Origin of the sequence: Caballeronia sp. dw_276 (assembly GCF_018449635.1) — a bacterium.
Taxonomy (GTDB): domain Bacteria; phylum Pseudomonadota; class Gammaproteobacteria; order Burkholderiales; family Burkholderiaceae; genus Caballeronia.
In genome coordinates, this window is record NZ_JAAVUV010000010.1 from 230,311 (window position 1) to 284,747 (window position 54,437).

Consider the following 54,437-nt stretch of genomic DNA (forward strand, 5'->3'; position numbering starts at 1 on the left):
ATGAGCCTTCCGCCGTGCGGCGCGTACTGCATCGTGGTCGCGTTGGTCGCGGGATCAAGGGTTTCGGGCGCGTTCACGCGTCTCTCCAATCATGCAGTTCAGGGGAAAACGGGATGGTTCAGCCAGACCGATGCAGGCAGACACGCATCGACAGGATCAATTCTCGAATGAGAATTGTTATCATTACATGTCGAATTGTTTTGTTCAACGAGTTTGTAAGGAGAAGGGCGCGAGCGCGCCGTTCTTGAAAATACGAAGAATTACAAGGGCCAGAGCGGCCCTTCTTCCATCGCGCCACATTGTTCTCGTAATTCGAGAATCCGGTCTTCCCAGTAGCGTTGTGTGTTGAACCACGGGAAGGCGGCCGGGAAAGCCGGATCGTTCCATCGACGCGCAAGCCACGCCGCATAGTGAATCAGCCGCAAGGTGCGAAGCGCCTCGACCAGATGGAGTTCGCGCGGCTCGAAATCGCAGAAATCCTCGTAACCGGCGAGCAAATCGCCGAGCGCCCGCGATGCCTCCACCCGATCCCCCGGCAGCAGCAGCCACAAATCTTGGATGGCGGGCGCCATGCGGCTATCGTCGAAATCGACGAAATGCGGTCCCGCATCGGTCCATAACACGTTGCTCGGATGGCAATCGCCGTGAAGCCGGATGCTTTTAATGTCGCCGGCGCGGTCGTAGCAACGCTCGACGCCTTCCAGCGCCATTTTCACGACGGTTTCATAGGCTTCGCGAACATCGTCTGGCACGAAACCGTGCGAGAGCAGGAAGTCGCGCGGCTCGTAGCCGAATGTCTGGATATCGAGCGATGGCCGTTCAACGTACGGCTTGATCTGCCCGACCGCGTGAATCCGCCCGATAAACCTCCCCAGCCATTCCAGCGTCTCAGGCCGGTCGATATCCGGCGCGCGTCCGCCGCGCCGCTCGAAGATGGAAAACCGATAACCCTCGAAGGTATGCAGCGTCGCGCCGTTGATCGTGCGCGCCGGGACTGCGGGAATTTCGCGCTCGTAGAGCGTGCCGACGAACGCATGCTCTTCGAGAATGGCGGCATCGGACCAACGTTCCGGCCGATAAAACTTGGCGACCATCGGCGGCCCGTCTTCCATGCCGACCTGATACACGCGGTTTTCGTAGCTGTTGAGGGCGAGCATGCCGCCGTCGGTGCGTTCGCCAAGCGGCATCAGGACGCTGTCGAGCGCGTCGAGTACACGTTCGGGCGTGAGATCGGCGAAGGGAGGGGCGGGAAGATTGGCGTTGTTGCCCAGGGAACCGGAGTTCTCGTCTGGCGCGCGCGATGCATCGGAATGGTTCGGGTTCATTCCAGCATTGTGACGCGCATCGCCGGAGGAAACATCAGCAATGCGCGCTTATATTACCAACGCGTTCAATGCATGAGCACGTTGCTGCTCGGCCGGACAAGTTCGCCGGTATCGATGAGATCTTCGAGGAAGAACGGTTCCGTATTGAGCAATTCGGACGTGCCGGGTTCGTCGGCGTACCAGGCGACCATGGCCATGTCGCCGAGAATCCGCATGACGATGCCGCGTGCACCTTGCGGCACGGCGATATGGACGGAGCGAACGATTGAACCGATTTGCATGATGACTCCCCGAAATGTGCCGGCAGATACGTGGTGATGTGATGCGTGCCGGTCGGTTCTGGATGAAGCACAGAATTTTAAGCTCCGTGCACGGGACTGCAATGCCGCGCGAGACTCCGTAGATGCCTTGTTAATCGCGGCGTATTCCAATGATTTCGGCTCAATGGTGGTTCTACTTTAGCGCATCAGTTCTGCTTGGGTTCAACTCTGCCGTCGTTTATAGACGACGAAAACGCAAAACACGACGCGATGAAAGTTTCTTGAAAGCGTTAAGGCCGTGTCCCGGCGAGACACTTTTGTTCCCGGTATGGTTACGCGTTTCGCTATCGGACTTTTCTTTGTGACCTCATCGCCGGCGCACAAGCTTTCCATCGATCCAACGCCTTATCTCGAACGCGGATCGCGCGCTTACTGGCACGCTTCGATTGCGTTGCTGTTTGCAGGCTACGCCACCTTCTCGCTGCTTTACTGTGTGCAGCCGCTCCTTCCCGAGTTCACCAAATCGTTCGGTGTGAGCCCGGCGCAGAGCGCGCTGTCGGTATCGGTGGCGACTGCCGCGCTTGCCATCGCGATCTTCGTTGCGGGCTTTGTTTCCGAAGGATGGAGCCGGCATAAGTTGATGACCTTGTCACTGACGATCTCTTCGCTCTTGACGATCGTCGCGGCGTTTTTGCCGAGCTGGCACGGCCTCCTGATCGTGCGCGCGCTCGAAGGGCTCGCGCTCGGCGGCGTGCCGGCCGTCGCCATGGCGTATCTCGCGGAAGAAGTGCATCCCGATGGCCTCGGCCTCGCGATGGGCCTTTACGTTGGCGGGACGGCAATTGGCGGCATGTCCGGGCGCGTGATCAGCGGGATTCTCGCGGACTTCTTTTCGTGGCGCGTGGCAATCGGCGGGATCGGGGTGCTGGGCTTGCTCGCGACACTCGCGTTTCGTGCGTTGTTGCCGCCGTCCAGGCGCTTCGTGCCGCGCGCGGGGATGGGTTTCACGCATCATCGGACGGCGTTGACAGGGCATCTGAAAAACCGCGGCTTGCCGTTCCTGTTCCTGATCGGCTTCGTGCTGATGGGCAGCTTCGTCACGATATACAACTACGTGGGGTATCGGCTGATCGCCTCGCCGTTCAACCTGAGTCAGACGGCAATCGGCGCGATCTTCGTGGTGTATCTGACGGGCGTGGTGGCGTCGCCATGGTCCGGCAAGATGGCCGATGTTTTCGGCCGTGGCCGCGTGTTGATCGCAGCGCTCGCGTTGATGATCGCCGGCGTGGCGATGACCTTGTCCACGTCCCTGCCGGTGGTGATCGTGGGTATTGCGGGCATGACTTTCGGGTTCTTTGCGGGGCACTCGGTCGCGAGCGGCTGGGTCGGCTTGCTCGCGAAAGGCGCGAAAGGGCAGGCAGCCGCGCTCTATTTGCTCGCGTATTACATTGGGTCGAGCGTGCTCGGTTCGTGGGGCGGCCATTTCTGGACCATCGATGGCTGGCGCGGCGTGACGGGTCTCGTTTTTGTCTTGTTGGTTATCGGGCTGGGCGGCGCGGAATTTTTGCGTCGGCGCGAGAGGCGAACGGTCGTTTAGATTCGCGCGCGAATGTAACGAAAGTCCTTTGTAACTTTCTTCATACAAGGGTTATTCCGTATCCGCTTAAAACAACGCCGCGCCAGCCCCGTCAGGCAAGGCGCGGTGTCTACATGCCGCGTGAGATGGCGCGCTGCAGCATGTTTAAAGCCAAAATCGCGGCCTATACTCAAATCGAACGTGCGACGTTCCACGCATTCAGGTGGACGCTGAGCACGGACGATGGGAGACGAGTATGACCACCTACTTCACGATCGGCGACTTCATCCTGATCATCCCGATGGCGCTCGCGGGGATTCTCTTTCTCGGCGCTGTTCCTTGCGCCACGCAGTTCCGCAAAAACACGTTGCGCGTATTTGGCGCATTACTTGGGGTGCTGGTTGCATTCTTGTTGGTTGAGGGATTACCGGCGCTGGTTTAGACGCCTGAAACTCTCAAGCGCGGTGAACTGATTCACTGAGATTGCCGTGCACGTTGGACAGGAACTCGACGCTGACACGGCGTCGTTCCTGCGTTCTCGCCTGGCGCTGCGGGAATGTCCCATGCTCACGTTCCTGACGTCCGTCACGAACGTCGACCGTTGATACGCTCCCTCTTCAAGACTTCCGCGCATCCGCCCGATGACGGCGTGCGTAAATAGAGCCAGTCGCTGTCCCAGTCGATGCCATTCAGCTTCAACGATAAAAAGACATCGAGGATTTCATGCCCTTGCTCACCGTTGCCGTCATTGCGTTTGTTGCGCTCATCGCTATTTTCACGGCGGTGTGGGCGTGGCAGGTCAAATCGAAGAATGCCGGAATGATCGATCCCATCTGGGCGATGTCGCTCGGTCTGCTTGCCGTGTTTATCGCGGTATTCGCGCAAGGCGAGCTGCATACGCGGGTTATCGTGGGGATTGGCGGACTTGTTTGGGGCATGCGGCTCGGCCTCCATTTATGGAAGCGCAACGCCGGTCACGACGAAGACCCGCGTTATCACAAGTTTCGCGAGCAATGGGGCGCCGACGCCAACAAGAAGATGTTCTGGTTCTTCCAGCTGCAAGTCGTCATTTCGATGCTGCTGTCCATCGCGTTCTTCGTTCCGGCTTATCGCATGACGCCGCCGGGCGCGCTTTGGGTTGCGCTGGCCGTGCTGATCTGGGTTGTATCGATTGCCGGCGAAGCGCTTGCCGATCATCAATTGCACGCGTTCAAAGCCGATCCGTCCAATCACGGCAAGGTCTGCCGCGCGGGCTTGTGGAAATACTCGCGGCATCCGAATTACTTCTTCGAGTGCGTGCATTGGGTTGCGTACATTCCGTTGGCCGTAGGTAGCGGATCATGGATCATCGCGATGCTTTTGCCGCCGGTCCTGATGGCGTGGCTCTTGATGAAAGTATCGGGCGTGCCTATGGTGGAAGCTGAGTCCGCTAAAAAACGCGCGGGATATGCCGATTACATGCGTACGACCAGCGCATTGATTCCATGGCCGCCGCGTCAGTCATAAACAATAATAGCGAGGAGTATTTCCATGAGCGACCTGTCATCCCAAGCGGCCATGCCAAAGCCACAAAAACAGGAAGCGCCGCCGGACGGCCGGCTGATCGACTGGTGCGAACGCGGCCGGCTTCCGGATTCACTCGTGCGTCTGGGAATGCGCCGGTTGATGAAACAGCGTCTGCGCGATGAAGGTTTGAACGATGGCGAAGCGCGTTCCAAGCGTTTCAATCGTTTGGTCGACGAACTGCGCGCAAGCCCTATCGCTATAGAAACTCAGGCCGCCAATACGCAGCATTACGAAGTGCCGGCCGGATTTTTTCACGGGCATCTGGGCGAGCATCTGAAGTACTCGTGCTGTTTATACAGAACGGGTAAGGAAACGCTCGATCAAGCCGAAACCGCGATGCTCGAAGAGTACGCGGTGCGCGCTCAGCTCTACGATGGCCAGCGCATTCTGGATCTCGGTTGCGGCTGGGGATCGTTGTCGTTGTGGCTGGCCGGGAAGTATCCGCATTCGCAGATCGTGGGTTTATCGAATTCGCGGGGGCAGCGCGAGTTTATTGAAGCGACGGCGGCCGAGCGCGGCATTACTAACTTGCGTGTGGTGACGGGGAATGTCGTTGAATATCAATTTGAGGCTGAAACGCTTGGCGAAGGTTTCGATCGCGTGCTGTCGATAGAAATGTTCGAGCACATGAAGAATTACCGCTTGTTGCTGAACAAGATTTCAGGATGGATGCGCGAAGACGCCAAGCTGTTTGTGCATGTGTTCGCGCATCGGACGCTCGCGTATCACTTCGAGGTGAAGGACGGCAGCGACTGGATGTCGAAGTATTTTTTCACCGGCGGGACGATGCCGTCGGAATCCCTGTTGCTGCATTTCCAGGACGACCTCACGATAGACCGCCAATGGTGGGTGAGCGGCACGCATTACGAAAAGACCGCGAATCACTGGCTTGAGAATCTCGACGCCGCTCGAGATGAGCTAATGCCATTGCTGGTTCAGACCTATGGCGCAGCCGATGCGCCCGTCTGGTTTCAGCGTTGGCGCATGTTTTATATGGCCGTCGCCGAGTTGTTCGGTTACGCGAAGGGCAATGAATGGGGCGTCGCGCATTATCGATTCTCGAAGCGGCACGGATGATTATCGTGCGACCATCAGCGCCGGCCGCTTGCTGAACCACGGCCGCGCGGTTTCGAGTTGCGCTGCGAGCCGGAACAACGTCGCGTCTTCGCTGCGGCGTCCAGCAAACTGCACGCCAATCGGCAGACCGCGCGCGTTCCAGTAAAGCGGCACGGACATCGCGGGCTGGCCGGTGAAATTGAACAGCTCGGTACATCCGGCCCAATCGAAAGCCTTCTTCGCCGATACCGCCAGCATCCTGCGCAACAACGACTCCACTGGAACCGCCGTCAACACGCCCATCTGGAAGCGCTCGAATTGTGTTGGCTGCTTCGCGCCAATCTTGAAAGGCGCGCCGGCGAGCGTGGGCGTGAGCAATACGTCGTAGCGCGACATCAACGCGTCCATCTTCGCCATGACCTGACGCTGCAATTCAAGCGCGGCGGGCAGATCCTTCTGGCCAATCGAACGGCCGATATGTGCCATTGCCCAAGACGCAATCTCGAAGTCCGCGCGTTTTGGCTTCTGGCCGCTGACCTTGTCGGCCTGCAGGACGATCTCTTCAGCGAGCACCGCCCACATCACGAGGAACGCGTGCGCGATGGCATCGAAATCGAGGCCGAACGAGGCAGGCTCGACGTGATGGCCGAGAGATTCGGCGAGTTTGGCGGCATCGTCGAGCGCGGTTTTTACATCCGCCGACAACCCCGCCGCCAATTGCGGCTCGGCCATATAACCGATGCGTAATGGCGCGCACGGCTCGCTGACCGCGCGGAAAAACGCGCCGCTTTGTCCCGTCGATGTCAGGTCGAGCAACAACGCGCTATCACGCACGCTTCGCGACACCGCATGATCCACCGATAAAACCCCCGGCGCCGGCAACGGTTGCGGCTGGACATCGTTGGATGGCTTGTAGCCGAACAAACCACAACACGATGCCGGAATGCGGATCGAGCCGCCGCCGTCGGCTGCGTGCGCGAGCGGAACGACGCCGCCCGCAACGGCCGCTGCCGCGCCGCCGCTTGAACCGCCTGGCGTGTAGTCGAGTCCCCACGGGTTGCGCGTCGGGCCGAACAGCTCTGGTTCGGTGTAGGGCATCTGGCCGATTTCCGGCGTGTTCGTCTTGCCGAAGATGTTGAGTCCGGCCGCTTTCGAGCGCGCCACGATCGGCGAATCTTCGCGGGGGATGTAGTGCTGGAAATGGCGGCTGCCCATGGACATCCGCAGGCCCGCGACCGGCGCGCCCAGATCCTTGATGAGGTAGGGCACGCCCGCGAGCGGACCGTCGGCGGGAAAGCCTGAACGGCTCGCGCGGTTGCGGGCCGCCTGGTAATCCGTGAGCACGATGGCGTTGATCGCCGGATTGACGGCTTCCGCGCGCGCGATGGCTGTATCGATAAGTTCGCGTGCGCTTACCTGGCCCGTACGTACAAGCTCCGCCAGGCCGATGGCGTCATGGTCGAGATACTCGGACTGCACGGCTTCCCCTGGTTTTATTGTTCCATCTGTTTGAGGCGGCCGTGCAGTCCGCAGCGCGAAAAGCCCGTTACGAATGCTCGCCGAGGAACGTCAGCGTGCGGCCGTGTGCAAGCGCCGAAGCCTTCTGATTGTACGAAGCACGATCCGTGCAATTGAACCCGTGGTCCGCGCCCGGATACGTGAAGACCTGCGCGTCTTTGCCGGCGAAGCGCTGCTTGACGGCATTCACGGCGTCGGACGGAATGTGAGCGTCCAGGTCGCCGTAGTGGAACTGGATCGGCGCCTTGACGTTGTCGGCCAGATCGAGTTGCGTGTGGATGCCGCCGCCGTAGTAGGCCACGGCGATATCGAACGAGCCCTTCGCCGCCGCCAGATACGCCAACCGGCCGCCCAGGCAATAGCCCACGCCCGCAACTTTGCCGTTCACTTCGGGCAATGCGCGCAAGGCAGCGGCGGCTGCGCCTACATCGGCAACGCCGGGGTCGAGGTCGAACTTGCCGTACAGCTCCATCGCCTTGTCGCGATCCGCGCCGTCATAACCCAGTTCCACGCGCGGCTGGATGCGCCAGAAGATGTCCGGCGCGAGCGCCACGTAGCCATCGGCGGCATATTGGTCAGCCACTGCCCGGATGTGCGAATTCACACCGAAGATTTCCTGGATGATAACCACGCCCGGGCCCTTGCCAGCCTTGGGCAGCGCGAGATAACCCTGGTAGCTTTCGCCGTTGGCGGGGATGTCGATCCATCGGGATGAAACGGTCATAGTGATGCTCCTGACTGATTGCCTAATGATAAGGGGCGCAAAAACACGGCGAAGAACACGCCGGAAAAAGCGGGAAAAAAGCGGCAAGGCAGTTTGCCACCATTCCATGCCGTTTGCTGGCGGACGTCCGGCTGTAAAGCGCCTGTAGGAAATCGCCCGGGCATGATGTCGTGGCGTACGTCGGTGTGGTTTTAGAAACGCTCTAGAGTTAATGCTCTTTTAAGTGTTTCGATTGATTGGCCTTGAGCGGCCGCGATAATACCGGCACAGTCCCATCAAACTAAAGAGAGGCCGCGCCGCTGCGGCGTCCACCCTCTGAAGAACCGCATGAACAGGGCGTTTGCGCACTGCACCAGCACATTTCCAGTGGCTTCTCAACTAGTCTCTTATTAGTAGCAACACCACTATCTTAAAAAACTTCCCCAAATTAATTTGACAACCCTACACTTGCGCGCAGTACGGATGGCGGCCGCCAAAAATGGCCGGCTGAAGGACTTGCCAAGTGCATGACGATGCATCCGGCGTGGTCGTCCACGGGGCTGAACCACCGTGATGAAAAGCGGGGCACAGGGCGACACCGTTGTTTTTGGGACCGAAACTGGAGACTTACATGAACACCAAGCTTCACAAATTGTTGCCTATCAGCGCTGCAGCGCTGCTGTTCGCCTCGATGGCAACAACAGCGATGGCCGACGAGACCGTCAAGATCGGCCACGTTGCACCGTTGACCGGCGGTATTGCTCACTTGGGCAAGGACAACGAAAACGGCGCGCGCCTCGCAGTTGAAGAAATCAATGCCAAGGGTCTGACGATCGGCGGCCAGAAGATCACGCTTCAACTCGATCCGCAAGATGACGCGGGCGACCCGCGCACGGCGACGCAAGTTGCCCAGAAGCTGGTCGACGACAAGGTCGTTGGCGTGGTTGGTCACCTGAACTCCGGCACGAGTATTCCGGCATCGAAGATCTATAGCGATGCAGGCATCGTCCAGATCTCCCCGTCGGCTACCAACCCGACGTACACGCAGCAAGGCTTCAAGACGACGTATCGCGTGGTCGCGACCGACGCTCAGCAAGGTCCGGCGCTCGCCAACTTCGCCGCCAAGACGATGAAGATGAAGAGCGTGGCGATCGTCGATGACTCCACGGCTTACGGCCAGGGTCTCGCGAACGAATTCGAAAAGACCGCCAAGTCGCTCGGCCTGAACGTGATGTCGCACGACGCGACCAACGACAAGGCTGTCGACTTCCGCGCCATCTTGACGAAGATCAAGGGTGAGAATCCTGACGCGGTGATGTACGGCGGCATGGACGCAACCGGCGGCCCGTTCGCCAAGCAAGCCAAGCAACTCGGCCTGCGCGCGAAGGTTCTGGCGGGTGACGGCGTATGTACGGAAAAGCTGGCTGACCTGGCAGGCGATGCAGCCGACAACGTAGTCTGCTCGGAAGCCGGCATGGCGCTCGAGAAGATGGAAGGCGGCCCGGCATTCGCGGCCAAGTTCCAGAAGCGTTTCGGTGCGCCGATCCAGATCTACGCGCCGTTCACGTATGACGCGGTGTACATCATTGTCGATGCAATGAAGCGCGCCAACTCGACCGATCCGGCAAAGATCGTCGCTGCAATGCCGAATACGGATTACAAGGGCGTGATCGGCGAAACGACCTTCGATTCGAAGGGCGACCTGAAGCACGGCGTGATCTCGCTGTACGACTACAAGGCAGGCAAGAAGACGCTGCTGGACGTGGTCAAGATGTAATTTCGCGGGCGGCGCGGCAATCGCTTTGATTTGCCATTGCGCCGCCTTCGATGATCCTCAGATGCAAAAAACGCGCTGATTGCGAAGTCAGCGCGTTTTTTTATAGCTTGAGTTGTTTCATCATCCGCGGTCCCACGAGCGCGATCAGCGCCGCGCAGGCCGCGACCACCGAGAGTCCGATTGGCAAAGAGCTGATCTGCGCCACACCGCCGATCAGCACCGGCCCGAACAGCAAGCCGAAGTACGCCAGCCCGGCGACCTGCGCGAGCCCCTCCGCCGGGCTCACACCTTCCACGCGCGCCGCCGCGGCGAACAGCACCGGCATCATGTTGGCGAGGCCCAGGCCCATCAGGGTAAAACCGGCCAGCGTCACGACCGCGTTCGGCAGGATCAGCGCCGCCACCATGCCGATAAACGCCAGTGCCGCGCTCGCGAAGATCAATTGCGGCGCGCCGAAGCGGGCGCGCACGGCGTCGCCGCCAAAACGGCCGGCCGCCATGCCGCCGGTAAATGCCGCGTACGCCGCGCTCGATAACGCCGGCGTTGCCAGCACTACGTCGCGCATATAGACGGTCGCCCAGTCGTACATCGCGCCTTCGGCGATCAGCGCGATCAGCGCCAGGGCGCCGAGCGCCCAGAGCGCGCGGGAGCGCCATCGATTCGACGACGATGAACCGTGAGCGTCGCTGACGTGAGGAACGTGCGGCAACACGTTAGGCATGGATACCAGCAGCACGATCAAGCTCACCCCGCACGCCAGCGCAAGATGTGCAACCGGCGGCAAGCCGTGCGCGAGCATTGCGCCGCCCGCTGCGGCGCCCGCCATCCCGCCGACGCTGAACATGCCGTGCAGCGACGACATGATCGGGCGCTCGAGTGCCTCTTCGACGGCGCTCGCTTCGGCGTTCATGGCGACATCGAGCGTGGCCATGCTGAAGCCGAACAGCGCCAGCACGAGTACCAAAAGCCAGTAAGACGGTGCGACGAGGATCAGCGCCCCGAACACCGTCATGCCGATACCGCCCGCCAGGCACGCGCGGCGCGTGCCCACACGGCCTATCCACGGGCCATTTGTCAGCATTGCGACGATCGACCCGGCCGCTACCGCCAGCAACGCAATGGAAAGCGCGCCGGGACTGAGGTGAAACTTATCGCGTACGGTGGGAACATGGACGCCCCACGACGCGTACAACATCCCCGCGATGAAGAAAACGGCCATGGTGGCGTACCGGGCGCGCTCACGCTTCTTGATCGGTAGCCTTCTGTGCGAGGCTTGCGCGGTATCGTGCAAGCCCGTGCGGGCGCTGGAAACTGATTCAGACACGGAAATCGCTCTCGTTATTTCTTCGTTTTGAAAGCCGGGTCAATACAGGCTGCTGCGTTTATTGCCCGACGAAGCTTTCGATTCTATCGAACGGGTCGCCGGCATGCATGTCTGAGCACATTGAGACGACTGAAGGTGGTTCGCCGATTTTCGCTTCGTTACGAGGTTCGCCTTGAATATCCCGTCGCACGCGCCTTTGCATCTGTTGCATCAGGCGGCCAATGGCACACTCGCCACGCATTCCCGCGAGCCGCACGGTTATCCGTATCCCACGGCGCTGCCTTTCGCGCCGACATCGGCGCACGCGCCCATGATCCTGATCAGCCATCTGGCCGAACACACCAGAAACCTGCAGTCCGATGCTCGAGCCGGCTTTCTCATCGCCCATTCAGCCAGCGATGCCATTCTCGAAGGCCAGCGCCTGACAATGCTCGGATCCTTTTCTCCCGCGCCGGCTAATTCCGTGGCTGAACTGTCACGCCGGTATCTTCGATATCACCCCGACGCCGCCCGTTATCTTGAACTCGGCGACTTCACGATCTGGGTGATGTCGATAGAACGAATGCGTTATATAGGCGGGTTTGGCGCAATGGGCTGGCTGGACGGCACTGTTCTTAACGAATCTGAAGCAATATCCGAAAAGAATGAATTGCAGCTTCTGGCATTATTTTCCGATTCGTCATCGCGCCCGCCGCAACTTGAACTAATCGGCGTGGACAAATACGGGTGTGATCTAAGAAGCTCAGGAGTGCGCAATCGTTTCACCTTCGATAAACCGAAAGAGTCGCAAGCAGAATTGAATGCGGCACTGATGGATTGTATTGAACGGCATAGGTGATTGTCTGAACTGCTGGCATCGCAAACGTGTGCCGTTATGTGCTGTTATGTCGCCTCATTACGAGATACGTTCACGGATTGAAGGGTTTCTTTCGCAACCTCGCATCGGATGGAAGGTTTAAGTGACATGTTTTAACACTATTCTCATTTTGTGAAAGATTTTCCGAATTCATTCAGAGATGTAAGTAGGATGAATGGAAGAGTTTGCACCATTTAAAGAATCGCACCAAATGTTACGCACACCTGTTCGGCTGAATCGATTTAATTCGAATGTGTTGAAACGCGCATAAAGCCGTGGTTGTGTTAATCTGCGATCCATTGAGAGGCTTTACAATATATCCCAAGCGGGCACTTGACTCGTACACTGCAAACCAAAGGAAAACATCATGCCGTCTTACAAGGAACTTCTCGCGCAGCGCGAAAATCTCGAACGACAGATTGAAGAAGCGAAGTCGCGGGAATATGCTGAAGTTCTCAATGAAATCAAGCAGAAAATGACCGACTACGGGATCACGCTCGCCGAATTGGCTGGTGGTCGCGGCGGTAAAAATCTGAAAAATGCATCACGTCCGCGTGCTGGCGTGGCGCCTAAGTATCGTGATCCGGATAGCGGCAGCACGTGGTCGGGCCGCGGCAAGCCGCCCAAGTGGATTGCCGGTCAGGAGCGCGACAACTTCCTGATCCAGAAGTAAGGTCTTTCATATTAAAAAAGCCGCACGCGTAAAGCAGTGCGGCTTTTTTGTATCTGAAGTGGATTCGACAGCTGACTGAGAACGCGTCCCGTTTCTTTTAAATTGATGATTTAAAAGGATTTTATTCTGTTTTGGAACGTCTGTTTGCTCTGGGCCTTGGTAAGATTGCTCGTACAAGGACTTTGAGCGTAATGAAATGTCTCTATCGACTGCGCGCGCCGCTGAGAAGCACGAGGTAGCGCGCAAAACCACTTTTACCAGCATCGTGCTCAATATGGTTCTAATGAGCGCGCAGATCGTTGTAGGCGTGTTCGCGCATTCTCAGGCGCTTATTGCAGATGGCGTTCATTCATTGGCCGATTTGGTGTCCGATTTTGTCGTATTGTTGGCAAACAAGCGAAGCGCTGCCGCCCCGGACGACGACCATAATTACGGTCACAGCCGTTATGAAACAGTTGCTTCATTATTTCTCGGTGCATTGTTAATTGCGGTCGGCATCGGAATGTTATGGCGCGCCGGCGAGCGCATCACCAATCTTCAAGACATTCCTGAGGTCCACGCGAGCGCGTTGGTGGTCGCAGTCATTGTCCTTGTTTCGAAAGAAGTTTTATTTCGATATATGTTGCGCGCAGCCGAGCGCGTCAGATCCGCCTTGCTCATTGCGAATGCATGGCATGCGCGTTCGGATGCGGCGTCGTCGCTGGTAGTGGCAGTCGGGATTATCGGTAGCATGGCGGGCTGGCGCCTTCTTGATCCGATCGCCGCCGCGATCGTGGGATTTATGGTCGCTCGTATGGGTTGGACTTTCGGATGGGATGCACTTCAGGATTTGTCTGACCGAGCTTTGGACCAGGTTGAATCCGAAAAGCTGCGTACATTATTAATCGAGACCCCAGGGGTGCGGGACGTGCACGAATTGCGCACGCGAAAAATGGGCGACCTCGCCCTGGTCGACGCGCATATTCTGGTCGATCCGCTGATCTCGGTTTCCGAGGGGCATTACATAGCCGAATCGGCACGTGCGCGTCTGCTTACGAATAGCCGCGTGGTCGATGCGCTAATTCACGTCGATCCCGAAAACGACGACATTAGTCCTGCTTCGGCACGATTGCCGACGCGTTCTGCGGCGAGCGACGCCGTGCGCAATGCGCTGAACGCTCAGGGAATGAGCTTCGATCAACTGAACCTGCATTATCTGAGCAGCGGATTTGAGATCGACGTGCTGCTTCCTTCCGATTCAAGCAACGATCAGATTGCGAAACTGCAGCAAGTGGATTTCAATGCCCTCAAGAACGAGCTTGGCGCACGTCACATCCGGCTTGCAAGGAGTTTGCGGCCAGACGCGCGGGAGACGCAGCACGCGGAAGATCTCCCGCGCTGAAGGCCCATCTTTAATACGCCAGCCGCTTGATGACCGGTGCGGCGCACGCTCGATGCACGACTTCTGGATCAGAGCGGCAATTGGGTATCGAATTTGATTTCGCGCAGTACTACGCTGGTCCGTACTTGCGCGACCGCCGGGATCTTGAAAATGCGGTCGTGAAGAAACGCGTCATAGGATTTGATATCCGGCGCGACGATTTTCAGGATGTAATCGGCTTCGCCTGTAGTGCTGTAGCACTCGGTCACCTCGGGGCAGGTGGTGATCTCGCGTTCGAATTGCTCGACGCCGCCCTCGGTATGCCGCGTAAGGTGAATATGCGCGAGCGCGCAAACATGCAAGCCCAGTTTTTCGCGATCGAGCAATGCCGTGTAGCGCTGAATCACGCCCGATTGCTCCATATCCTTGATACGCCGCCAGCAAGGCGTGCTGGACAGCCCCACTTGATCGGATATTTCTTGAACTGAACGCCGGGCATCCAACTGCAGGAGTCGCAGGATCTTTTGTGAGAACGTATCGAGAGTCAACTGCGCCTCCTTTCGGCCGTTACCAACTCCAATAGTAGAGGTGGCAGAAAGGATGCGCAATGTCAAACGCCCGTAGTGAGCAATATTCCCTAACTCATTGCCCAGACTGCGCGTTTTGTCCTTCGATGCTATTGCCGCCGGACGTTTCGCCAGCAGTCTTCAACACTGCCAGGGCGGCGCGCTGAGTGCGCAGCTCGGCCAGCATGTTGCAAAACAAAGCACCCTGTTCGATGGCGTCGTCGAGCGCCACGTGGGTGTGCGGGTGTTCGTCGAACCAGTGTTTCGGCAAACGTGGCTTGATGGCTTTTCGGTACGGAAGATCGGTCATCGCGAAAGCGAGTGTCTTGATGTCGAGCGCCGACCAGGAGAACGGACAGCGCTCGGCGAAGCGCATCATGTACCAGAACATGTACGTGAAGTCGAAGCCAGCCGGATAAGCTACGAACACGGGCTTGCCGGGGAGCGCCTCGACCCATTTCACGTAAGCCTGCATTGCAGGCAACGGTTGCTGCAGATCCGTCCGGCATGCGGCCCATGCCTCCGGTTGCGTTTTCCACCAGGCAGCCTGGACCGGGTGAGCGGTGGCGTCCTCGAGCGTTTCGAGATTAGCCGAGAACGTGCTGATCAGTTCCTTGTTTTCCGTATAAGCTGCCGACGCAAAACTGAGCATCGAATGAGGACCCGGGATCGGACCGTCTGCTTCGACATCCGTGCTGACGTAAATTTCAGGGATGGCGGTACTCATGCGGATTTCCTGTCGCCGACGTATGGATTCGTCCGGCGTTCGTGGCCAAGCGTTGAGGTGGGACCGTGTCCCGGCACGAACGTGACGTCGTCGCCGAGAGGCCAGAGTTTTTCGTGTACGGAGCGCACGAGATCGGCGTGGTTGCCGCGCGGAAAATCAGTTCGCCCGATCGATCCCGCGAACAGGACGTCGCCGACCAGCGCGAGCCGGTTTTCCCTGCTGAAGAACACCACGTGACCAGGCGTGTGGCCCGGACAGTGATAGACCTCCATGATTTCCTTGCCGAACTGCACGGTGTCGCCTTCTTCAAGCCATCGCTCCGGCGTGAACGCTTGTGCTTCGCCGAAGCCGAAGCGCTTGCTCTGCTCGGGCAACTGGTCGATCCAAAACGCGTCTTCCTTGTGCGGTCCGTGAATCACTACGCCATAGTGGTCAGCAATTGCCTTGGCACCGCCGCAATGATCGAGATGGCCATGCGTGAGCAGCACTTTCTCGATGGTTACGTCGAGTTCGGCAACGGCCCCGATGATCCTGTCAATGTCTCCGCCCGGATCCACGATCGCCGCGCGCCCGGTTGCCTCGCACACGACGATTGAGCAGTTCTGCTGGAACGGTGTCACGGGAATCAGGGTGACCTTCATGGTAGGAGCCGGGCGTGTAAAAGGTTCATTGTAACGGGCGCAAACAACGGTTGCGGCCACGTCACCAGCGTTAGCCGAGCGGCCTAGTCGTTGCCCAAAAAACAGGCAAACTCCGCAATTTTTACGCTTTTGGGGAGAATGCGTAACAAATTGTGCATCAAAGGGAGTCTTGCAAAAGCGTCTGGGTATAATCCGTTCACTTGTGCATGGTTTGAGCATGCCATCAATGGGCAAGTGAGAAGCGTCACTAGCGCTTTTTTACAATTGCCATCAAGTACGCAGTTCGAAGCAATCGCTTTGAAATCGCAATCAAGCATCGATTCCGATCGATGTACACGTCTTGTCCAGCCGGGTGCGATGTACCCGCTAACGGCCTTAGCTGCCGTAACGCTGGATGGGGCCTACGCCGCCGTTCCTGTGCTGTTTTATCGCGCAAGAACGTGTTTGCCACGTTCGATGGCGGCATGTGGGGTCTGGTCAGGCTGCCGGGGACAGGTTGCGCCAGACGTGAAAACTAACCGGGCATTTGCGGCGAGGTACGCCGTTCCCGTGGATACGCGCGTCGTTCGAATTATCGAGCGATGACTGCTGTCGCGTGGAAAGCCTTGAGCTGCCTAATACCGTCTGAAAAATATCTGACGGAACGGGCGGCTCGAACCGTTGATTACACGTCTATGAATGTACGACTCACTCGGCATTTCGGGAGTCTTTTTGTTGCAGCAATCCTGACGGGTTGCGCAATGCCACCCACCGGTGGCGACCAGGCCGGCATCCTGAACACGGGGACGCAGGTCACAAAGAACACGCCAATTCCGAAGTCCAGTTTTCCTCGCACTGCAGCACCACTGGCCTACGATTCCCAGCTGAACTCGATTCCGTCGTCAGCCGACAAGTCGTCTGACACTTCGTCGCTTGCCAACGCGAAGCCGATCACCGCCGGTCCGAACGTCAGCGACTTCGAGCAGCAAGGCCGCGCCTCCTGGTATGGCCGTGGCTTTCATGGCCGCAAGACCGCCAGCGGCGAGCGCTACGACATGCACGCAATGACCGCCGCACACCGGACGTTGCCGCTCGCCTCGTGGGTCCGTGTGACCAACGAAAGCAACAACAAGTCGGTGGTCGTCAAGATCAACGATCGCGGTCCGTACATCGGTAATCGTGTGATCGATCTGTCCTATGCCGCTGCGGCTGCCCTGGGAATGCGCGGCGCGGGCGTTGGAAAGGTGAAGATCGAGGGTTTGACGCAGCAGGAAGCGCGGCTTGCGCGGGAACAACTCGCATCGATTTCATCGACGGAATGATCGCCGTTATTCTCTGAGCATCACAAAAGACGGGCCGTTTTCCACGGCCCGTTTTCTATTTGGCGACGTCTTCATCTGTGTCTTTACCGCTGTTGCGCGCCTTGTCCATAGCAAGCGCACGCGTGTACAGGGCATTGCGCGATGCCCCCGTCAATGTGGCTGCCAGCCGCGCCGCGCTACTCACCGACAACTCTTCCAGCAAGGTCTCGAGCAACACGTCGTGCGCGTTCTCGGCGGCTTCCTGCTGCGGCGCCCCTTCCACCACCAATACAAATTCGCCGCGTTGGCGGTTGGCATCGGCGGCTAACCACGTTGGCCCTTCGGCCAGGGTGCATTGGTGAATGCTCTCATGTAACTTGGTCAGCTCTCGGGCAATCAGCAGTTTCCTGTCGCCGCCGAACGCACGTTCAAGCGCCTGCACGGTTTCCACTATCCGATGCGGTGCTTCGTAGAAAACGAGCGCCGGCGCGTGCGTGAGCAAAGAGTGCAATTGCGTGTCGCGCTGCTTCGTCTTGGTCGCAAGAAAGCCAATGAACGAGAACGTGTGAACCCACGCGCCGGCAACGCTCAACGCCGTTGTGAGCGCGCTTGCGCCTGGCAACGGAATGACGGGAAAGCCGGCTTCGCGCACAGCATCGACTAGTTTTGCGCCTGGATCCGAGATGCCTGGCGTGCCGGCATCGGAGACACACGCAATGCGTTCGCCATTGCGCAAATGCGCGATCACATGTTCGGCGGCGCTGCGCTCGTTGTGTTCGTGTACCGCGATGGTCGGCTTCGAAATGCCGTAGCGCGAGAGCAATTGCGACGTGTTGCGCGTGTCTTCGGCGGCCACCCGGTCGACCAGTCCAAGCACGTGCAGCGCGCGCACCGTAATGTCCGCGACATTGCCGATGGGCGTCGCGACTATGTAAAGCGCGCCAGCCGGAAACTGCTGGCCGTGGGCAAGTTCGGTGAGTGGAGTCATGAGGGCGGGTGGCATGCGAAGAGCGCATTGTGCCACGCGATGCAATACAACTTTTTGGGGAACGGGGTGTCGAAAACGATCGGAAGCGCGTTCGAGCAGCGCGCGCTGGAATATCTGCAGCGTCAGCGGCTGCGCTTTGTGACGCGCAACTTCGTGTGTCGTGGCGGCGAGATCGACCTTGTAATGCGCGAAATTGGCAGCACGCGAACGCTGGTATTCGTGGAAGTGCGCGCGCGGCGCAGCCGGCAGTTTGCAGCGGCCGCCGCGAGCATTGGCGCCCATAAGCAGCGGCGGCTCGTGCTTGCGGCGCAGCATTATCTGATGACGTGGCGTGGTGCGTTACCCGCGTGCCGCTTCGATGTCATTGCGTTCGACGCAGGCCGTATCGTCTGGTTGCGCGATGCCTTTCGTGCAGATATGTCGTGAAACTCGCGTGCATCTTGAGTATCGGGGACAACGAGTGCGGTAAACTGCGCGGAGCCTGAAACGCAGGGCCGCCGGAAGACCGGCACGCCGGCCGCCGGGCTCGCAAACCGCCGAAGTAACCCGCCACTGAACTACCGCGCAGGTCGCGGCCGATAACCGAGAGTCGATGTCCGTCGAACGAATCCAGCAGCATTTCCGCGAAAGTGCGACCGTCCAGCGCGAGGCAACCGATACGCTTGCGTTTCCTATTGCTGCTGCCATCGACGTGTTGTTTGGCGCGCTCGCCAACGGTTCGCGGATTCTCGCGTGCGGTAACGGGGGCTCGGCGGCCAACGCGCAGCGGCTCGTGGCAACACTCGTTGGCCAGTTCGAGCGCGAGCGTCCCGGCCTGCCCGCCATCTCGCTCGATGCAAACGCGGTGACGCTGACGGCGATCGGGAACAGTTCCGCGTTCGAGGAGATCTACTCGAAGCAAGTGCGAGCACTTGGACAGGCGGGTGACGTATTGGTCGTCATCTCCACGTCGGGCAACTCGGTCAACTTGTTGGCGGCGATCCAGGAAGCGCATGAGCGCGAGATGTTCGTCATTGCGCTGACGGGCAGCGGTGGTGGCGTGATCAGCGAAGTGCTCGCCGATACCGATATCCAAATCTGCGTGCCGTCCGAGCGGGCGGCGCGAATCCAGGAAGTCCATCTGTTAACCATTCATTGCTTGTGCGATGGCATCGACGCGATGCTGCTGGGCGACGAATGATCTCAAGGGGAACGAGTTGATGAACACGACACGCGTCAAATCGACGCTTGCCAAGGCCACGTTGCTGGCTGGACTGTTATCGGGCGTCGCGCTGAGCATGCAGGGCTGCGCGCTTCTGGCAATCGGCGCAATGGGCGGCGCCGTGGGCGGCGGCACGCTGGTCGCAACCGACCGGCGTACGCTCGGCGCGCAAACCGAGGATCGTGAGATCCAGGTGAAAGCGAAGAGCCGGATTGGCGAAACGCTTCCCGATCAGGCGCATGTGAGCGTGACCGTGTTCAACCGCCGTGTGCTCCTCACCGGCGAAGTGCCGGCCGAGCAATGGAAGCAGAAGGCCGAAGAGGTGGTGCGCGGCATCAACAACGTGAACAGCATCGTGAACGAGCTTGCCGTCCAAGGCGCGAGTTTGCTGTCATCGCGTACCAACGATGCTTATCTCGAAAGTCGCGTGAAGGGTGCGCTGGTCGGCGAGAAGGATCTGCGCGCGAATTTCTACAAGGTGGTTTGCGAGCGCAGCACGGTGTATTTGATGGGGCTCGTCACGCGTGAGGAAGGTACGGCCGGTGCGAATGTCGCGGCGCAAGTGCCTGGTGTCGAGCAGGTTGTGAAGGTGTTCCAGTACATCAAGCCTGAAGATGCGCAGGCGTTGTCGGCGGCGGCTGCATCGGGCGCGAGCGCGCCGGCGGTGACGCCTATCGACGATAACCCCACGGTCGGCGCCGTACCGGATTCATCGGTGAGCTCGAAGCCGCTTGATGGCACATCGCCCGCGCCGGTTAAAAACTCGGATGTGCATCCGGGCAATCCTGCACCGGCGGCAAAATGAGGCAGTTGTTTTTGAGTAGCGTGGTCGCCGCGACCGGTCTGGTTGCGGCGGGGCAAAACGCTTTTGCGGCGGATGCGCCAACGTCTGCCGTTTCTCCCGCCGACGCCATGAACATCGCGCGCAAGAACGCCTGCATGGGATGCCACGCGGTGGATCGCAAGCTGGTGGGGCCGTCGTTTCAGCAAATCGCCGAGAAGTACAAGGGCGATGCGAAGGCGCCGGCGCGGCTTGAAGGGAAGGTGAGGGACGGTGGCAGCGGCGTATGGGGCATGTTGCCAATGCCGTCACATCGTTCGATGGATTCAGGCGATATCAAGAAGGTTGTTGGCTGGATTCTGGCTGGATCGCCGGCGAAGTGATGGGGATTTTGTCCCGTTGGATGCTTGTTAGGCACGCTTTAGGCTGTGCTAGAATCGTTCGCACGATGGGGGGGTAGCTCAGCTGGGAGAGCGTCGCGTTCGCAATGCGAAGGTCGGGAGTTCGATCCTCCTCCTCTCCACCACGATTCAACGACAAAACCGGCCTCGGCCGGTTTTGTCGTTTGCAGGCCGTGAGTTACCGCCCATCTGCGACGCTTCTTGACACAACTCCACGATTCTTCGCTTGACTCCGAGCTTTGACGCAATGCTATGTTTCTATCTAAGGGAAACAGGCTTTGGAGGCGAAATGGCATCAACGAGCGGACGGATTGTCGTGCAGGTGACCACGGGTCAGAAGCGCGCTATTGCACGCACAGCAAGGCGGCTCGGACTGAACCCGGATGAGCTCATGCGTCAAGCGGCACAGGGCTTCGCACCATCAGAAGACGAACGCGATCTGCTCGACCTGATTAACCGTGCGAATGCATCTGCAAAGCAAGCCAGTGAATCGCTCGTTGATACGTTGTCGTTCATACAGGAGTCGAACAAGCGTATCGCCGCAATGAATGCGGGGAATGCGTGATGGGCGTGACTGACAAGTTGTGGGACGCGCTCACGACCGTTATCAAGATGAGCGACAACATGGTGTCACTGAACGGCAGCGTCAAGGCCCAGCAGGCGAAGGTCGAGGGATTGACAGAGCGCGTGATCCGCCTCGAAGCAACATTGGAGCTCCTGTTGCGCACCGGTGGCAGCGCCAGAAAGCTGCCTCGCTGATTGGCGAGTCATGCAATCGTTCCGTTCAGCCCACGTGACCCCAGCGCGCAAAAAAAACCGCCCAGTGCCAAAGGCAGTGAGCGGAAAGATCGGAGAGTTACAACGACATCATGCGCTTTCATCGAGCACGCATGAGACGAAGTATGGCGCGGCGATCCATGTTGAAAAATACGAAAACTCCTAAAGCGATCGTTATGTTATTCGTTAATCCGTATTGAACCGATTAACGAAACAAGGCTTGATTCAAGCGCTCGCACCTTTTTTGCGGCTCACAATCGCTGTCTCGGATAAATCGATTTCACGCATCAGCTTGTTCAAGGTTTCATCGTTGATGGCCTGGCGCGTGCGCAGCTTCAGAAGCTCGGAGCGCTCCGCCCTGAGCGCAGCCATCTTCAGCTTTGTTTCGACCATCTCGCTTTGTCGTGCAGCGCGACGCGATTCCTCTTCATCGCCGAGTCCTTCAAGACGGCGTCTATACAGACTCATCACGCGCGCCGTGGAATCAGCGCAAAATGCCGCGCCGGTTTCATCCATCTGGCCGGTGAGATCCTCCTGCGCGGCATCGATTGCACGAATCGCCGCTTGTGCCGCGTGGCGGCGCGCGATGCGTTCTTCTGCGGCATGTGGATCGCCGCGACGCTTCAATCCGCTCAGCAATATCGGCAACCCGATCACGCCGATTAATAGCGACATCAGGATTGTCCCTGATGCAATGAAAATGGCGAGATCGCGTCCTGGAAGTGCAGCGCCGTTCGGCAAGACTTCAGGCAACGACAACACGCCCGCGAGCGTGACCGCGCCTCGCACGCCGCCGATGGTCGTCATGGCGACCGTGCGCACGCCCGGCACCGCGTTCGATACGCCGTGCTTCGCCGCGCCGCGGCTTGCGACCCAGCGCAGCACCCACACCCACGCAAAGCGCAAGCCGTACAGCGCAATGACGACCGCGGCCACATACCCGAGCAGCAAGCCGACCTGGTAAAGACCATCGTGATGCGCCTCGATCAACGCGCGTCCAATGATGTGTGGAAACTGCAGCCCGAGCAGTATGAACACCATGCCGTTGAAGACGAATTCGATCATCGTCCAGGTGCTTGTCATGCGGATACGCGCGGCCGTTGGGATGATCTCGCGCAGGCTCTGGAAGTTCATCATCATGCCGGCAGAAACAGCCGAGAGAATGCCCGAGCAGCCGAGTTTTTCGGCGATCAGGTAAGCCGCGAACGGAATCAGCAACGTGAGGATGACGCCGGCGGCGGGGTCATCGTCTTCTGACATTTTCACGATTCGCCGCGGAATCGTGGTCACGAGCCAACTGATCACCGCGCCAATCACGAGGCCGCCGACGGCGATCACCACAAAACTTATCGATGCCGCGCGCAACGAGAACACGCCCGTCAGCGCGGCCGCGATCGCGAACTTCAGCGCGACGAGGCCGGACGCGTCGTTCATCAACGCCTCGCCTTCGAGGATGTGCATGAGGTTCGCCGGAATGCGGCCTTTACCCGCAATACCGCTCAACGCGACGGCGTCCGTTGGCGATAACACCGCCGCGAGCGCGAACGCGACAGGCAAGGGCATGACGGGAATCATCACGTGCAGAAACCAGCCGAGCGCGCCTACCGTCATGAACACGAGGCCGAGCGCGAGCAGCAGGATCGCGCGGCGTTGCATGAAAAATTCGCGCTTGGGGATGCGCCAGCCATCGGCGAAAAGCAGCGGCGGGATGAAGAGCATCATGAAAAGCTCGGGATCGAACGTGACATGCAGGCCGAGTCCCCGCCACGCGAGACACGCGCCGATTGCGATCTGGATCAGCGGCAAGGGCAACGTGAACGGCAATTTGCTCGCGAGCGCGCTCGTGATGAAGCCGGACAGCGCGACGGCCAGCATCAGGATGAGTACGGTGAAAACGATATCCATATTTTCTTAATGCGTAAGCGCGCGGATACTGAAACCCGGCGCGCCCGTGTGATAACAAGGACCAAAGTTTAGCTTGGTCGGGCGAGCGAGTCCGAATACGACGACGCACTGCAATGGTGCACGTCGCACGCCGTCTCGTGAACGAGGCGTCACGCCTCGGTGCACATTGCGTTGAAAGCTAGGTAATCCCGCAAGGACACGTGAGCACGGAGCTTGCTTTATCGATGGCGACGGGACACGCAGATTACCCGCTTAAAGATAATCGAGGGCAGCGTATGAAACCAGGATTCAGGGCGCGGGCGACGCGACAACCAACGCAATCGATTGCGGTGATAAACGAGGATGAAATGCACGACGGACAATCGCAGCCGTGCATTCGTCCGGGGAAGGCAAGATGGCAATAGCGAATCCGGAGAAGATCAAGCCGATCTCGCCGCGAAATTTTGAACTGAGCGTGACATCGGGGTTCGACCGGTATTCGGTTGAGCATGGCAACTGGACGCTATCGAGCGTATTCCAGCCGGTTTTCAGCCTCTCGCACATGCGGGCGGTCGGGTATGAAGGTTTGTTGCGCGCGCACGATGCGCTCGATCGCGCCGTGTCGCCACTCGATGTGTTCGGCCAGGCCGCGCGCATCGGTGAGGCGATGCAGCTCGACCGCTTGTCGCAGGCGCTGCATCTCGAAAATTTCAACGTGCTGGGCGCGCAGAACGAGTGGCTGTTCCTGAACGTGCATCCTGGCGCCTTGACCGAGCCGTATCACATGGCCGCGTTGCTGGCGAATCTCAAGCGCCTGAACATCGAGCCGCGCCGCGTGGTGCTGGAAGTGCTGGAGGACCGGGCGGACGACATCGAGAAGCTCGCCGAGGCTGTGCAGCACTTTCGTGAGCACGGCTTTCTGATTGCGCTCGATGACTTCGGCGCGGGGCATTCGAATATCGAACGGATCTGGCAACTGGATCCGGATATTGTCAAGCTGGACCGCGTGATGTTGTCGCACGCCGGGCAGTCGGCGCATACCCTGCACGGGATGAGCCAGGCGAAGCATCGGCGGAACATGGAGGCTATCTTGTGCGGCGTGGTTTCGCTGCTGCATGAAGCGGGCAAGCTGGTGTTGATCGAAGGCGTGGAGACCGAGCATGAGGCGCAACTGGCGCTCGCGAGCGGCGCGGATTTCGTGCAGGGGTTTTTCTTCGGCCGCCCGAATCCCGGTCTCGCCGATGCCCCCCAGGCGCACACGTTGATGAGCGAGTTGACCGAACGTTTTCGCTTGCAGACCGAGGCGAAGGAGCGGCGCGTAGCAACGCGCCTTCAGCCGTATGTCCGGGCGTTCGAGCGCGCAGCCGAGCGTTTGGCGGCGGGCGAGCCGCTGGAAGAGGTGTGCTGGAATTTCCTTGCGCTCGATAACGCCGCACGATGTTTTCTTCTCGATGCGAACGGACGGCAAGCAGGCCGCAACGTGGTGCTTCGGGCTGACCGGGCCGCGCATGAAGCGCGATTGTTGCCATTGATCGATGCCCAGGGCGCGAACTGGCTGAGGCGGCCGTATTTCAGGGACGCGCTCGGCGCACCGGATCGCGTGCATGTGACGAAGCCTTATTTATCGATCAATGAGGCGCTGCCTTGCGTGACGTTGTCGGTGGAGACGCGCATGGGCGGCCAGCGCGTCGTGCTTTGCGGGGATATCGATTGGGAGGCGGAAGAGGAAGAATAAGTCTTGGCGAGCTGATTCACGCGAATCAGCTCGCGCCAATTTCACTTCGCTACCACCACCGGAATTCCCCTCAACGCGCCGGCGCCTCTGAGTTCATCCAGCGACGCTTTCACGTGGCGGCCTGTCTCAACCGCAATGCCCAGCTTCGCGCCCAAGTCCCGTTCGCGGCGCTTCACCATCGACACATTCGCGAGTTTTACGTGTCCATATCCGCGAATGCGTTCGTGTAGCAGCGCGAGCGTTTCGACGTCCTTCGCGTTGTCAGGCGTCAGCACTTTTAGCGCGCGCTGAATGGTGATTTCGTAGTCGCCGGGAAGCTCACGCTCCATCCTGCGTTCCAGCGACCGGCCGAATGGATCGATAACCGTGCCCCGCAATCCACGTACTTTCGACATCACGCCGAGCACCGGCCACAGCCATTGTCCGAAGGTCATCTTGCGCGGCGCGCCGCCATTCTTCGACTTCGATAAAACCGGCGGCGCCATGTTGAACTTCACCGCAAAGTCCTGGCCCGCGGTTCCCTCGAACTGCGCTTCCAACGCTGCGCGAAACGCCGGATCGGTGTGAAGCCGCGCGACTTCGTATTCGTCTTTCACCGCAAGCAGCCGATAAAACGTCGTGGCGACCGCCCGCGTGACGGCATCGTTGCCGGAGGCGGCGGCGGCCGACACCAGCGAGTGGTATCGCGTCACGTAGTTCGATCCGCCATACGTCAGCAACCGTGCTTCACGATCGGCGATCAACGCGTCGAGCGGCATCGCGTTCATCTCGATTCGCGGCATTACGGCCGTTTTGCGCAGCGATTCCAATGCATTCATATCCGCCGCCGCCAATCGTCCGATCGCAAACGCGAGCTTGTTCATTGGCACCGCGACATTGTTCAATTCGATCGCCCGCATCAATGCCGCGTGCGACACGGGCACGAGCCCAAGTTGCCACGCGTAACCGAGCATGAGGATATTCGCGCCGATGGTGTCGCCCAGAAAACGCGTAGCCAGCGCCTGCGCATCGCACGTGTTCATGCGTTCCGCGCCCGCCGCGTGCCGCATCTTTTCCAGCAGCGACCCGGCGTGGAGATTCGCGTCGGGGTTCTGCACGAACGTTGCGTTGGGGATCGCGTGCGTGTTCACGACAATGCGCGTGCGGCCATGCCGGACGGTTTGCAGGGCATCGGCGCTGGCGCCGACGACCATGTCGCACGCGAGCAGCACGTCGGCCTGCTGGGTATCGATGCGAACCTGGTTCAGCAAGGCATCGGTCGCGGCAAAGCGCACGAATGACAGCACCGCGCCGCCCTTTTGCGCAAAGCCCATGAAGTCGAGCACGGACGCGCTCTTGCCTTCGAGGTGCGCCGCCATGCTGATGAGCGCGCCGACCGTGACCACGCCCGTGCCGCCAACGCCCGTAATGAGGATGTCGTACGGCGCGTTATCGAGCTTAAGCGCGGGTTCCTGCAATGCATCTACGCGTGCCGCGAGCGCTTCGGGATCGAATCCGTTGCCTGCCGCCTTCTTGAGTTTCGCGCCTTCCAGCGTGACGAAGCTCGGGCAGAAACCGTTGACGCACGAATAGTCCTTGTTGCACGACGACTGGTCGATACGCCGTTTGCGCCCGAGTTCGGTCTCAACCGGCTCAACCGATAAACAATTGCTCTGCACGCCACAATCCCCGCAGCCTTCGCACACGGCTTCGTTGATGAACAGGCGTTTGTCGGGATCGGGGAATTCGCCTTTTTTCCGGCGGCGACGTTTTTCCGCGGCGCAGGTTTGATCGTAGATCAGGACGGTCACGCCCAGGATGTCCCGCAAACGTCGTTGAACGTCGTCGAGTTCGCTTCTATGGTGGAACGTCGTGCCCTTCGGAAACTGGTCGTGATGCCCGTCGTATTTCTCGGGTTCGTCGCTGACCACGACCAAGGTTGCGATCCCTTCCGCTTCGACCTGCCGCGCGATTTGCGGCACGGAGATGCTGCCGTCCACGGGCTGACCGCCGGTCATGGCGACGGCGTCGTTGTAGAGGATCTTGTATGTGATGTTTGTCTTCGCCGCGACCGCTTGGCGAATCGCCAGAATCCCGGAGTGAAAGTACGTGCCGTCGCCGAGATTCTGGAAAACATGCGGCGTTTTCGTGAACATGGAATGCGACGCCCAATCCACGCCTTCACCACCCATCTGGATCAGGCCAGTGGTGTCGCGCTCCATCCACGACGCCATAAAATGGCAACCGATTCCGGCCTGCGCGATCGATCCATCGGGGACTTTGGTCGATGTATTGTGCGGACATCCCGAGCAGAAATACGGCGTACGTTTGACGGCATCGGCGGCGTTCGACAGGATTTTCGGCGCAACGAGATCCACGACCTTGTCGCGGCGGTCGAGCGCCGGTTTGTGCCGCGCGAGCCAGTCGGCGAAAACGGGCAGCACGCGTGAAGGACGCAGTTCGCCGAGCGCGCTCAACAGCAGGGCGCCATCCTGTGCATTCTTGCCAATCACGATCGGACGCGCGCCCTGCGTCCGGTTATACAAATGGTCCTTGATCTGCTGCTCGATCACCGGGCCCTTCTCTTCGATGACGAGGACCTCGGACAAGCCTTCCACGAAGGTGTCGAGCCGCGTGGTTTCGAGCGGAAACGACAAACCCACTTTATAGATGCGCACGCCGGCGGCATCGAGGTCATCGACTGTCAGATCCAGCCGGCGCAAGGTTTCCATCAGATCCAGATGCGCCTTGCCACACGTCACAATGCCGACGTCCGCGTGGCGGCTCGGGGCGATCCATTTATCGATTGAATTGACGCGCGAGAAATAACGCACAGCGTCGAGCTTCGCGGCGAGACGCGATTCAATGGTGAGGCTCGGCAGATCGGGCCAGCGATTGTGCAAGCCGCCTTCGGGCGCGATAAATCCTTCGGGCGCGGGAAACACGGTTTGCAGCGCATCGAGATCGACGGTCGATCCGGATTCCACCGTCTCCGATATCGCCTTGTACCCCACCCACGCGCCCGAAAACCGCGACAACGCCCAGCCGTAAAGCCCGAACTCGAGCATATCGGCGATATTCGATGGATTTACGACCGGCATGTGCCACGCGATCATTGCCTGGTCGGACTGATGCGGCATGGACGACGACACGCAACCGTGATCGTCGCCCGCGACAACGAGCACGCCACCATGCGGCGACGATCCATACGCGTTGCCATGCTTGAGCGCGTCTCCGGCGCGGTCCACGCCCGGACCTTTGCCGTACCACATTGCGAAGACGCCATCGACGGTGCGTTCCGGATCCGACTCCACGCGCTGCGTGCCCAGGACCGCCGTGCCGCCGAGCTCCTCGTTGATCGCGGGGAGAAAACGGACATCGTGCGAAGCCAGCAGCTTCTTTGCCCTCCACAGTTGCTGATCGACCATGCCGAGCGGCGATCCGCGATACCCGCTGACAAAGCCTGCGGTATTCATTCCCGCCGCGCGGTCGAGTTGTCGTTGCATCAGGACAAGACGAACCAGCGCTTGCGTGCCGGTGAGGAAAATCCGGCCTTGGTTAGCGTTGAGGTTATCGGTGAGTTGATAAGCGGCAAGCGGCGGATGTTCTGCAAAAGGGACACGCGCGTTCATGAAGTCTCCGGCGTTTTATCGTTGGATTGAGAGGATGTCGTCATTCTTCCTCGACATAACCGGAGGTTTTTTGCGTTTCTCGCGTTCATACAGTTTCCAGCGCAATGAAAACAATCTTAAACGTCCTGATTGAGTGGAAATAGCCGGCCGAATGGCTAACGTGTGGTTAACCCGCACGGCAAAGCGGGCGGGAGCGGGTAATCTCAATGCTCTCGCTGCGAGAACGCGCAGCGCCACAGACAGGAACGATCCGCCTATGAAGCTCTATTACTGGCCGAAGACACGCGCGTTCCGCGCGTTGTGGATGCTCGAGGAATTGGGCGTGCCGTACGAGTTCGCCTATGTGAACATCCGCGCCGGCGAACAGAACGAGCCGGCGTTTTGCGCGGTGAATCCCATGTCGAAGTTGCCGGCACTGGATGACGACGGCGTTTGCGTCGCGGAGTCGGGCGCGGTGCTGCTTTATCTCGCCGATAAATACCCGCAAGCCAATCTCGGCATTCCCTCCGATGACTCTTTGCGCGGCCGCTTCCTCCAATGGATGTTCTTCACGGGCGCGTGCCTCGAACCGGCGATGGCCGAAAAGATGATCGGCGCGCCGGGCAATAGCGTGAGTTTCGGCTGGGGAGATTTGGGCCGTGTGGAAAAGGCGATGGAATCATCGCTTGCGCATGGGCCATGGTTGCTCGGCGAGCGTTTTACAGCCGCCGATATCCTTGTCGCAAGCACGCTGCAGATCGCCTACATGGCGAAGCTGATCGAGCCGGGCGGCGTGCTGTCCGAGTATGTTGCGCGCGCTACGTCACGCGAGGCGCATAAGCGCGCGGTATCGATCGATAAAGCCGAGGCGCAGAAAGCGGCGGCGGTCGCGAGGAATTAGGGAAACGTCTTCGGCTTCGGAATGCCCGCACCGGCTTCAATGTCGGCGACGGCTTGCACGTGCGCGGCATCGACGGCATCGGCGGGACTCGACAAACCGTTGTCCCCGCCGATGGTTTTCCAAGGCTGTACCGCCTTCTCGAGGTGACGGATTTCGTACTCGGCGTCCCAGCGTGTCCCCTGCAATTCGATGGGGCGAACGTGGATGGAATAGACGCCGTAAAGAAAGAGTTGTTCCGACATGCTGAGTCTCCCGTCCAAGCTGAGTTAAACGGAAACGGCGGCGCAGTAACTAACGCGCCGCCGTACATTTTTAGAGTTCGATTTCGCCAAGAATCCGATGCGCAAGCGCGCGAGCTTCTTCCAGGGCTTCTTCTTCGGAGAGGGACGTGGCGGCGACATCGTAGAGTTTAGGTTCTTCCCCGTTCCCGCCGTCATCGCGCACGAGCGAGACGACGCCCTGGAACTGCCCGTCGTCCGTGGGACGCACGCCGATAGTCGCGGTGTAGATGCCCTTCGTGTAGATCGTGTCTTCCATGATGCGCTCCGCCAAAGGTTGAAAACGATGCTAGCACGCGTATTTACCGCGCGTATGACCGTCTTTTCGTAAGCGGATGCGCACGTTTCAGGCCAGCAGATCCTCGACTTCTTCGAGCGACGGCGAATGCGCGCCCGACATCCGGCAAGCCGCGGCGCCCGCTGCCAAGGCAAATCGAAGATGGTCGGGCCAGCCGCCCGGGCGTGTCATGAGGCTGTAGAGCAAGCCACCGATGGACGCGTCGCCCGCGCCGACCGTATCCGCGACCTGCACTTTCGGCGGCGTGGCTTGCCAGCTTTCATTGCCGACGTGCAAGGTCGCCTGCGACGAGCCGCGCGTGACGAGCACGGTGGCTTGCGGGTTCATCGCGCGGATTTCCGCGATGGCGTCCGCTTCGTTTGCTATGTTCGGAAAGAGGCGTTGCAGGTCTTCATCGGAGACTTTGATCAAGTCGGCGAGCGCCGCCATCTTGCGCAAGGTCGGCTCGTAGCCGTGTTCCATCAGGTTCCGGTAATTCGGGTCGAAGCTGATCTTCACGCCGTGCTCGCGCAATTGGGCGGCGAGTCGCGCCAGCGTGTCGCCAAGCGGTTGGCGCACGAGGCTGATGCAGCCGAAGTGCGCCCATTTCACCGCGTCCATCCAGCCGGACGGCAGCAAGGCGGGATCGAAGGCGAGGTCCGCGCCGTTTTCGCCCATGAAGTAGTAGGTCGGCGGCTGCGTCTTGTGGACGATTGCCAAAAGCGGCGGCCGTTCGACGCGCTGCATGAAGCGCATGTCGAGACCGGCGGCGACGCTTGCGTCCCAGAGTTCATCGGAGAAATTATCGGTGCCGAGCGATCCCGCCGATGCCGTCGGCAGACCAAGGCGCGCAACCGCGCGGGCCACGTTCCAGCCCGCGCCGCCAGGACGCGAGAGCCACTCGGACGGACCTGTGCGGATCAGGTCGGTGAGGATGTCGCCGGCCGAGACGAATTGCGGGAAAGCAGGGGTAGAGGTCGTCGCGTTCATTGTCTGGCCGTCTCTTTTTCGGCGATGTGTTGAGGCTGCGTCGAGGCGGCCGCGTCAGGCGTTGTCACGCCGATTGCATTCAGCACTTCGTAGCACGCGCCCATCGTGTGGTAATCGGTCTTGCCGGCGGGGCTTTTTTCGTCGCCGTATTTGCGGTTGTCGCAGGTCAGGATGCGGAACCACGCGCCGTGTTTGTGATCGACGAAATGCGCCCAGCTATAGCGCCAGAGTTCGTCATAGCAATCCCAGAAGCGCTCGAGGCCCGTACGTTTGCCGAGCAGTGCAGCCGTGGCGAAGGTTTCGGCCTGCACCCAGAAATATTTGTCGTGGTCGCAGATGGAATCGTCGGGGCCAAAGCCGTAGTACAGGCCGCCGTGCTGCTCGTCCCACGCGCGGTTGAAGCCGGCATCGAATAATTCGATGGCGCGCGGCGCCAGCCACGGCAACGCCCGGTGCCGCTCAAGGATCAACAGCAGCTTCGCCCATTCGGTCTGGTGGCCGGGCTGGAAACCCCACGGACGGAAAATGTTCGAGCTGTCGGATTCGTTGTAATGCCAGTCGACCGACCAGTCCGCGTTGAAGTGTTCCCAGACCAGGCCGTTCGAAAGCCGCGCCTGACGCAGCGTGATGTTGCCGGCGATCTTCTCCGCGCGATCCAGATACAGCACGTGACCGGTCGCCTCATACGCGGCGAGCAGCGCTTCGGTCGCGTGCATGTTCGCGTTCTGCCCCCGATACGGCGAGAGCTGCCAGTCGGGTGTGGCTTCATCGGCGTAAAGACCGGCGTCAGCGTCCCAGAAGTGCTGGTCCATCAACTGGAAGGTTTCATCGATCAACGGCCTGGCTTCATCGATGCCCGCCATCGCCGCGTGCGCGCACGCAAGCAAGACGAAGGCGTGGCCGTAGCAATGGCGCGTGCCGTCGAGCGTGCGTTTTGCGCCGTCGCGCCACTCGATTTCCCAGTCGTAGCCCTGGTTCACGGCGTCCCAATGGGCGTTGCGCAGGAACGCGAACGCGTGCCGCGCGTTGTCCTGATGATGCTGGCCGCCGAAATGGCGAAAGGCCATCGCGTGGTTGAAGACGAAGCGCGTGCTGCTGACGAGATGGCGCGTGGTGTGGTCGTAGACCGTGCCGTCGTCCTTGAAAAAATGATGGAAGCCGCCCGATGGATCGCGGGCCGTCCGCTCGTAGAACGCGAGCGTGTGGCGCACGTGGTCGAGCAGGAAATCGCGGCTGCGGAAGTCGGGTTCGGCCCGGTCCGCCGCCTTGAGCGCGGTTGAGTTCATGCCGATGTCTGTGTCCGTGTTGTAGCCGAGCTCGCGCGGGGAATCAGGCGCACGGGCACGAGCGTGTCGGTGGTGAGGTTCGTATCCGCGTCGCCGGCGTCTGTGTTTTGCGCGGTTTCGAGCAGCAGATCCACGCCGCGCCGGCCGAGCGCTTCCTTGTCTACCGTGACCGTGGTCAGCGGCGGCGTGCTTTGGGCTGCGGCGGGGATATCGTCGAAACCAACGAAGGCAACGTCCTCCGGAATCCGCAACCCGTGCCCCACGCACACGCGCATGGCAGCAAGCGCCGCTGCATCGTTATAGGCGAAAACGGCGTCGGGCAGCGGCTTCAATTGGTCGCGGGCCTGCGCGATCAGGCGCTCCATGGCGTCGGCGGCGGCGACTTCGGCGTCAATGGCGGGCTGCGTGGTCACTTCCAGCGTGGGATCGAAGAGCATGCCGGCTTCGAAGTACGCGAGTCGGTAACCCATCGCACGCTGCGCAATGCTGTAGTGCGCCAGCGATCCGCCGATAAACGCAATGCGTTTCCTGCCCATTGCAAAGAGGTGCTGCATGGCGAGCGCCGCGCCGCGCGTGTTGTCGACGTTCACCGAACGGAATCCCGGCGCATGCAAGTCGATCAGCACGACCGGCCGGTTCATGGAGCGCAGGTGAGCAAGCAATTCCGGCTCGATGAACCCTGCAACCGCCACGGCGTCCGGTGCGTGAAGCCGCATTTGCTGGGCGAGATCGTGCGTCGGACCGGCGGTGAGCACCGAAGGCACCAATCGGCGCTCGCGGCACGCTTCCTCGAAGCCATGCAGGACGTGGGAAAAAAACGGGCTGACCGCGAAATTATTGTGCTGGCGATGCAGCAGGAAGGTCACGCGCCGGATGCGTGTACGCAGCTGGGCAGCGTCATAACCGAGTTGCCGTGCTGCCTCCACGACGCGTTCGCGCGTCGCCTCCGACAAACCCGGCTGGTTTTTCAGCGCCCGCGATACCGTGCCGATCGACACGCTGGCTGCGCGTGCGACATCGCGAATGGTTGTACCCATCTGTCTTTCAATCTCCGCATGCGTGTTCTACTGTGTATGAAGCCTCGTTTACGCTGTGTTTATCAGTTAAACGAGGTTCGCATGATCGCGGGGATTGTATAGTAAAACGAGGGTCGACCGTCTCGCAAAAACTTAGAGAAAACCCCTAATCGGTTATTCGATAAGGCTTTCGGTTCTCTTTCTTGTTTAGTAAATGGCGTTTTTAGCGGGCTTCCCTTTGATGCACCGACGCCATATTCGATGACCACACATCGAGCATGAAATCGTCGTCTTCGTAGTGCGACAGCAGTGGCAGCGCCACCTCCGCCCGCAGTTCGGCATGAACGTGATCGCCGGTGAAGGGCCATCCTTCGATCGGCCGGCGCCAGTGACACGCAGCAATAGTCCCGCCTTGCGCGAGAGAAGACGTCAGCCGGAGTGCCAACCGCCCGAGTTGATCCTGCGAGAGGTAATACGCCACCTCGCTGACAACAATCAGGTCGAACTCGCCCTCCGGCCATTCGTCGGGCATGGCGCGTTGTTCGACCTGCACGTGCGCCAAGTCCGCGACCCGGCGGCGCGCTAGTTCAACCGCAGCCGGGTTTAGATCCGCCGCCAGAAGCGCGTCGCAGCGACCCGCCAGTTCGGCCGTGAATTCACCATTTGCGCAGCCCGGTTCGTAGACGCGGCGGTAGTGCTCGTCGGGCAGTGCGGCAAGTGTCAGCGCCCGTTTGCGGCGTTCGTACCAGCGGTCGCGAAGCAGCCACGGATCGTCGCTGCGTTTATAGAGGCCGTCGAAATACTCGTGTGCATTCGGCTCTGCGGTCATATCAGAACGACCTCGTATGGACGCGTGAGGCGTTCCAGCACGTGCGCGGGAAGAATGGCGTCGCGTCCTGTGGAACCGTCGGCTTCTATCTGGCTGCGGAACGCCTGCACCGCGTGCAACTTGCGGGCGTGCGTTGTTTCGTCCAGCACGATGCGGCGTGCGCGGCTCCACGGCACGCGCGAATCGTCCGGCGTTGCCCAATGCCAGGTCCAGACGGGGACTTCCACGAACGGCAGATCCAGCGTGGCCGCAATGGCCGTCACCGCGCGGCCGACCGATTCATGATCCGGATGACCGTCATACCGCCACGTTCCGAACACAACGTCGCCGGGTTGCAAATGCGTTTCGAGCGCCTTGGACAGGTCGGATTCAAAGGTTTCACCGCCGCCGTCGGGCAGATGCAGCCGGACCATCACGACATGGCGCATGCGCAAACGCTGAAGCGCGTCGCGCGTTTCCTGAGGCCTGGTGGCAGCGAGGCGCGCAGCGGGCCACTCGGGCGAACCGGGATGACTCGCGGTGCCGTCGGTCACCGCGATGATCAGCACCTTGCGGCCCAAGTCGGACAAGCGGGCGAGCAAACCGCCTGTGCCGAGGATTTCGTCGTCGGGATGCGGCGACACGATCACCGCGCGTGCGCCGGGCGGCACGAGCGTGGCCGGATCGACTTCGGGCAAGGTTGAAAGTTGCTCGGAGCCTTGCCATGCGGCTTCCGGCGTACCTTGTCCCTTGATTGCCCGGTCGTTTTCGCCTTCATTCGCCACTGGAGTCACTACAGGTTCCATGCGCTGCTTTCCTCTTTGACAATCCGCTCTGCAAGCGCGGCTTCGTCGCGTTCGGCGTGGCTCTGCCGGATAAACACGGGTAGATCGGCCATCAAGCTGGCGAAATGGCGATTGCGGCAAAGTGGCGCCGCGCCGAGCGCACGGCCGGCACGTTCGATGACTTCAATCGCCGCCCGCTCCGCCGCGAGCCGGGCGCGGAAAGCGCCTGGCAAAGCGTCGGCATGCGGCTCACGGTCGATTTGCGCGGCCGTTTCACGCAGAAGGCTGGCTGTGCTGGAAAGCGCGGTATCGATGGCGCCGAGATGCGCGAGCTTGTACGGGTCTGCGCGTCGCGCCGCATCCTGCTTGACGAAGTTGCCAATAGCCGCGGCCGCGCCAAACCAGCACGCCGCAATGCCGCCTCCGCCATGCCAGAATCCCGCGCGTTCCAGATACGCGCGCGGTGCGCCGATGCGCGTGGCGCGCGCGTTGTCAAAGTGAACGTCGACGCTGGCGCTCGCGGACATTCCGACCGCCATCCATCCCTCGTCGGTGACATGAATTCCGGGTTGACGCAGGTCGACGGCCGCGAGAATTGGCTCGTCCCGTTCGTTCCATGCAGTGACGAGCGCGTGGCTCACGGACGCAGCGCCCGAGCACCACGCCTTGGTGCCCTGAAGTGCGATTTCGCCGCCTCCGTCCGATACGACCTTCGCAACAACTCTCGCCTTCGGCGGTTCGGCGGCCCAGACGCCCCATGCCTGACCGCTTTCCGGGGCAAATCCATCGCCTATTTCCGCAATGATCGCAAGGGCGTCCGTGTGTCCTTCGTATAGTTTTACCAGCGCCAGGTCGCACGCGGCAACGGCGGCGAGGGCCCGCCACCGCTCGAGCGTCGCGCCGTGGCCGGGACGCGGCAACCGGTCGAGCCCGGCGTCGATCAAAGCCTGCAGCGCGTGAGCGGTATCGGCGGCCGAGCCTCGCTTGAAGCGGAGCTCGCGTAAAAACGGATCGAGCGCGGACGAAGTCGCGATGCCGTCAGTCATTCTCTGCATGATGAATCCTGGCCGCTTCGATAAATTGGATGGGGATCGTCCGCGGGTCTGCCGCTACCCGTGACAATGCGTTGCCACCAAGTGTGGCAAGGCACATGCCCGGCCACCAGTCCGCCAAATGGCATATGACTTGAAGCAAACCGAAACACTCGTTTTTTTGGACGCCGTTTCACGTCTCGCGTCAGCTCATATCCCATTTGGCCGAGTCGACAGGGCGCCTGGACCAGCCTCAAATAGCAAAAAAGCCGCACATGGCGGCTTGATGCTTGGTTCGGGGGAGAAATCGTGCAACAGCTTGCATTGTTCTCAGATAAAGCGCCGGACCGGCGTTTATTGGCGAGCTTGCGCGCCCGCTCCCTGAGGTTGATTGGCTTGTTCGCCGGAGGTGTCGCGTGCGCCCCAACGCTGAGCGAGGACTGCGCATGTCATCAGTTGGATCTGGTGAAACAGCATGAGCGGCAGCACGACTGCGCCCACGGCATGCGAGGCGAAAATAACCTTCGCCATTGGAATACCGGACGCCAGGCTCTTCTTCGATCCGCAAAAGATGATCGTGATCTGGTCCGCCCGGTTGAACCCAAGCCGCTTGCTGGCGATAGTCGTCACCAGAAGCGCCAAGGCCAGCAAGACGACGTTGACCACCACCAGGCCGCCAAGCGTTTGCATCGAAATCGTGTGCCAGATGCCTTCATTCACCGCTTCGCTGAATGCAACGTACACAACCAGCAGGATGGAGCCCTGATCGACAAATCGCAGGATGCTGCGATTTTTATCGAGCCATTTGCTGATCAACGGCCGTAGCAATTGCCCGGCTATGAAAGGAACGAGCAATTGCAAAACGATGTTGCCGACCGTATGCCATGCAGAACCCGCGCGGCCGGCGCTGTCCGTCACCACCAGGCCCACGAGCGCAGGCGTGATGAAGATTCCGAGCAGACTGGACGCGGACGCTGCACAAACGGCCGCCGGCACATTGCCTTTGCCTATTGATGTGAACGCTATGGACGATTGCACGGTGGAGGGCAGCGTGCATAGGAACAGGATGCCCATGTAGAGCGCAGGCGTGACGAGCGGCGTGAGGATGGGTTTCAGCGCCAGCCCCAGCAACGGAAACAGCGCGAACGTGCTCAGCAGAACCACGATATGCAGACGCCAGTGCGTCATGCCCGACACGATTGCCTCGCGCGAGAGCTTCGCGCCGTGTAGGAAAAACAACAGTCCGACCGCAATGTTCGTCAGCCAGTTGAAGCCGATGGCTGCGTCGCCGCGGCAGGGCAACAGGCTGGCAAGAATCACCGTGCCAATGAGCGCAAGCGTGAAGTTATCGGGGAGGAACTTGGGGCGGGTCATCGGAAATTCTTGGAAGTTTGCCGTGCATTGGAGTGCGTAACGGTCCTGAAACGAGATCGCCGTCATAGTGAGACGAGGAAAAGCGCTCAAAAACGCGTCGAGACTGCTATTTTCGCCGGATTGCGATTCAATAAGCAAATTCATTTAAATGATTTATTAATGCGGTTTATGCATCAATTTTGGCGTCTTGTTGCCACCGATAGAACCAGCTGCGGACCGGTGGTTCTACTCCGGAATTCACGCGTTTCGCTCATACGAAATCGGGATCAGGACTAACCCGAATCGGCAAAAAAGTGTGAAGTAACATGGTGTTACAACCATCAGGAAGACCTAACACTTTTTGGCTCGACGCCGATCATCGCGCGCAATAAATTGATCGGTAGACCGGTTGGCAGGACGCCATCGCCAAGGCGAAATGTTCTGATCATCCGACAGCAACCGGTCGGCGATGCAAACGGAACCCACGTTCCAAGCACGCTCGAACGAGTCGGACGCCTCGCAGTATTGACATGCCGCTCACCCGAATTCGCCACGCTCGTCGCTTGATTCTTGCCGCTGCAACCGGCCTGGTTGCGGCGTCGGCAATGTTGGCAACGGCGGCATTCGCCGGTGGCGCAGGGTCAAGCGGGACCGTACTCACTCGCAGCGTTTTCAATCGCGGCGGCGAAGCGCACGGGCAATGGCAAGCCGTCAACCAACGCGCCATGCGGGTTGACGACGTGGACAGCGGCGCACAGCCTTTTGTTTTCCAGCGTGTTGCCGCCGGATCCGGACTGACCTCCGTCAGCGCCGAAGTCCGCGGTGGGGCGCGTGGCGACCAGGGTGCGCAATTGCATGGTGGCGGATCGATCCGCGCCGACATCGCGCGGTATAACGAAGAGCGCAGCACGCCACGTGCGTCGGGTCGCCAATCCGACGATCCCCGTTCTCCGGCCAATTCGGCGTACCGCAATTAATCCGATAAGCTCAGTCATCGAAGTACTGCGAAGCCGATTAGTTAAAAATCAGAGATAGTGCATAAGCACATTAATCCATTCACGCTTTCTCTATTACCAATTCGGCACTTGGCGATTAACGGCGCCTGCATAGCCTGCACAAAACAAAAAACAATTCCGTCGTCTATGGATAGCGTAGCGATGACGTAATGACGCCACAGTTCCGAGACACCTCGACGCAGCTCTCTTCCTCCCAAAATCATCTGCATTAACAATGCGCTCTGCCTGATTTTTGAACGCATTTTCAATGTCCGCTCCAAAGCAACCAGCGCGTCTGCGCCGTCGCATATGGCGCGCGGGGCGATCGATGCATGCATCCAAGCGCCGCATTCAAACACGGCGAGTTGCGCAAGATCACGCTTCATTTAAGTCCGCCATGTGCAACCTATTCGAATCGCTATACGCGGCATAAGCAAAGTTATTTTTGTCCAGAAAAATGATCCGTAAAGATGGTTCCGCGTTGAATGAGCGCCATGAGTGCCATCAGTGTGTCGGCCATCCAGCACCGACCGTACGAAATGCCTTTGAGCCGCGTCCCGAGTCAGACCAAGAGTCATGTCATTGAATCAGGCTGTCCATAACGGGCATTCATAAGAACAGTTAAATAAAGAGCGAGGCATTCATTGCTCGCGACATCCCGGTTTTAACGTTGATACGACAGGAGAGTCCATGAAGCCAACCGTGAACCGCGCGCTGAAAGCCGCGGCCAAGGCGACCGTTACTGCTGGCATGTTCGGCTTGCTTGCCGCCAGTACCGTCCACGCGCAATCGAGTGTCCAGCTGTACGGACAGGTCGACGAATGGGTGGGCGCTACGAAGTTTCCAGGCAGCGACCGGGCCTGGAACGTGGGCGGCGGCGGTATGTCGACGTCGTACTGGGGCATGAAGGGCAGCGAAGATCTGGGTAACGGGTACAAGGCCATCTTCACGTTGGAGAGCTTCTTCCGGGCGCAAAACGGTCAGTACGGGCGCTTTCAGGGCGACACGTTTTTCGCACGCAACTCGTACGTTGGTATTCAGTCGCCGTACGGTACCGTCACCGCAGGCCGCCTGACCACGCAACTGTTTGTATCGACGATCCTGTTTAATCCGTTCATCGATTCCTACACCTTCTCGCCGATGGTGTATCACGTGTTCCTCGGTCAGAGCACGTTCCCGACGTACACGACCGATCAGGGCGTGGTTGGCGATTCGGGCTGGAACAACTCCGTGCAGTACACGACGCCCGATTTCAGCGGCCTGTCGGGCAGCGTCATGTACGGCCTCGGCAATCAGGCCGGCGAGAATGGCGCCAAGAAATACAGCGCGCAGTTCCTCTACTTCCACGGTCCGTTTGCCGCGACCGGCGTGTATCAGTACGTGAACTTCAGCTCGGCGCCGACCGACCTCTCGACATTCGTGCCGGGCTACAAGAGCCAGAGCGTGGCGCAGCTCGGCGCATCGTACGACATGAAGTACGTCAAGTTCTTCGCGCAGTACATGTACACGAAGAACGATATCGATCCCGGTACGTTCCACGTCAACACCGGACAAGGCGGCGTGACGATTCCGGTTGGGGTGGGTTCGGTGATGGCGTCGTACGCGTATTCGCGCAGCAATGGCGGGCTCGATCAGACGCACAAGAGCTGGGCGCTCGGCTACGACTATCCGCTCTCGAAGCGCACCGATGTCTACGCGGCGTATCTCAACGACAAATACACGAGCATCTCCAGCGGCAATACCTACGGCGTCGGCATTCGCGCGAAGTTCTGACGCGAAATCCAGGCGCAAAAAAATCCCCGCCAGGTCCAGACCTGGCAGGGATTTTTTCATCCATCAGCGGATCAACGCGCGATCCCGAGCCGATCCTTCGCGGCGCCGTATTCCTGTGTGAGGCGCGCCACGAGTTCTGCGACCGTCGGGACATCGTCCATCAGGCCGACACCTTGTCCCGCGCCCCAGATTTCTTTCCAGGCTTTCGCCTTGACAGCGGCATCGCCGAAATTCATGGCGTTTTTATCCGATGCCGGCAGCGCATCCGGATCCAGTCCCGCGTTCACGATGCTTTGGCGAATGTAGTTACCGTGCACCCCGGTGAACAGGTTCGTGTAGATGATGTCGGCCGCCTTCGACCCCACGATTGCCGTCTTGTAGTCTTCCAGCGCATGGGCCTCGCGCGTCGCGATGAAGCGCGTGCCGATATACGCGAAATCAGCGCCCATTGCCTGTGCGGCCAGGATCGATCCGCCATTGGCGATCGCGCCGGACAACGCGATGGGTCCATCGAACATGCGGCGCACTTCGCCGACCAGCGCGAACGGCGACGTCATTCCCGCGTGACCGCCGGCGCCCGCCGCGACGAGGATCAGGCCATCGACGCCCGCTTCCAGCGCCTTCTCCGCATGCCGCAAATTGATTACGTCGTGCAGCACGATGCCGCCGTAGCTGTGAACCGCGTCGATCATCTCCTTCACCGGCGCGCGCAAGCTCGTGATGAAAATCGGCACGCGATGCTCCACGCAGACGCGTACATCGGCTTCAAGGCGCGCGTTCGAGTGATGCACGATCTGGTTCACCGCGACCGGACCCACCGGCGTGCCCGGATTCGCCGCCTTGTGCGCCTCGATGCCCTCGTTGATCTGCGTGAGCCATTCATCGAGCAGCTCGGCCGGCCGGGCGTTCAGCGCGGGAAACGAGCCGACAATGCCCGCCTTGCACTGCGCGAGCACAAGCTCCGGATAGCTGACGATAAACATGGGTGACGCAATAACAGGCAGCGCGAGGTGTTGCAAAGCGGCGGGGAGTGCCATGACACGAGTCTCCTGATTGAATAATAAGAAGCGTAATAAACAGCGAACGATCGTTCGATTATAGGCGATGCTTCAACGCGCATGATCCGGGCGAACTGAGGAAGTCTTCAGGTTCTACCCCGTTTCGGGCCAATGGACAGTCTAGTATCGTCGGGGACGCCTACAATCGTTTTCCCGTTCATTGGATCATCGGATACAGACGCCATGCCGTTCGAAGACTACCAACCGTTCACCTTCAATGCTTCCGGCGTCGACATTTTCGGCGTCAAGGGCGGCAACGGGCCGCCGCTGTTGCTGCTGCACGGGCATCCGCAGACGCATGAAATTTGGCACAGGCTGGCGAAGGACCTGGCGCAGCATTTCACCGTGATTGCCACCGACCTGCGCGGCTACGGCGCGTCGGGCAAGCCGCCGAGCGACGAGCATCACACGCCGTATTCGAAGCGCGTCATGGCGACCGATCAGGTCGCCGTCATGCGGCATTTCGGGTTCGAGCGCTTCATGGTCTGCGCGCATGATCGCGGCGCGCGCGTGGCACACAGGATGGCGCTGGATTTTTCGCAAGCGGTCGACCGGCTGATGCTGCTCGATATCGCCCCGACGCTCGCCATGTACGAGGCCACGAATCGCGCTTTCGCAACCGCTTATTTCCACTGGTTCTTCCTGATTCAGCCGGAGCCGCTGCCCGAATTGCTGATCGGCGCGCATCCGGATGCTTATGTGGAGCGCGTGATGGGAAGCCGGCACGCGGGTCTCAAGCCGTTTGCGCCACATGCGCTGCAGGCATATCGCGACGCATTGCGTCAGCCCGGCGCGGTCCACGCGATGTGCGAGGACTATCGGGCATCGGCGAGTATTGATCTTGAACACGATCGCGCCGACCTGGAGTGCGGCAACAAAATTGCGTGTCCGCTGCGTGTGTTGTGGGGGAAGGAAGGCGTGATCGAACAATGTTTCGAGCCGCTGGACGAGTGGCGGCGTGTGGCCCGCGATGTCAGCGGTCGTGCGGTTCCTTCCGGGCATTACATTCCCGAAGAAGTCCCTGAAGAATTGCTCAAGGAAATCCTCGCGTTTTTCGAGGCGACCGAGCGTACGTGACGCCTTCGCGTGGCGTTCATGCAGCATTCAGGTGAGTGTCATTGGTCTGTAGGGAAAGCACCGATGCGTCTCAAAAACAGGCGCGTTAGGATGCATCAGGCGCTGATCACGTCGACAAAATTCCGCCGCTTGGACCTGCTTTTCGATGCCTAATCGATCGCAGACAAGCGGCTTTCTTTTTGGCCCGGCGCTGCCGCTTTAAGCAACCGTCACCGTTTCGCCTTCCACCCTCAACACGCCGCTTGTCTGCAACTCGCCGAGATACTTGCGTACCAGTTGCGCGGGGTCATCGGAGAGCATGTTTGCGGCGGCGCGCATTGCCCGGGCGTCACTGGCCATTCGCACGAGTTCGCCGACCTGCATGACGCGCAACTCCATCAGCTTGAACACGATCAACACCTTCAGCGCGTTCTTTGCGTTTCGTTCGGGATCCGCCCGCAAATAATCAATACGCGATGACGCCACATCCAGCGCCCTGGCAACGTCAGTGAAAGGCGCGCCGTGGCCGGGAATCACGGCACGAACGTCGAGCGTGGCAATCAGGTCCAGCACCGCGCGTTGTTCCGCGAAGCCGCTTTCGCCTTCCAGCTCCGGAAAGATCACGCCGAAACCGTTTTCCCAAAGGGCGTCGGCGCTGATCAGCAGGCGTTCTTCCGCCGAGTAGAGCATGAGCGAATGCGGATCGTGGCCGGGAGCGCCGAGCACGGACCAGCTCATGCCGCCCAGTTCCAGCGTGGCGCCCGGGGCGATCGTGCCGGTGAAATTGAAACGCTCGCATGTTTGAGCGGTCGCGCGGAACGTGAGTTTGTCCTCGTCCCAGGCGCGTACGGCTTGCGCTTCGCTGTGCGGAATAAGCGTTTCGCATGCGAAGTTCACTTGCAGCAGCGCGTTGCCGCCGCAATGATCCGAGTGCAAATGCGTGTTGACGATCAGATCGAGCGACCGTCCCGCGCCAAGCGCGTTGCGCACGAGCGCGAGGGTCTGCGCGGCATGCGACGAATAGCCTGAATCGATCAACGCGGTTCTGTTGTCATCGATAAAAAACACGTTGTTCGACGACAACCAGCCGCGCTCGAACACGCGCATCGAAACAGGAAGCTGGATCATTCCCGGGTCTCCAGGGGCGCCGCCGCAGGCATCACCACGATAGTCGCCGTCGCCTTGACGACCGTTTCGCCAAGTTGGTTCTGCGCCTCGCCTTCGAGCTTCACCAGATCTCCGTTGAGGCTGGCTTTCCAGTGTGCATCGACGACCTGCCAATGCATTTTGAGGACATCGTTCGCCTTGACCGCGCGCACGAGCTTGATGCTGAATTCCAGACCAAGAGGCTGGGCGTAAGCCGAAAAATGCGTCGCGAGTACCGCCATCAGATGCGCGGTGGGCTGCGTGCCCGATGCAATCAACGACCCAAAACGGCTGGCTTGGGCGTATGAGTCGTCGTGATGCAGCGGGTTCTGGTCGTTGACCAAAGTCGCGAACGACTTGATGGAATCGGGCGGCAATTCCAGCGTCGCCTCCATTCGCTCGCCCACGCGCACCATGCGCGCACGCCCGGACGCAAGCGCCAGCGCGGCGCGCTTTTGCGCGTCATCGAAGGACGACCAGCCGGCGATTTCATCGATCGTGCGAAAGCAGCCGTCGCAAAGGTCCGTGCGTGGATTCATCCTGCATACATCGATACACGGCGACGCCACGGCTTCAGTCATCACGCCGTCTCGCGCAACGCGACATCCACGACCGGCGCGTCCGTCAGCGCGATCAGTTCCTGCGGCGTCAGGTTGAACACCGCGTGCGGATGACCGGCGGCGGCCCAAAGGCTGTCGAGCGCGAGCAGGTCTTCATCGATCAGCGTAACCGGCGGCGTGACATGACCAATCGGACAGACGCCGCCGATTGCGTAGCCGGTTTTTTCGCGGACGAATTTGGCGTCGGCGCGGCCGAGTTCGCCGACGCGCGCGGCGACTTTCTTTTCATCGACACGATTCGCGCCGCTCGCAATCACCAGCACGGGCGCGTCGTCTTCCTTGCGGCGAAACAAAATCGACTTGGCAATCTGGGCGACCGAGCAGCCCAGTCCGGCCGCCGCTTCCGCCGATGTCTTGCCAGTTTCCGCCAGCATCACGATGGGTTTGGTATGGCCGCGTTCGCTGAGCAAACGGGCGACGCGGCGGGCGGCTTCGGGCAGGGCGTCGAGGGTTTCGTTCATTGCATTCGGTTCCTTTTATGAGCGTATTCTTAGACGCAAGGCGTTACGCCATCGCGTTTTTTCGCGAGCAGCGCACGTCCCACGCGCGAAGCACTCGGTTTGCCGATGGCCTGCGAAATGAAGTCGCCGATATCCACCAGCTGATCGAGATCCACGCCGGTTTCAATGCCCAGTCCGTTGAGCAGGAAAATCACGTCTTCGGTCGCGACATTGCCCGTCGCGCCCTTGGCATATGGACAACCGCCGAGCCCCGCTACAGATGCATGGAAGATCTCGATGCCTTCCTGCAACGCCGCGTAGACGTTGGCGACGGCCTGGCCGTAGGTATCGTGGAAATGGCCGGAGAGCCGTTCGCGCGGAAATACCTTCGATACCGCCGCCATCACCTCGCGCGTGCGGCCCGCAGTTCCCACGCCGATGGTGTCGGCGATATCGATTTCGTCGCAGCCGAGCGCCTTCATGCGCTCCACGACATCCACGACGGATGCCACCGGCACGTCGCCTTGATACGGACAGCCCAGCGCGCAGGAAATGCTGCCGCGCAAGCGCAATCCCGCTTCTTTTGCGGACTTCGCAACCGGTTCGAAGCGCGCGATGCTTTCCGCGATGCTGCAATTGATGTTCTTCTGCGAGAACGCTTCGCTCGCCGCGCCGAAGATCACGATTTCATCGGCTTTCGCTTCGAGCGCCGCTTCGAAACCGCGCAGATTCGGCGTCAGCGCCGAGTAGATCGTGCCCGCGCGCCGGTCGATTCCCGCCATGACCGCGGCCGCATCGGCCATTTGCGGCACCCATTTCGGCGATACAAACGACGTCGACTCCACGTTCTGCAAACCCGCTTTGGCAAGCCGGTTGATCAGCTCGATCTTGAGTTCAGTCGCGACGAAATTCTTCTCGTTCTGCAGGCCGTCGCGCGGCGCGACTTCGACGATTTTCACTTTAGGCGGAAGCATGCCTGTCTCCTTTTTTGGCCGGCATCAGTAGCCGCGTTTGGCGTCGACTATGCCGGATATGGGTTCACCGCGCGTAAGCGCCCGGATCTTCAGCGCGATCTGTTCGATGCTTTCCTCGCGCAGCGTAATGGCGGCGACGTGCGGCGTGATTTCGATACGCGGCGTGGTCCAGAACGGATGATTATCGGGTAAAGGCTCTTGGTGGAAGACATCCAACGCCGCCGCCGCGATCTGGCCGGACTTCATGGCTTGCAGCAAATCGTTATCCACCACATGCGGACCGCGCGCCAGATTCACCAAATACGCACCGGGCGCGAGGCGTTCGAACGCGCGGGCGTTCAGAATGCCTTCGGTGTCCGGTGTATGCGGCAACAGGTTGATGAGCATCTTGGCGCCATCGAGGAAAGCGTCGAATTGCCCGGCGCCCGCGAATGTCTGCACGCCTTCAATCTCGCGTTTGGTGCGGCTGAAACCGCGCACCGGCACGCCGAGCGTTGTCAGCGATTGCGCGACGCGCGCGCCCAGCACACCCATGCCCAGCACGCCGACGGTGAATGTGCTGCGTGCATGCGGCTCGAGTTTTTCCCATCGATGTTCACGCTGGAGCGCGTCGTATTCGTCCATGCGGCGCAGGTAGCGCAGCACCGTGTAGACCGCGTATTCCACCATTTGCTGCGACATGCCGCTGTCTTCGAGGCGCACGAGCAACGCGTTTGGCGGCAGCGTGCCGGGTTCCTTGCGCTCGATGTCGAGAATCGCGTCCACGCCCGCGCCCAGGTTGAAAACCGCCTTCAGATCCGGACGATTCGCAAACAATTCGCGTGGCGCGCGCCAGACGACGGCGTAATCGGCGGGGGCGGTATCGCCGGGTTCCCATACGCGGACATCGGCTTCGGGAAGCGCGCGGGACAAGTCCTGGAGCCAGGGCGCGGCATCGTCGTTGTGCTCGTAGAGAATGATCTTCATTGAAAGTTCGGGTTCTGGATAGATGGCGTGGAATGTGAGCGGAATCGGACCATTTTACGGTTTCGCCGATTAAAACGCGCTCCGGTAGAAAAACGCCGCGCGCCCGCCGATAACCAAATGACGATAAGTTGGTTCTCGCGAACGCCGCGCCCAAGCAAAATTGGTCCTCACCATGCCGGCTTTGGCCGCAGCGAGGTTCACATGAGTTCATACAGCACATCCGCGTGGCCGCCGCGGCTCGTCACCGTGCCGGGTTTGCACGGCAGCGAGGGCGCGCACTGGCAAACGTGGCTCGAGCGGCAATTGCCGAGATCGCGCCGCGTCATGCAGGAGGACTGGGACGCGCCGCAACTCGATACCTGGGCGCAAGCCGTTGCAGACACCGTGGCGAGCGTTCGCGGCCGCGTCATTCTCGCGGCGCATAGTTTTGGTTGCCTCGCGGCGGCGCACGCGATCGCAGAAGGTCTGACCGGCGATGCGGTTGCGGGCGTCCTGTTTGTCGCGCCGGCGAGCCCGGACAAGTTTCGTTTTGCCGGCACGTTCGAAGCGCGTAAGTTGAATGTGCCTTCAGTGCTGATCGCGAGCCAGACCGACCCGTGGATGCCCTTCGACGATGCCCTGCGTCTCGCCAGCCAGTTCGGCAGCGCGCTGGTGAATCTCGGCGATGCCGGCCACATCAACACGGCCTCGGGTTTTGGTCCGTGGCCGCGGGCGAAGTATTTCGTCGACACGCTGATTCATTGCGCGGCGCCATCGCATTTCGGCGAGAAGAACGAAGCGAAGCGCGACGTGTTCGAGCGTTTCGAACAACCGGCGTATGGATAACGCACCCGACCGTTTGCGGCCCGAACCTACGAATGTTTTCGATAGAATCGCCGCTGGCGGCGGTTTTTACTATTCGAACAATCGGGGGATACATGGCGGGTTTGAAGCATTTGGCCGCGATCGCGGCGTTGGGTTTGACCACGTTGGCGCACGCGGAAACGTCGTTGCTGAACGTTTCATACGACGTGACGCGCGAGTTGTACAAGGACATCGATACAGCGTTCATTGCCGACTATAAGCAGAAGAACGGCGAAACGTTGTCCGTGCGCCAGTCGCACGGGGCATCGAGTGCGCAGGCTTTGTCAGTGATGCAGGGTTTGCAGGCCGACGTGGTCACAATGAACCAGCCTAACGATATCGACTTGCTGGTCGAGCGCGGCGGCCTGGTGCCGGCCAACTGGCGCACGCGTTTGCCGAACAACGCCGTGCCGTACACCACCACGATGGTATTTCTCGTGCGCGCCGGTAATCCGAAAAACATCAAGGACTGGAGCGATCTCGCGCGCCCGGGCGTGCAGGTTGTGATCGCGAATCCGAAGACATCGGGTAACGGGCGTTATGCGTATCTCGCGGCTTGGGGCTACAAAAAGCAGCAAGGCGCAACCGACGAACAAGCGCAAGCCTTCGAAAAAGCCATCTTCAAGAACGTGCCGGTGCTCGATACGGGCGGCCGCGGCGCGACAACGACGTTCACTCAACGGGGTATCGGCGATGTGCTGGTGACGTTCGAAAACGAAGTCGCGTTGATGGATACGGGCGCGGGCGGGAAGGATTTCGACGCCGTGTATCCGTCGGTGAGTTTGCTGGCGGAACCGCCGGTCGCCGTGGTCGACAAGGTCGTGGACAAGCGCGGCACGCGCAAGGAGGCGCAGGCGTATCTGCAATATTTATGGACGCCGGCGGCGCAGGAAATCATCGCGCAACATCATTTGCGGCCGCGTAATGCCGAGGTTTTAGCAAAGCACGTCAGCGAATTCAAGCCGATCAAGACGTTCACGGTGGAACAGGTTTTTGGCAATTGGCAGAAAGCCCAGCAAACCCATTTCTCCGATGGCGGAACGTTCGATCAGGTGATTGTGGATAAGAATTGAGCGGCGAAGCTCAAGTTGGTTTTTTTACCCAAATGCGCTAAACTCGTTACATGTAACGGAGGTTGTAATGAGACAAAATGTTGCTGAACGAGTAAGTAAGCGTCGTGCTGCGTTGCGTGCTGCGGGGCTTCGTCCAGTCCAGATCTGGGTGCCGGACACACGGCGCGAAGGGTTTGCAGCGGAATGCCGCCGTCAATCCCTGCTACTGCGTGACGACCCGCAGGAAAATGAAATCCTTGATTTCATTGAAGCAAATATGGACGTGCAGGGTTGGGAGTGAGGCGCGGCGATCTAATAACCGTTTCAGTCCAGGGTAACTTCGGAAAACCGCGCCCCGCACTGGTCGTACAGTCTGATTTGTTTTCAGAGCATGGGTCTGTGACGGTTTTGCTACTTACGAGCGAGTTGCGAGACACTCCGCTTTTTCGCGTCACCGTCGAGCCCGATGAAGTCAACCAACTGACCAAGCGTTCTCAGGTGATGGTTGATAAAGCAGTCACTATGCCGCGAGAGAAGCTCGGCGAAGCCTTCGGACGGCTTGAGGGTGAACTGATGATAAGCGTGACTCGCGCCATGGCCGTATTCCTCGGCATCGCCTAACACTCTGACATGTAAAACCAAAATGCCCCGAAATCTCGGGGCATTTTGCTATTCCTAACTGGCTTACTGAACCTGCGCGTGCCCGCACTTCACATCGCAGGCCTCCGCTTCGTCCATCTGCTGTGAAGCTTCGGCGCGCATGCCCAAACGTTCCAGCAACTTTCTATCGGCTTCAGCTTGCGGGTTGCTCGTCGTCAGCAACTGGTCGCCGTAGAAAATCGAGTTCGCACCGGCCACAAAACAAAGCGCTTGCAACGCTTCATCCATCTGTTCGCGTCCGGCCGACAAACGCACCATCGCCTTCGGCATCGTGATGCGCGCAACCGCAATCGTACGCACGAATTCAAACGGATCGAGCGGCGCCGTGCCCGTCAGCGGCGTGCCTTCGACTTGCACCAGATTGTTGATGGGCACCGATTCCGGATACGGCTCCATGTTCGCCAGTTGCGTGATCAGCCCCGCGCGTTCACGCCGCGATTCACCCATCCCCACGATACCGCCGCAACACACATTGATGCCCGCATCGCGGACATGTTCGAGCGTGTCGAGACGATCCTGGTACGTGCGCGTCGAGATGATCTGGCCGTAGAACTCCGGCGATGTATCCAGGTTATGGTTGTAGTAATCGAGGCCGGCATCGCGCAGACGGGTCGCCTGATGCGCTTCCAGCATGCCGAGCGTCACGCAGGTTTCGAGACCCATCGCCTTCACGCCGCGAATCATGTCGGCGATCGGTTCAAGATGCTGATCCTTCGGATTGCGCCACGCCGCGCCCATGCAGAAACGCGTCGCGCCGTTTGCTTTGGCGATTTCGGCGGCTTTCAGGACTTCATCGACGGGCATCAGCTTTTCGGCTTTCAGGCCGGTATCGTGATGCGACGACTGCGGGCAATACGCGCAATCTTCCGGGCAACCGCCGGTCTTGATGGAGAGCAACGTGGAAAGCTGAACCGTGTTGGCATCGAAATGTTCACGGTGAGCCGTCTGCGCGCGAAACAGCAGGTCGTTGAAGGGCAGGTCGTAGAGCGCGACAACATCTGCCACGCGCCAACGGGCCAGCGTCTTCGGCGCGGCGGATTGAGCGAGGGTTTCGGCGGTTTGCATTTGTGTCATGTGATGATCCTTTTCGCTTTGCAGATAACGATGAATTACTGGCCCGCGTCTGCCGAACGCAACGTGTCCAGCAGCAGGGAGGTATTGATATAAGTGGTCGCCGTCAGCGCATCGGGCGGGGACAGGCGGGGAATGGTGCCGAGCAATGGCGCGTTGTACTGGCTGTCGAGCCGCAACCGGATTGCTTCGATATTTTCAGCAGGAAACAGCATGTTCGGATCGAGTTGATTCGCGACCCAGCCCACGAGATGCAAGCCGCGCGCAGCGATGGCCTCGGCGCTCAGCAACGCATGACTGATGCAGCCGAGGCGCATGCCGACCACGAGCACGACCGGCAAATGCAATGCGAACGCGAGGTCGGCGGTATCGTGGACGTCGGTCAGTGGCACGCGGAATCCGCCGACGCCTTCCACCACGACCACGTCCGCCTGTTTGATGGCGGCCTGATGCGCCTCGACAATGCGCGCGATATCCAGCGACACGTTCTCGCGCGCCGCTGCAATGTGCGGCGCGGCGGCGTCCTTGAGCAGGAACGGCGTGCGTATGGACGGCGGCAGCACGACGTTCGCGGCGGCATCGAGTTGATCGGCGTCTTCGTTGTGCCATTCGCCATTGCGTTCGAACGCGCCGGCGGCGATCGGTTTCATTGCGGCGGCGCGCAAGCCCAGCGCCGCGAATCCGTGCAGCAACGAGGCTGAAACGAGCGTCTTGCCGATCTCGGTATCGGTGCCGGTGACGAAGATTGAAAGTGGCGCGGTCATGATCGATTGCTCAAGGTTTGCAAGGCGTGGTCGAGCTTCGCGAGGTCTTCGTGGCTATGCGCCGCCGACAACGAAATGCGCAGCCGCGATGTACCCACTGGCACCGTCGGCGGCCGGATCGCGGGAACCCACATGCGGTGTTCATCGAGCGCGGCGGCGAGTTGCAGCGTCTCTTCATTGCCGCCGATGATCAACGGCTGAACCGCCGTATGCGAATCCACCGGCTGCCATTGTGTGCGTTTCAAAATAGCGCGCGTGCTGTCGATAAGCGTCGCGAGATGCGCGCGTCTCTGGTCGCCTTCATCGCCGCCAATGATCTTGAGACTCGCCGATACCGCGTGCGCCACCGCCGGTACGGACGCCGTCGTGAAAATATACGGCCGCGCGCGCTGCACGAACCATTCGATCACGGTCTCATGCGCGATCACGAACGCGCCCGATACCCCCGCCGCCTTCCCTAACGTCCCCACATAAACAAGATGCGGCGAACGCAGCGCGACTTCGGCAAGCGCGCCGCGTCCCTGCGGACCGAGCACGCCGAAGCCGTGCGCGTCGTCGACGACGAGCCAGGCGCCGTATCGTTCGGCGATTTCGAGCAGACGCGCGAGCGGCGCAATATCGCCGTCCATGCTGAAGACCGAATCCGTGACGATGATTTTCGTCGCGCCCTCGTTTTGCGATGCATCGAGCATGGCGCTAAGTGCTTCGGCATCGGCGTGAGGATAGATGCGGATTTCCGCACGCGACAAACGCGCGCCATCGATCAGCGATGCGTGGTTCAACGCGTCGCAGAACATCAACGTATCGCGGCCGCCTGACTTGCTTACAGCACCGAGCGTGGTCAGCGTCGCGAGGTTCGCCATATAGCCGGTGCTGAAATACAGCGCGCGCGCCTGATCCACGAAGCCGCCGGAAAACGCTGCGAGGTCGTCTTCGAGCTTCGCGTGCGCACGCGAATGGCCGCCGAGCAAATGCGATCCGCCGCTGCCCGCGCCATATTTGCGCGCGCCTTCGGCCAGGGCTTCGCGCAAGGTTTCATGCGCGGCGAGGCCGAGATAATCGTTGCTCGCAAAGCCGATGATCTCGCGTCCATCCACCGTCATGTGCGCGGCGCACGCACTGTCGGCCACGCGCCGCCTGCGACGCAAACCGTCGCGATCGATATCGGCGAGGCCTTGTTTCAGCGTATCGAATAATGCTGGCGTTGGCGAAGTCATGCGGCCTCCGCGAGCGTTGTATCGAAGACGTTGAGCGTGCGTTCGGCGAGCAGCTTGAGTTCGTCGTCGCTGAGAATGTACGGCGGCATGAGGTACACGGTCGCGCCTATCGGACGCAACAATAGCTCTTGTTTCAAGGCATTTTCGAAAAAACGCCGCGAGAACGTGCGTGCTTGGACCGGGTCTTTGATGACGGCGTCGAACGCGAAGATCGTGCCTTGTTGACGTACGTTTTTCACTTGCGCGTGATCGTGCAGCGGACTCAATGCGGCATGCAGCATCGACGATTTCCGGTGATTTTCTTCGATCACGTTTGCCGTGTCGAACAGATCCAAAGTCGCCAAAGCCGCGCGGCACGCAAGCGGATTTCCCGTGTACGAATGCGAGTGGAGGAAACCGCGTGTCATGTCGTCGTCGTAGAAAGCGGCGTAGATTTCGTCGCGCGTCAGCACGATCGACAACGGCAAATACCCGCCGCTGATTCCCTTCGATAAACACACAAAATCCGGCCAGATCCCGGCTTGCTCGCACGCAAAAAACGTCCCGGTGCGACCGCAGCCGACGGCGATTTCATCGGCGATGAGATGCACGCCGTAGTCGTCGCAAAGTGCGCGAAGACCCAACAAAAAGGAGGGGTCGTGCATTGCCATGCCGGCCGCGCACTGAACCAGCGGTTCGACAATCACGGCCGCAAGTTGCGACGCCTTGGCATCGAACAATGTCTTCATGTCGGCAAGTGCGCGCTGTGCGACGTCGCGCGATGTCTCGCCTTCGCGTGCGTTGCGCGCATCGGGCGATGTCACCACGTGCGCATTGCGAATCAGCGGATCGTAGGCGTCCTTGAACAATGCGACATCGGTTACGCCGAGCGCGCCGATGGTCTCGCCGTGATAGCTGTTCGCGAGGCACACGAACTCGCGTTTCTCGGCGTGGCCGCTGTTGCGCCAGAAATGGAAGCTCATCTTCAACGCAATTTCGACTGCCGATGCGCCATCGGATGCAAAGAAAGCGTGGCCCAGTGTGTGGTGCGTGAGCGCGTTCAAACGTTCCGCAAGCAGAACCGCCGGTTCGTGCGTACAGCCGGCGAGCATTGCGTGTTCGAGCGTGTCGAGCTGATCCTTCAGCGCAGCGTTGATGTGGGGATTTGCGTGGCCGAACAGGTTGACCCACCAGGAACTGATGGCATCGAGATATCGATTGCCTTGATGGTCATACAGCCACGGACCCTTGCCGCGCGCGATGGGCACGAGCGGCGTGCGCTCGTGGTGCTTCATTTGCGTACACGGATGCCAAACGGCGCGAAGAGAGCGGGCAACCCAGTCATCGGCTGCGGGCGTGTGTTGATTGTTCAGATTCAAAACGACTCCATGGGAGCGGCTCGTCTGCATTCCGAGAACAAGCTCAGGCGGCGCTCCCGATCACATTCACGCAAGCCACGACGGCTTGCGTTTTTCCAGAAAACTGCGCACGCCGTCGCGGCCTTCGTCCGAGGCGCGAATGCGTGCAATACGGTCGGCGGTGTCCGAGATCAGCGTGTCGTCGATGGGTTTATCGGCGAAATCGACGACCAGTTGCTTGCATTCGCGCACCGCATTCGGACTGTTCGCGGCGATGGCAGCGGCGACGGCGTCGACGGTGGCATCGAGCGTTTCGGCCGATACCACCTGATGCACGAGGCCGATGCGCAGTGCTTCGTTTGCGTCGATCCGCTCCGCCGTCACGAAATACCTGTGCGACGCCCGCGCCCCGATTGCCCGGATCACATAGGGCGCGATGGTCGCTGGCATCAGCCCGAGCTTCGCCTCCGAGAGACAGAAATGCGCCGAATCCGCGGAAATCGCGATGTCCGCGACCGCCACGAGGCCCATTCCGCCTGCGTAGGCGTCGCCCTGAACGCGCGCGATCACTGGCTTGTTGCAGGTGTAGATGGTGTTGAGCATGGTTGCGAGACCGAGGGCATCGGCGCGATTTTCCGCGTCCGAATAGTCCGCCATGCGTTTCATCCAGTTGAGGTCGCCGCCGGCGCAAAACGCCGGGCCGTTCGCGGCGAGGATGATCACGCGGACGGACGCGTCATCGGCCAGGGCGCGAAACGCGGCGGTCAGTTCGACGATGGTGGCGTCGTCGAAGGCGTTACGCACGTCCGGGCGATTGAGCGTGACGCGCGCCACGTGGCCATCGGCGGTGACGGTTATGCGCTGCAGATTCATATCGGGCATGGCGGGTTCGCGACGGGCGCGGCTCGGTGTTCGATGAGTATCGATTATCTCTAAATTTGTGGCGGGGGTTTTGATTTGAACGGAGGTGGAGGCCTCCGGCGGGCGTGGGACGCGGCGGGCGTTTTTGTCTTTGACGCTAACGTCGGTCTAATGGGGGGCTTTTGGGCGGGAATTGACGGGAAGTTAGGCGGGGGAGGTGGTTGTGGGGCGATTGTTCGTGAGGTGGGGGTTGATGCCGGGTTGCTGCTTTTTAGGCTACCGCGCGTTCGTTTTTAGCTGTTCTCTTTAGCACT

At 60.1% G+C, this 54,437-nt stretch carries 57 protein-coding genes and 1 tRNA gene (1 of these 58 running past the window's edge); 25 read left to right on the forward strand and 33 right to left on the reverse strand.

What is annotated here, in order from left to right; translation table 11 throughout:
• The 3 genes from HB633_RS21665 to HB633_RS21675 all read right to left on the reverse strand — a co-directional run.
• On the reverse strand, positions 1-77 hold the start of the coding sequence (locus HB633_RS21665) for a PepSY-associated TM helix domain-containing protein (RefSeq protein ID WP_213780191.1). Its footprint begins 649 nt before the window's first position; 77 of the gene's 726 nt are visible here — the first part of the coding sequence; the start codon lies at positions 75-77; its stop codon lies beyond the left edge, outside the window.
• A gap of 183 nt (positions 78-260) precedes the next feature.
• The gene (locus HB633_RS21670) at positions 261-1,325 is read right to left on the reverse strand and encodes a serine/threonine protein kinase (RefSeq protein WP_213780192.1); all 1,065 of its coding nucleotides are present in this window, start codon (positions 1,323-1,325) and stop codon (positions 261-263) included.
• A gap of 65 nt (positions 1,326-1,390) precedes the next feature.
• Positions 1,391-1,606: a hypothetical protein gene (locus HB633_RS21675; protein WP_056358497.1), complete on the reverse strand. Its 216-nt coding sequence runs from the start codon at positions 1,604-1,606 to the stop codon at positions 1,391-1,393.
• Between the two features lie 340 nt (positions 1,607-1,946).
• On the opposite strand from HB633_RS21675, the gene HB633_RS21680 reads away from it, so the two are divergent.
• From HB633_RS21680 to HB633_RS21695, 4 genes are all read left to right on the forward strand, one after another.
• On the forward strand, positions 1,947-3,182 hold the full coding sequence (locus HB633_RS21680; RefSeq protein ID WP_346730346.1) for an MFS transporter: 1,236 nt from the start codon (positions 1,947-1,949) through the stop codon (positions 3,180-3,182).
• Between the two features lie 235 nt (positions 3,183-3,417).
• Positions 3,418-3,603 carry a hypothetical protein gene (locus tag HB633_RS21685; RefSeq protein ID WP_047895389.1) on the forward strand — a complete coding sequence of 62 codons (186 nt, stop codon included), beginning with the start codon at positions 3,418-3,420 and terminating at the stop codon, positions 3,601-3,603.
• 281 nt (positions 3,604-3,884) lie between these two features.
• Positions 3,885-4,667, forward strand: coding sequence for a DUF1295 domain-containing protein (locus HB633_RS21690; protein ID WP_213780194.1), 783 nt, complete (start codon positions 3,885-3,887; stop codon positions 4,665-4,667).
• Positions 4,668-4,691: 24 nt separating this feature from the next.
• Complete coding sequence (locus tag HB633_RS21695) at positions 4,692-5,804, forward strand: class I SAM-dependent methyltransferase (RefSeq protein WP_213780195.1); 1,113 nt, start codon at positions 4,692-4,694, stop codon at positions 5,802-5,804.
• On the opposite strand, the gene HB633_RS21700 is transcribed toward HB633_RS21695, so the two are convergent.
• Both HB633_RS21700 and HB633_RS21705 read right to left on the reverse strand, forming a co-directional pair.
• On the reverse strand, positions 5,805-7,262 hold the full coding sequence (locus HB633_RS21700) for an amidase family protein (RefSeq protein ID WP_213780196.1): 1,458 nt from the start codon (positions 7,260-7,262) through the stop codon (positions 5,805-5,807). It abuts the gene before it with no gap.
• Between the two features lie 67 nt (positions 7,263-7,329).
• Positions 7,330-8,025, reverse strand: a complete 696-nt coding sequence (locus tag HB633_RS21705; protein WP_213780197.1) for a dienelactone hydrolase family protein — start codon at positions 8,023-8,025, stop codon at positions 7,330-7,332.
• Positions 8,026-8,635: 610 nt separating this feature from the next.
• On the opposite strand from HB633_RS21705, the gene HB633_RS21710 reads away from it, so the two are divergent.
• On the forward strand, positions 8,636-9,781 hold the full coding sequence (locus tag HB633_RS21710; RefSeq protein WP_056358475.1) for a branched-chain amino acid ABC transporter substrate-binding protein: 1,146 nt from the start codon (positions 8,636-8,638) through the stop codon (positions 9,779-9,781).
• Between the two features lie 100 nt (positions 9,782-9,881).
• Here the strand turns inward: HB633_RS21710 and HB633_RS21715 are convergent, their stop codons facing one another.
• On the reverse strand, positions 9,882-11,072 hold the full coding sequence (locus HB633_RS21715) for an MFS transporter (protein WP_255581057.1): 1,191 nt from the start codon (positions 11,070-11,072) through the stop codon (positions 9,882-9,884).
• Positions 11,073-11,277: 205 nt separating this feature from the next.
• Here HB633_RS21715 and HB633_RS21720 point away from each other — a divergent pair, with 205 nt between their 5' ends.
• The 3 genes from HB633_RS21720 to HB633_RS21730 all read left to right on the forward strand — a co-directional run bounded on the left by HB633_RS21720 (position 11,278) and on the right by HB633_RS21730 (position 14,015).
• Positions 11,278-11,943, forward strand: a complete 666-nt coding sequence (locus HB633_RS21720; protein ID WP_213780198.1) for a pyridoxamine 5'-phosphate oxidase family protein — start codon at positions 11,278-11,280, stop codon at positions 11,941-11,943.
• A gap of 385 nt (positions 11,944-12,328) precedes the next feature.
• Positions 12,329-12,634: an H-NS histone family protein gene (locus HB633_RS21725; protein WP_056358470.1), complete on the forward strand. Its 306-nt coding sequence runs from the start codon at positions 12,329-12,331 to the stop codon at positions 12,632-12,634.
• A gap of 196 nt (positions 12,635-12,830) precedes the next feature.
• The gene (locus tag HB633_RS21730) at positions 12,831-14,015 is read left to right on the forward strand and encodes a cation diffusion facilitator family transporter (protein ID WP_213780199.1); all 1,185 of its coding nucleotides are present in this window, start codon (positions 12,831-12,833) and stop codon (positions 14,013-14,015) included.
• A gap of 68 nt (positions 14,016-14,083) precedes the next feature.
• Here the strand turns inward: HB633_RS21730 and HB633_RS21735 are convergent, their stop codons facing one another.
• The 3 genes from HB633_RS21735 to HB633_RS21745 form a co-directional block, all read right to left on the reverse strand.
• The gene (locus HB633_RS21735) at positions 14,084-14,542 is read right to left on the reverse strand and encodes an Lrp/AsnC family transcriptional regulator (RefSeq protein WP_031357026.1); all 459 of its coding nucleotides are present in this window, start codon (positions 14,540-14,542) and stop codon (positions 14,084-14,086) included.
• A gap of 94 nt (positions 14,543-14,636) precedes the next feature.
• Positions 14,637-15,287 (reverse strand): exonuclease, encoded by a 651-nt coding sequence (locus HB633_RS21740; protein ID WP_213780200.1) that lies wholly within the window; start codon positions 15,285-15,287, stop codon positions 14,637-14,639.
• On the reverse strand, positions 15,284-15,928 hold the full coding sequence (locus HB633_RS21745; RefSeq protein WP_213780201.1) for an MBL fold metallo-hydrolase: 645 nt from the start codon (positions 15,926-15,928) through the stop codon (positions 15,284-15,286). Before HB633_RS21745 ends, HB633_RS21740 begins: the two co-directional genes overlap by 4 nt.
• 674 nt (positions 15,929-16,602) lie before the next feature.
• Here HB633_RS21745 and HB633_RS21750 point away from each other — a divergent pair.
• Positions 16,603-17,229, forward strand: coding sequence for a septal ring lytic transglycosylase RlpA family protein (locus HB633_RS21750; protein ID WP_213780202.1), 627 nt, complete (start codon positions 16,603-16,605; stop codon positions 17,227-17,229).
• 55 nt (positions 17,230-17,284) lie between these two features.
• On the opposite strand, the gene rsmI is transcribed toward HB633_RS21750, so the two are convergent.
• The gene (gene rsmI, locus HB633_RS21755; protein ID WP_213780203.1) at positions 17,285-18,196 is read right to left on the reverse strand and encodes a 16S rRNA (cytidine(1402)-2'-O)-methyltransferase; all 912 of its coding nucleotides are present in this window, start codon (positions 18,194-18,196) and stop codon (positions 17,285-17,287) included.
• A gap of 39 nt (positions 18,197-18,235) precedes the next feature.
• Here rsmI and HB633_RS21760 point away from each other — a divergent pair, with 39 nt between their 5' ends.
• The 7 genes from HB633_RS21760 to HB633_RS21790 all read left to right on the forward strand — a co-directional run bounded on the left by HB633_RS21760 (position 18,236) and on the right by HB633_RS21790 (position 21,338).
• Entirely contained in the window at positions 18,236-18,622 is a 387-nt protein-coding gene (locus HB633_RS21760; RefSeq protein ID WP_213780204.1) for a YraN family protein, read from the forward strand.
• 166 nt (positions 18,623-18,788) lie between these two features.
• The gene (locus HB633_RS21765) at positions 18,789-19,376 is read left to right on the forward strand and encodes a phosphoheptose isomerase (RefSeq protein WP_213780205.1); all 588 of its coding nucleotides are present in this window, start codon (positions 18,789-18,791) and stop codon (positions 19,374-19,376) included.
• A gap of 19 nt (positions 19,377-19,395) precedes the next feature.
• A complete protein-coding gene (locus HB633_RS21770) occupies positions 19,396-20,202 on the forward strand; it encodes a BON domain-containing protein (protein ID WP_213780206.1) in 807 nt (268 codons plus the stop codon).
• Positions 20,199-20,561 (forward strand): c-type cytochrome, encoded by a 363-nt coding sequence (locus HB633_RS21775; protein ID WP_213780207.1) that lies wholly within the window; start codon positions 20,199-20,201, stop codon positions 20,559-20,561. Before HB633_RS21770 ends, HB633_RS21775 begins: the two co-directional genes overlap by 4 nt.
• A gap of 67 nt (positions 20,562-20,628) precedes the next feature.
• Positions 20,629-20,704 (forward strand) — tRNA-Ala (locus tag HB633_RS21780).
• A gap of 164 nt (positions 20,705-20,868) precedes the next feature.
• A complete protein-coding gene (locus HB633_RS21785; protein ID WP_213780208.1) occupies positions 20,869-21,144 on the forward strand; it encodes a hypothetical protein in 276 nt (91 codons plus the stop codon).
• Positions 21,144-21,338, forward strand: a complete 195-nt coding sequence (locus HB633_RS21790) for a hypothetical protein (protein ID WP_213780209.1) — start codon at positions 21,144-21,146, stop codon at positions 21,336-21,338. The genes HB633_RS21785 and HB633_RS21790 overlap by 1 nt, the downstream gene beginning before the upstream one ends.
• A gap of 243 nt (positions 21,339-21,581) precedes the next feature.
• Here the strand turns inward: HB633_RS21790 and HB633_RS21795 are convergent, their stop codons facing one another.
• Positions 21,582-23,261, reverse strand: coding sequence for a Na+/H+ antiporter (locus HB633_RS21795; protein WP_213780210.1), 1,680 nt, complete (start codon positions 23,259-23,261; stop codon positions 21,582-21,584).
• A gap of 394 nt (positions 23,262-23,655) precedes the next feature.
• On the opposite strand from HB633_RS21795, the gene HB633_RS21800 reads away from it, so the two are divergent.
• A complete protein-coding gene (locus HB633_RS21800) occupies positions 23,656-24,975 on the forward strand; it encodes an EAL domain-containing protein (protein ID WP_213780211.1) in 1,320 nt (439 codons plus the stop codon).
• 41 nt (positions 24,976-25,016) lie between these two features.
• On the opposite strand, the gene HB633_RS21805 is transcribed toward HB633_RS21800, so the two are convergent.
• Entirely contained in the window at positions 25,017-28,586 is a 3,570-nt protein-coding gene (locus HB633_RS21805) for an indolepyruvate ferredoxin oxidoreductase family protein (RefSeq protein WP_213780212.1), read from the reverse strand.
• Positions 28,587-28,842: 256 nt separating this feature from the next.
• On the opposite strand from HB633_RS21805, the gene HB633_RS21810 reads away from it, so the two are divergent.
• Positions 28,843-29,466: a glutathione S-transferase family protein gene (locus tag HB633_RS21810; protein ID WP_213780213.1), complete on the forward strand. Its 624-nt coding sequence runs from the start codon at positions 28,843-28,845 to the stop codon at positions 29,464-29,466.
• Here HB633_RS21810 and HB633_RS21815 read toward each other — a convergent pair.
• From HB633_RS21815 to HB633_RS21855, 9 genes are all read right to left on the reverse strand, one after another.
• A complete protein-coding gene (locus tag HB633_RS21815) occupies positions 29,463-29,708 on the reverse strand; it encodes a hypothetical protein (RefSeq protein ID WP_213780214.1) in 246 nt (81 codons plus the stop codon). The two genes, HB633_RS21810 and HB633_RS21815, sit on opposite strands and share 4 nt — an antisense overlap.
• 70 nt (positions 29,709-29,778) lie before the next feature.
• Positions 29,779-30,003, reverse strand: a complete 225-nt coding sequence (locus HB633_RS21820) for a hypothetical protein (RefSeq protein WP_213780215.1) — start codon at positions 30,001-30,003, stop codon at positions 29,779-29,781.
• An 87-nt stretch (positions 30,004-30,090) separates the two neighbouring features.
• Complete coding sequence (locus tag HB633_RS21825; protein ID WP_213780216.1) at positions 30,091-31,011, reverse strand: carbohydrate kinase; 921 nt, start codon at positions 31,009-31,011, stop codon at positions 30,091-30,093.
• A complete protein-coding gene (locus tag HB633_RS21830) occupies positions 31,008-32,297 on the reverse strand; it encodes an AGE family epimerase/isomerase (RefSeq protein ID WP_213780217.1) in 1,290 nt (429 codons plus the stop codon). Before HB633_RS21830 ends, HB633_RS21825 begins: the two co-directional genes overlap by 4 nt.
• Positions 32,294-33,334, reverse strand: a complete 1,041-nt coding sequence (locus tag HB633_RS21835; RefSeq protein WP_213780218.1) for a LacI family DNA-binding transcriptional regulator — start codon at positions 33,332-33,334, stop codon at positions 32,294-32,296. Before HB633_RS21835 ends, HB633_RS21830 begins: the two co-directional genes overlap by 4 nt.
• A 202-nt stretch (positions 33,335-33,536) precedes the next feature.
• Positions 33,537-34,142 carry an SAM-dependent methyltransferase gene (locus tag HB633_RS21840; RefSeq protein WP_213780219.1) on the reverse strand — a complete coding sequence of 202 codons (606 nt, stop codon included), beginning with the start codon at positions 34,140-34,142 and terminating at the stop codon, positions 33,537-33,539.
• Positions 34,139-34,927, reverse strand: a complete 789-nt coding sequence (locus tag HB633_RS21845) for a PIG-L family deacetylase (RefSeq protein WP_213780220.1) — start codon at positions 34,925-34,927, stop codon at positions 34,139-34,141. Before HB633_RS21845 ends, HB633_RS21840 begins: the two co-directional genes overlap by 4 nt.
• Positions 34,915-35,961, reverse strand: a complete 1,047-nt coding sequence (locus tag HB633_RS21850) for an acyl-CoA dehydrogenase (RefSeq protein WP_255581049.1) — start codon at positions 35,959-35,961, stop codon at positions 34,915-34,917. Before HB633_RS21850 ends, HB633_RS21845 begins: the two co-directional genes overlap by 13 nt.
• A 330-nt stretch (positions 35,962-36,291) precedes the next feature.
• Entirely contained in the window at positions 36,292-37,311 is a 1,020-nt protein-coding gene (locus HB633_RS21855) for a bile acid:sodium symporter family protein (protein WP_213780221.1), read from the reverse strand.
• 509 nt (positions 37,312-37,820) lie between these two features.
• Between HB633_RS21855 and HB633_RS21860 the strand changes: the two genes are divergently transcribed.
• The gene (locus HB633_RS21860) at positions 37,821-38,267 is read left to right on the forward strand and encodes a hypothetical protein (RefSeq protein ID WP_213780256.1); all 447 of its coding nucleotides are present in this window, start codon (positions 37,821-37,823) and stop codon (positions 38,265-38,267) included.
• A gap of 41 nt (positions 38,268-38,308) precedes the next feature.
• Here HB633_RS21860 and HB633_RS21865 read toward each other — a convergent pair whose 3' ends face one another.
• Positions 38,309-38,671, reverse strand: a complete 363-nt coding sequence (locus HB633_RS21865) for a hypothetical protein (protein WP_213780222.1) — start codon at positions 38,669-38,671, stop codon at positions 38,309-38,311.
• A 364-nt stretch (positions 38,672-39,035) separates the two neighbouring features.
• Between HB633_RS21865 and HB633_RS21870 the strand changes: the two genes are divergently transcribed.
• A complete protein-coding gene (locus tag HB633_RS21870) occupies positions 39,036-40,058 on the forward strand; it encodes a porin (RefSeq protein WP_255581058.1) in 1,023 nt (340 codons plus the stop codon).
• A 71-nt stretch (positions 40,059-40,129) separates the two neighbouring features.
• On the opposite strand, the gene HB633_RS21875 is transcribed toward HB633_RS21870, so the two are convergent.
• The gene (locus tag HB633_RS21875) at positions 40,130-41,095 is read right to left on the reverse strand and encodes a nitronate monooxygenase family protein (RefSeq protein ID WP_213780224.1); all 966 of its coding nucleotides are present in this window, start codon (positions 41,093-41,095) and stop codon (positions 40,130-40,132) included.
• A gap of 204 nt (positions 41,096-41,299) precedes the next feature.
• Between HB633_RS21875 and HB633_RS21880 the strand changes: the two genes are divergently transcribed.
• Complete coding sequence (locus HB633_RS21880; protein WP_213780225.1) at positions 41,300-42,193, forward strand: alpha/beta hydrolase; 894 nt, start codon at positions 41,300-41,302, stop codon at positions 42,191-42,193.
• 198 nt (positions 42,194-42,391) lie between these two features.
• Here the strand turns inward: HB633_RS21880 and HB633_RS21885 are convergent, their stop codons facing one another.
• From HB633_RS21885 to HB633_RS21905, 5 genes are read right to left on the reverse strand one after another with little or no spacing between them, the layout of a single operon-like run.
• Entirely contained in the window at positions 42,392-43,300 is a 909-nt protein-coding gene (locus tag HB633_RS21885; RefSeq protein ID WP_213780226.1) for an MBL fold metallo-hydrolase, read from the reverse strand.
• Positions 43,297-43,899 (reverse strand): DUF1289 domain-containing protein, encoded by a 603-nt coding sequence (locus HB633_RS21890; RefSeq protein ID WP_213780227.1) that lies wholly within the window; start codon positions 43,897-43,899, stop codon positions 43,297-43,299. Before HB633_RS21890 ends, HB633_RS21885 begins: the two co-directional genes overlap by 4 nt.
• Positions 43,899-44,399, reverse strand: a complete 501-nt coding sequence (locus tag HB633_RS21895; protein WP_213780228.1) for a YbaK/EbsC family protein — start codon at positions 44,397-44,399, stop codon at positions 43,899-43,901. Before HB633_RS21895 ends, HB633_RS21890 begins: the two co-directional genes overlap by 1 nt.
• A 29-nt stretch (positions 44,400-44,428) precedes the next feature.
• Positions 44,429-45,352, reverse strand: a complete 924-nt coding sequence (locus HB633_RS21900; RefSeq protein WP_213780229.1) for a hydroxymethylglutaryl-CoA lyase — start codon at positions 45,350-45,352, stop codon at positions 44,429-44,431.
• A gap of 24 nt (positions 45,353-45,376) precedes the next feature.
• Positions 45,377-46,318 (reverse strand): glyoxylate/hydroxypyruvate reductase A, encoded by a 942-nt coding sequence (locus HB633_RS21905; protein WP_213780230.1) that lies wholly within the window; start codon positions 46,316-46,318, stop codon positions 45,377-45,379.
• Positions 46,319-46,519: 201 nt separating this feature from the next.
• Here HB633_RS21905 and HB633_RS21910 point away from each other — a divergent pair, with 201 nt between their 5' ends.
• The 4 genes from HB633_RS21910 (at position 46,520) to HB633_RS21925 (ending at position 48,834) form a co-directional block, all read left to right on the forward strand.
• Complete coding sequence (locus tag HB633_RS21910; protein ID WP_213780231.1) at positions 46,520-47,143, forward strand: alpha/beta hydrolase; 624 nt, start codon at positions 46,520-46,522, stop codon at positions 47,141-47,143.
• 92 nt (positions 47,144-47,235) lie between these two features.
• On the forward strand, positions 47,236-48,234 hold the full coding sequence (locus HB633_RS21915) for a sulfate ABC transporter substrate-binding protein (protein WP_213780253.1): 999 nt from the start codon (positions 47,236-47,238) through the stop codon (positions 48,232-48,234).
• A gap of 67 nt (positions 48,235-48,301) precedes the next feature.
• A complete protein-coding gene (locus HB633_RS21920; protein WP_213780232.1) occupies positions 48,302-48,514 on the forward strand; it encodes an antitoxin MazE family protein in 213 nt (70 codons plus the stop codon).
• Positions 48,511-48,834: a type II toxin-antitoxin system PemK/MazF family toxin gene (locus tag HB633_RS21925; RefSeq protein WP_213780233.1), complete on the forward strand. Its 324-nt coding sequence runs from the start codon at positions 48,511-48,513 to the stop codon at positions 48,832-48,834. The genes HB633_RS21920 and HB633_RS21925 overlap by 4 nt, the downstream gene beginning before the upstream one ends.
• 63 nt (positions 48,835-48,897) lie before the next feature.
• On the opposite strand, the gene bioB is transcribed toward HB633_RS21925, so the two are convergent.
• The 5 genes from bioB to HB633_RS21950 all read right to left on the reverse strand — a co-directional run bounded on the left by bioB (position 48,898) and on the right by HB633_RS21950 (position 54,135).
• Positions 48,898-49,947, reverse strand: a complete 1,050-nt coding sequence (bioB, locus tag HB633_RS21930; RefSeq protein ID WP_213780234.1) for a biotin synthase BioB — start codon at positions 49,945-49,947, stop codon at positions 48,898-48,900.
• A gap of 35 nt (positions 49,948-49,982) precedes the next feature.
• Complete coding sequence (bioD, locus tag HB633_RS21935) at positions 49,983-50,708, reverse strand: dethiobiotin synthase (RefSeq protein WP_213780235.1); 726 nt, start codon at positions 50,706-50,708, stop codon at positions 49,983-49,985.
• Positions 50,705-51,925 (reverse strand): 8-amino-7-oxononanoate synthase, encoded by a 1,221-nt coding sequence (bioF, locus tag HB633_RS21940; RefSeq protein ID WP_213780236.1) that lies wholly within the window; start codon positions 51,923-51,925, stop codon positions 50,705-50,707. The genes bioD and bioF overlap by 4 nt, the downstream gene beginning before the upstream one ends.
• Positions 51,922-53,277: an adenosylmethionine--8-amino-7-oxononanoate transaminase gene (gene bioA, locus HB633_RS21945; RefSeq protein WP_255581059.1), complete on the reverse strand. Its 1,356-nt coding sequence runs from the start codon at positions 53,275-53,277 to the stop codon at positions 51,922-51,924. Before bioA ends, bioF begins: the two co-directional genes overlap by 4 nt.
• 72 nt (positions 53,278-53,349) lie before the next feature.
• Positions 53,350-54,135: an enoyl-CoA hydratase/isomerase family protein gene (locus HB633_RS21950; protein WP_213780254.1), complete on the reverse strand. Its 786-nt coding sequence runs from the start codon at positions 54,133-54,135 to the stop codon at positions 53,350-53,352.
• Positions 54,136-54,437 lie beyond the last annotated feature (302 nt).

Bases quoted from the DNA above. Each gene is read 5' to 3' on its own strand.
- HB633_RS21895 (WP_213780228.1), bottom strand. From the start codon at position 44,399: ATGAACGAAACCCTCGACGCCCTGCCCGAAGCCGCCCGCCGCGTCGCC.
- HB633_RS21855 (WP_213780221.1), bottom strand. From the start codon at position 37,311: ATGACCCGCCCCAAGTTCCTCCCCGATAACTTCACGCTTGCGCTCATT.
- HB633_RS21690 (WP_213780194.1), top strand. From the start codon at position 3,885: ATGCCCTTGCTCACCGTTGCCGTCATTGCGTTTGTTGCGCTCATCGCT.
- HB633_RS21860 (WP_213780256.1), top strand. From the start codon at position 37,821: ATGCCGCTCACCCGAATTCGCCACGCTCGTCGCTTGATTCTTGCCGCT.
- HB633_RS21695 (WP_213780195.1), top strand. From the start codon at position 4,692: ATGAGCGACCTGTCATCCCAAGCGGCCATGCCAAAGCCACAAAAACAG.
- HB633_RS21950 (WP_213780254.1), bottom strand. From the start codon at position 54,135: ATGAATCTGCAGCGCATAACCGTCACCGCCGATGGCCACGTGGCGCGC.
- HB633_RS21790 (WP_213780209.1), top strand. From the start codon at position 21,144: ATGGGCGTGACTGACAAGTTGTGGGACGCGCTCACGACCGTTATCAAG.
- bioF (WP_213780236.1), bottom strand. From the start codon at position 51,925: ATGACTTCGCCAACGCCAGCATTATTCGATACGCTGAAACAAGGCCTC.
- HB633_RS21920 (WP_213780232.1), top strand. From the start codon at position 48,302: ATGAGACAAAATGTTGCTGAACGAGTAAGTAAGCGTCGTGCTGCGTTG.
- HB633_RS21800 (WP_213780211.1), top strand. From the start codon at position 23,656: ATGGCAATAGCGAATCCGGAGAAGATCAAGCCGATCTCGCCGCGAAAT.
- HB633_RS21840 (WP_213780219.1), bottom strand. From the start codon at position 34,142: ATGACCGCAGAGCCGAATGCACACGAGTATTTCGACGGCCTCTATAAA.
- HB633_RS21725 (WP_056358470.1), top strand. From the start codon at position 12,329: ATGCCGTCTTACAAGGAACTTCTCGCGCAGCGCGAAAATCTCGAACGA.
- HB633_RS21750 (WP_213780202.1), top strand. From the start codon at position 16,603: ATGAATGTACGACTCACTCGGCATTTCGGGAGTCTTTTTGTTGCAGCA.
- HB633_RS21705 (WP_213780197.1), bottom strand. From the start codon at position 8,025: ATGACCGTTTCATCCCGATGGATCGACATCCCCGCCAACGGCGAAAGC.
- HB633_RS21710 (WP_056358475.1), top strand. From the start codon at position 8,636: ATGAACACCAAGCTTCACAAATTGTTGCCTATCAGCGCTGCAGCGCTG.
- HB633_RS21820 (WP_213780215.1), bottom strand. From the start codon at position 30,003: ATGGAAGACACGATCTACACGAAGGGCATCTACACCGCGACTATCGGC.
- HB633_RS21810 (WP_213780213.1), top strand. From the start codon at position 28,843: ATGAAGCTCTATTACTGGCCGAAGACACGCGCGTTCCGCGCGTTGTGG.
- HB633_RS21900 (WP_213780229.1), bottom strand. From the start codon at position 45,352: ATGCTTCCGCCTAAAGTGAAAATCGTCGAAGTCGCGCCGCGCGACGGC.
- HB633_RS21875 (WP_213780224.1), bottom strand. From the start codon at position 41,095: ATGGCACTCCCCGCCGCTTTGCAACACCTCGCGCTGCCTGTTATTGCG.
- HB633_RS21795 (WP_213780210.1), bottom strand. From the start codon at position 23,261: ATGGATATCGTTTTCACCGTACTCATCCTGATGCTGGCCGTCGCGCTG.
- HB633_RS21745 (WP_213780201.1), bottom strand. From the start codon at position 15,928: ATGAAGGTCACCCTGATTCCCGTGACACCGTTCCAGCAGAACTGCTCA.
- HB633_RS21890 (WP_213780227.1), bottom strand. From the start codon at position 43,899: ATGACTGAAGCCGTGGCGTCGCCGTGTATCGATGTATGCAGGATGAAT.
- HB633_RS21675 (WP_056358497.1), bottom strand. From the start codon at position 1,606: ATGCAAATCGGTTCAATCGTTCGCTCCGTCCATATCGCCGTGCCGCAA.
- HB633_RS21870 (WP_255581058.1), top strand. From the start codon at position 39,036: ATGTTCGGCTTGCTTGCCGCCAGTACCGTCCACGCGCAATCGAGTGTC.
- bioD (WP_213780235.1), bottom strand. From the start codon at position 50,708: ATGACCGCGCCACTTTCAATCTTCGTCACCGGCACCGATACCGAGATC.
- HB633_RS21880 (WP_213780225.1), top strand. From the start codon at position 41,300: ATGCCGTTCGAAGACTACCAACCGTTCACCTTCAATGCTTCCGGCGTC.
- HB633_RS21775 (WP_213780207.1), top strand. From the start codon at position 20,199: ATGAGGCAGTTGTTTTTGAGTAGCGTGGTCGCCGCGACCGGTCTGGTT.
- HB633_RS21865 (WP_213780222.1), bottom strand. From the start codon at position 38,671: ATGAAGCGTGATCTTGCGCAACTCGCCGTGTTTGAATGCGGCGCTTGG.
- HB633_RS21760 (WP_213780204.1), top strand. From the start codon at position 18,236: ATGCAATACAACTTTTTGGGGAACGGGGTGTCGAAAACGATCGGAAGC.
- HB633_RS21740 (WP_213780200.1), bottom strand. From the start codon at position 15,287: ATGAGTACCGCCATCCCTGAAATTTACGTCAGCACGGATGTCGAAGCA.
- HB633_RS21835 (WP_213780218.1), bottom strand. From the start codon at position 33,334: ATGGGTACAACCATTCGCGATGTCGCACGCGCAGCCAGCGTGTCGATC.
- HB633_RS21850 (WP_255581049.1), bottom strand. From the start codon at position 35,961: ATGCAGAGAATGACTGACGGCATCGCGACTTCGTCCGCGCTCGATCCG.
- HB633_RS21805 (WP_213780212.1), bottom strand. From the start codon at position 28,586: ATGAACGCGCGTGTCCCTTTTGCAGAACATCCGCCGCTTGCCGCTTAT.
- HB633_RS21905 (WP_213780230.1), bottom strand. From the start codon at position 46,318: ATGAAGATCATTCTCTACGAGCACAACGACGATGCCGCGCCCTGGCTC.
- HB633_RS21770 (WP_213780206.1), top strand. From the start codon at position 19,396: ATGAACACGACACGCGTCAAATCGACGCTTGCCAAGGCCACGTTGCTG.
- rsmI (WP_213780203.1), bottom strand. From the start codon at position 18,196: ATGACTCCACTCACCGAACTTGCCCACGGCCAGCAGTTTCCGGCTGGC.
- HB633_RS21670 (WP_213780192.1), bottom strand. From the start codon at position 1,325: ATGAACCCGAACCATTCCGATGCATCGCGCGCGCCAGACGAGAACTCC.
- HB633_RS21825 (WP_213780216.1), bottom strand. From the start codon at position 31,011: ATGAACGCGACGACCTCTACCCCTGCTTTCCCGCAATTCGTCTCGGCC.
- HB633_RS21910 (WP_213780231.1), top strand. From the start codon at position 46,520: ATGAGTTCATACAGCACATCCGCGTGGCCGCCGCGGCTCGTCACCGTG.
- bioB (WP_213780234.1), bottom strand. From the start codon at position 49,947: ATGACACAAATGCAAACCGCCGAAACCCTCGCTCAATCCGCCGCGCCG.
- HB633_RS21885 (WP_213780226.1), bottom strand. From the start codon at position 43,300: ATGATCCAGCTTCCTGTTTCGATGCGCGTGTTCGAGCGCGGCTGGTTG.
- HB633_RS21730 (WP_213780199.1), top strand. From the start codon at position 12,831: ATGTCTCTATCGACTGCGCGCGCCGCTGAGAAGCACGAGGTAGCGCGC.
- HB633_RS21815 (WP_213780214.1), bottom strand. From the start codon at position 29,708: ATGTCGGAACAACTCTTTCTTTACGGCGTCTATTCCATCCACGTTCGC.
- HB633_RS21765 (WP_213780205.1), top strand. From the start codon at position 18,789: ATGTCCGTCGAACGAATCCAGCAGCATTTCCGCGAAAGTGCGACCGTC.
- HB633_RS21830 (WP_213780217.1), bottom strand. From the start codon at position 32,297: ATGAACTCAACCGCGCTCAAGGCGGCGGACCGGGCCGAACCCGACTTC.
- HB633_RS21845 (WP_213780220.1), bottom strand. From the start codon at position 34,927: ATGGAACCTGTAGTGACTCCAGTGGCGAATGAAGGCGAAAACGACCGG.
- HB633_RS21915 (WP_213780253.1), top strand. From the start codon at position 47,236: ATGGCGGGTTTGAAGCATTTGGCCGCGATCGCGGCGTTGGGTTTGACC.
- HB633_RS21685 (WP_047895389.1), top strand. From the start codon at position 3,418: ATGACCACCTACTTCACGATCGGCGACTTCATCCTGATCATCCCGATG.
- HB633_RS21785 (WP_213780208.1), top strand. From the start codon at position 20,869: ATGGCATCAACGAGCGGACGGATTGTCGTGCAGGTGACCACGGGTCAG.